A 57,671-nucleotide genomic window follows, 5' to 3' on the forward strand; every position below is an offset into this window, starting at 1 on the left:
TATGATGTTTATGAAACTGTAAGAATTCCTTGTAAATTTGGTCATTACAGTCGATCCGACTGTAGTTATCAAGAGACTTATGGAACTTGGGATGTCCTCCCAAACATAAATGACTGGCCACCATATGATGGGTTTATTTATGTGGGGGTCGCACTTAATTGTGCACCAGGTGTCTCCACACCTCCTACTGGTGGTGGAGGTGGAAGTACAACTCCAAATCCTCCAGGTGATTATGATCCTTGTGATTGCGACACACCACCATCAGTTTCTTTCAAGAACAGTTCTGGGGGTATAAGTAAACTAGCTATTGTACCTCCAAATTGTTGTGATGAAGATAATGGTGGGTTGTATCCATTGCCGACTATTGATCCTGTGGTTCAAGTTATTCAAAATCTTGCAATTGAACTTAATTTAACTAACGTACAGAAAGACTTTCTTTTAAACAACCAGAACATTGCTCTCGCTATTGAAAATTATCTATACACTTATGGGCGGACAACAGAGAATAAAGAATTTAGCAATTGGGGCATCAACTATTTAACTATAAATCCAACTGAAGATAGGGCAACATTTATAAAGAATTTTTTTACTGGTATAGAGAATAAAGATAGTGATACCGATGATAATACTTGGTATCAGAATACGGTTCAACAACAACAACAACTACCTTCTAAAATAGATTATTTCAATAGTTACCCAAAGAAAGTTGAAAATGGGTATGTATATGGGTTGAAATCTAGCGAGGTTTATACAATTATCGGAGGCTCTTTAGATGCAAAAAATAAAGCAGCAAATCCAGACTATCAAAATGCTTGTGCAATTAGAGGCTCAAGAGCTTTAAATTATGCAGGTATTACAATACCAGTAGTAGTGTATGACAATAAGAAAAAAACAGAACAAGGTGCTGATGGCAAAAACTACATTCTATCTGCAACAGCCTTTAGAAGGTTTATGACTGAAAAATTTGGAAATGCTACATATAAACTAACCTCACAACAAATTGGAAATGACAAAAGCAAAATTGTTGATTTTCTAAAAGGCAAAACAGGTATATTTGTTGTTACAAATATGAATCCTGGAACAGCTGGATATTCAGGTCATGTTGACTATATAATTAATGGATCTTGTATAAATGGGTCAAACACAAATCCAAAAGGCGGTATTGATAAAATAGAAATTTGGGAACTAAATTAATTAATATGAAAAATATTTTTCTTTTTGGCATTTTATTTTTGCTTGCGAATTTTTCTTTTGGACAGAAACTTGATAAAAAGCAATGGATTAATTTTTACAAAGAATATGCAACCTATAGGTGTTTGTGTGAAGTTACAGATAACAAGGTTGAACAATATCTATCCACTAAAAAAGATGTATCATTCTCCGTACATTCTGAATTTTTAGGTACATATATAGAAAAGGCAGATTCAATTGGTCGTGATTTTGCGAAAAATATGCGCCCTATACAAGTTGATAAAGAAAACGATTTATTTGGGATGAACACAAACTTTAAAAATTGCTTATTATTCTACAAAAGTAAGTCTTTAGATAGCATCGCTAAAAAATCTTATCAAGGTTTCAGTAAGGGAAGATAGATTTCTTAACTCATGGCTCTGTTAAACTTAATCTTCAAGAGGTCATTAAAGACCTCTTGAAGATTCTAAAGTACACTTGGAGAAGGGACCGATATATTAAATTGGACAATTAAAAGCCCTTCTTAAAACGAAGGCTTATAAATCAAACTATAAGCATAATTAGAACAAAAAAAATGTATCAAATCATTATAAAACACCGCTTTAAGTTCTTATGTATCCTACTTCTATTTATTACAAATATAACGTTTGCACAAACAAAACCATTTGAACCAAAAATGGGTTCAATCTTCTTGGTAAAGGAAAATAGGGTCATAGATAGCAAAGCCTTTGAAGAAACCTTTAACATTTTTATAAAAGAATTCATAAAGGGTTTGAAAGATAAAATGGTTAAAGAATACAAATTAGCTAATAAGCCAATGGATACTTTGCAATTAAACGAAATTGCTGCACCAATTAAGGAGCTTTTATTTGAAACAATAAGTGAGCCGGGCAAGAAATCATTTGCCATTGAATACAAGGCAGATAAAATATTTTATACTCAATTAGATGATGAAAATAATAGCAATGAACTGTATTATTTTGACAAACTAAAAAATATTGTAATCAATAGCTTTAACCAAAGCCAATTAGTAGATTATTTTAGACAGGAGCAAATTATTTCAATTAAGGAATATAGAGAGCAAACAAAAATTATCCAGGGATACAAATGCTTCAAGGTTATATACCAATATAAAGAGAATTCAGAAAACGAAGAAATATTTATGCCTCCTATTGTTTATACAAGAGAACTTTGGGTAACAGAGCAATTGAAATCTCCATTTCATTTTGCTGTGAAAGCGAATGAAATCCTTTCTAAATACTATCCACTTGAAATTGTCGAACATATAGATAAAATTAGTGGTTTAGAAACAACTTATATTTTAACATCAATTAATTTAAAGTGATTTAAGTGCTAGTTATTCATTGATCTTTAAGTAACCCCATAATCTGCTTTATCCCTTAATCTTCGAGAAGTCACGGAAGACCTCTCGAAGATTCTAAATAGATATGAAATGTAGGTTTTTCACCGACAAACTCAGAAATCCTATCTTTGCAAAATGAGATACTTCTTCCACATTGCTTATAACGGACATACTTACAGTGGTTGGCAACGCCAGCCAAAAGTAAACAGCGTACAAGAAGTAATTGAGAATAAACTGAGCAATATATTTAAAACACCCATTACCATTAATGGTTGCGGAAGAACTGATTCTGGTGTACACGCCAGTCAGTTCTTTTTTCACGCAGATATTGAGCAAGAATGGGATTTTGATTTAGCATTTAGGTTAAATAAAATTTTACCTCATAACATAGCCATTTTTGATATCATCCCTTTGGAAGGCAAGCCACATGCCAGATTTGATGCCGTACAACGGAAATACGATTACTACATTCACACCTACAAAAATCCATTTCTAAATCAATTGAGCTCTTATTACGATGTTAGGGATTTGAATTTAGAAGAGATGAAAAAGGCAGTACAACTCTTAACTCAATATAAAGATTACAGGGCTTTTTGTACCACGCCTGATAAAAACGAACATACCATTTGCAATGTAATGGAAGCTAAATTATTTACTACAGCAAATGGCGATCATATCCGTTTTCACATTGCTTCTAATCGTTTTTTAGGCAAAATGATTAGAATAATTACGGGTAAGCTCTTAAAAATTGGCAACGGAAATATGAGTGTTGATGAGTTTGAACACCTATTGATCACCTTAGAAACTCCTGGAATGTTGGAGATTGCGCATCCCACTGGTTTATATTTATCTAAAGTAACCTATCCCTACTTAAATTTACCACTCAGAACAGAGTTCTCGGGCTTACAGCAAAAAGATTGGATTGAAATATAGTATTGAGTAGAGCGTATTGCGTATTGCGATTAGTTTCTTCGGACTTTCCGACTTCCAAACTTTCCTGACTACTTAAACCTTATAGCCTTTAGAGGGCTTATTCTACTTACCAAAAGCGAAGGGATAATCAAAACGATTGTACAGATAATAACCGTTGCTATATTTAGTAATAATACATCTACAAAATGTACTTCCATTGGCACATAAGCCAAGTAATAATTAGTTTGTTCGAGCTTAAAAAGATGTGTTGTAGTTTGAAAATAGGCAATTCCTAAGCCTAAAATATTCCCTAGAACTAATCCAATTCCAACTAAATAAATGGCATTATAAAGGAATATCTTCATCACGCTTGTATCAGAAATACCCATTGCTTTTAAAAGTCCAATCATTGAGGTTCGTTCCAAAATCATGATCAGCAATGCGGTAACCATATTAATTACACCAACAATCATCATTAAAATGAGCAACACTTTTGTGTTTACATCTAACAAGGAAAGCCAAGTAAAAATTTCTGGCGTGCTTTCTTTCACAGACCTCGACCTTAATTTTAACTCTAAATTGGCATAAACACTATCGGCGATAGGCTGTAAACGAGCAAAATTCTTAACCCTAACTTCTATGCCACCCATTTGATTGGGTTCCCAGTTGTTTACACTTCTAATGATATTGATATCGCCAATGGCAAAACCCTTGTCTATATTTTCGATGCCTACATTGTAAATTCCTATAATTTTAAACTTCCTTTTTTTAGGGGGATCTTGAACAAAATGCATTAAAAAACTGTCGCCAATTTTAAGTTTCATTCGTTTTGCAGTATAATCTGAAATTAAGATCTGATTGACAGCGCTATCAGCAAAATTGATAATGGTTCCAGCTACTAAATGTTTCTTAATGAAGGCCCAGTCGTAGGTTTTATCTATTCCTTTAAAATTAATACCTTCTACTTCGCCATTGGCAGAAATAATAGCGGGTTTGGTGGCAAAAGGATAAAATGAAGCAATATTTCTATTCCTCTTTAAATAAGAAAGTGTCGAATCATTAGGTATAAAGGGAGATTTCTCAAACGAACCATTTAAATCGAAACGATAAATCTGTACATCGCCAATAAAGCCCCTTACCTTGTCTTGTATTTCTGTTTTAAATCCCTTAATAATCGCTATAGAAAGTATCATCACAGCCAAACTGAGCATTACTCCAGCAATCGCAATGCGAACAATTAACTTGCTAAAAGTACGTTCAGATTTTATGGCTATTCGCCCAGCTATGAAATATTCTATATTCAAAATTTGTAATAAGTTGTAACTTAGCAAAAGTGCTAATTCGAAATCGATTTAGCGTATATTCTTTTTAAAAACCTTTAAGAAATGAAGAAATTATCTTTTCTATTCACATTGATTTTTACTATTGTTGTATTAACTGCTTGCGGACAAAGCCCAAAAACTAAGCTTAATCCTAAAGTACCAAATCCTTACAAAGTTAAAGCCGAAGATATTGATAAGCCAAAAAATAAACCTTCAAAATTTAGAACTGGAGCAGAACAAACTGAAGTATACTTACCATTGCTTAAAGGAAAAAGAATTGGAATGGTAGTTAATCCCACTTCAATTATTGGCAAACAAACATCGGTTGATAGTTTGGTAAAAAGAGGTGTAAATATTGTTAAAATATTTGGTCCAGAACATGGTTTTAGAGGAGATGCAAGCGCAGGTGTAAGTATAGACGATGCAGTTGATGCAAAAACTGGCATAAAGGCAATTTCACTATATGGCAAACATAATACGCCAACAAAAGAAGACATTGCTGATGTAGACATCATGATTTTCGACATACAGGATGTTGGCGTTCGTTTTTACACCTACATTAATACTTTGCAACGTGTAATGGAAGCCTGTGCTCGTGATGGTAAAGAAGTATTGATTCTAGATCGCCCAAACCCTAATGGTTTTTACATTGATGGCCCTGTTTTAGACCCTAAGTATAAATCTGGTATTGGTATACAACCTATCCCAATTGTACATGGCTTAACAGTTGGCGAATATGCACAAATGTTAAACGGCGAAGGTTGGTTAAAAGATAAGTTAAAATGTAAAATCACAGTTATTAAAAATACAGGATATACACATGACATGCCATATGTATTGCCGGTAAACCCATCGCCAAACTTAAATACTGCACAATCTATTTTACTTTATCCAACTACTTGTTTGTTCGAGGGCACCTATTTAAATCATGGTCGCGGAACCATGTATCCATTTACCATTGTTGGTGCACCCTACCTAAAAGGAAAATTTGATTTCTCTTTTACTCCAAAAAGTATAAAAGGAATGAGTGAAACTCCTTTATTTATGAATGAGGTTTGTTATGGCTTAGATTTAAGAAATTACGATACTGAAAACTTTAGGAAGACAAAAATGTTAAACTTAAGCTGGATAATAGAACTATACAAAGCTTCGCCTCGCAAAGCAGATTTCTTTAACAATAAACTAAGTGCTGAGGTTGGTACAATAGAAGCTCGTATTGGTGTGGGAGATTTTAGACAGCAAATTATAGATGGAAAATCTGAAAAGGAAATCCGTGCAAGCTGGGAACCTGGATTAAGTAAGTACAAACTAATGCGTAAAAAGTATTTGCTTTATCCATAGCTTTTGTCAGCCGATTGCTATAGGGTCTGAGCAAAGCGAATAGTCTGATTCCGTATTCTTTTCTAGATAATAAATAAGATTTCAAACCAATAAATCGCAATGCCATGAACAACGAAGCAAAAAAGAAAAATGAAGAAGCATCAAGTAATTTTTTAGAACCACAACCAAAAGGTAAGGTAGATAAAGGAGATAAAGTTGTAAAAAAACCAGCTGATAAGGTTTATACAAAAGATCCTGCAATGGCTAAAACCAAAAATCCGGCCCAGCAAAAAGAAAATAGCGAGCAGCCTGTACATTCGGTAAATGATACCCCAAAAGAATAATTAAATCTTATATGACTGAAGAAAATTCAATGCTATCTCAAGAGGAATTGAGGAAAAAGGCTTATTTAGAAGGACTAAAACTTTCAAAATCTGGTATGGATAGAGAAATCATTTATGCTCGACTAGAAAAACAAGGCATTCCTGAAGAAATAATCGAGAATGTAATTCAAAATTTATTCATACAGCAAAAAAAAGAAAAAATTGATCATTTAACTCCTTTTTATAATGTAGCATTATTTAGAATAGGAATAGGATTGGCAGCTGCAGCTATATTTTATCTTATATCTCCAAATCAATTTTATATTCCTATTGGTCTAATTGGAGGAGGAATATTATCTGCATTTCTAATTAAAAGAAATATGAAATGATCATTTTTTAGAAACTTTAGATTTCACCTGTTTTAAAAACTGCAATAAAATCTTCTCATCATTTTGCATGGCCGTTGTGCTATTTGGTTTGTTAGTATTTATTTTCTTTAAATATTTATGCAAGCCATCTTCTTCATAAACAGTTAACAGCATCGGATAAACGTAAGAACTTTTACAAACTGCCCTTGTGTTTCCTAATTTACTGGCTACGCAGTCTAAAACTTCAACAATAGCCTTCTTTTTAGGTAGTTCCGGGTTTTTAACCGAACAATTAGCTAATTGCCGTAAGGCTTCCAATGTGCCGCCCCAAGTTCTAAAGTCTTTAGCAGTAAAATCATTTCCAGTAATTTCTCTGATGTAGTTATTAATCATTCCAGAATCTACAGATTTATGCTCCTTACCATTAGTATAAAATTGAAACAGCTCTTGGCCTGGAATGTCCTTACACTTTTTTACGAGTTGAGCTAAAGTTTTATCATTCAATTGCACTTCTTGTTTTACTCCTTTTTTGCCCACAAAACTTAAAGTAGATCTACTTCCATTTTCCTTAAAATGATTATCCTTTAAAGTACTCAAACCATAACTACCGTAAGTCTTTTTATAGCTTTCATTGCCAATTCTGATTAAGGTTTTCTGCATTACCTGCAAACATATAGCAAGTACTTTTCGTTCATCAAAATCTTTTCTTCTTAAATCTTTGGCAATTTTCTTACGAGCGTCCGTTAAAGCCTTTCCAAATTCTAGAAGCCTAAAATATTTGTGTTCAGACCTTCTAGATGTCCAATCTGGATGATAACGGTATTGTTTTCTCCCCGCAACATCTACACCAATAGCTTGTAAATAACCATTCTTCTTTGGCGAAATCCATACGTCTGTCCAAGCAGGTGGTAAAACCAGTTTTTTAATCCTATCTAAATCTTTTTCATTTTTAATACGCTCTCCATTTTTATCTACATAATAAAAACCACCGGGTTTCCCCTTTCTATAAATACCTGGTTGCTTGGGATGAACATATACCAAGCTGCTAGAATCAATCACTTCGGAAGTAGGAACCATATAGATTAAGGAAAATATGAGTGAAATTTTTAGTTATTTTGTTCTGTAAAACAACATATGATGAGAATAGTTTTTATGGGTACGCCCGATTTTGCAGTTGCTTCATTAAGTGCCTTACAACAAGCAGGTTTAGATATTGTTGGTGTAGTTACCGCAGCTGACAAACCTGCCGGACGTGGTCAAAAATTGAGCGAAAGTGCCGTAAAAAAATACGCTGTAGAAAATGGATTAAAGGTCTTACAACCATTAAAATTAAAAGACCCAGACTTTATTGCCGAACTTAGCGCTCTAAATGCAGATTTATTTGTTGTAGTAGCTTTTAGAATGTTGCCAGAAATTGTGTGGCAAATGCCTAGCAAAGGAACAATTAATTTACACGGTTCTTTATTGCCTCAATATCGCGGGGCTGCACCAATTAATCATGTTATTATTAATGGCGAAAAAGAAAGTGGTGTAACTACATTCTTTTTAAAACAAGAGATTGACACAGGAGATATTATTTTTTCTGATGCTGTAGAAATTACAGACGATGAAACTGCTGGTGATTTACATGATAAATTAATGGCAATTGGTGCTAAATTGATTGTGAAAACGGTTATAGCTATTGATGCTAATGATTATAATGAAGTGCCACAACCGCAAAGTGAGGAGTTAAAATCGGCACCAAAAATATTTAAGGAATTCTGTAAAGTAGATTGGAACCAAAGCACTCAAACTGTATACAATCATATCCGTGGCTTAAGCCCTTATCCAACTGCTTTTACTATTTTTAACGAGAAAACATTAAAGATATTTAAAGCAGAACCCGAAGACAAAGAGCCTGCTATTTCTGCAGGAGCTTTTTTAACTGATGGAAAAACTTATTTAAAATTTGCTACCAAAGATGGTTTTATTAAAGTAACTGACGTTCAGTTTGAAGGCAAAAAGCGAATGTTGATTGATGAGTTTTTGAGAGGGATGAGGTTATAGTGGTTAACTGTTTGAGTTGGTTAATCGGTTAATTGTTGAGTTTGATGGCTTGCTATCAAGGTTCCTTAATTTAAAAGGATTTAGAAAAGCTCCTTCGGAGTCCCTTTGGGACAATCAGCAGCTTCCATTATTGTGAGTTGGGCTATACTTTACCTGCCTAAACGCAGGCAGGCAATCTTTTTATGCCCTTCGACTATGCTCAGGGTGACATAAAAAGTATTTTCGTTACTATCCTGCCTGCCGGATAGGCAGGTTTAGTTTACGTAGGTTTTTGTAAAATTTAGGGCTGTACAATGTCAAGAGCCAGACACTTTGTTAAATAAACCCGATTGAAGTGGATCCCGATTCTTCATTGGGAGGAATGAAAAGCGGAATTGTATTTGCCAAGAACTACTTACATTCGTTTTCCGGTCTTCGAAAAGGTTTGGCTTGACACTTAACTTTCGGACTTTACTGACTTTCCGACTATTTAAATTAACCCATTTAACTTTGCGCTCAAATCTTTTGCTACTTCGTTAAAATAACGCTTTTTACCATAACCCATTATCCACCTAATTCCGCTACTGGCATTAGTAACAAAAACTTCTTCTGCTTCATTTAAAATATCTGGATTGATTTGAGCTTCTATTAAAGGCAAATTATACATTTTAGCAAGCTTTAAAACTACACTTCGCATTACACCTGCAACGCAACCCTCAGATAAGGCAGGTGTATAAATTTGATTTTGATAAACTACAAATATGTTTGAGCTAGTGCTTTCGCATAAAAACCCATTTTGATTTAAAATCATTGCCTCATCTAAACGATGTTGTTTCTGAAACAATGCTGCCATTACATACAACAGTGCGTTACTGGTTTTGAAGTTAGAAAGCTTGTTTATTTGTTTAGTTAGTTCGTCATAAACATCAATAATTAAACCTTTCTGATTGAGTTCATATTGAGGTTGCTCTAGAGGAATACTCTCAAATAAATAACCTACTTTATTGCTCTGTGGTGTATACAAGCCTTCACCATCACGATAAACCGATAACCTAAAACGCACATTACCATTTAATTTATTCTTCTTGAGCAACTCTGCAGTTTTTTGCCTTAAAAAATATTCGTCTAGCAAAGCATAACCTTCCATTTTTAAAGCTTTCATACCAGCTCGTAAACGATCTGCATGTTGCTCGGCAAATTGCAATTTTCCATTACACATTCGCATAGATTCAAATAAACCATCGCCAAATTTAAAACTACGATTGCCAGCCTTAATTACAGCTTGCTCTGAAGCGAAAAATTCGTCGTTAAATAAAATATATGTAGACATGATTTATTGAGGCAGTGCTGCGTAATTTCTCCATTTTAACAATACAGATTTAAAATCTTCTGGTAAAGGTGCCTGAAACTCCATGTATTTTTGTGTTGTAGGATGTATAAAACCTAATGTTTGGGCATGTAAGGCTTGACGAGGCAACATTTCGAAACAATTGCTTACAAACTGTTTATATTTAGTAAAGGTTGTTCCTTTTAAAATTTTATCGCCACCATAATTGGCATCGCTAAATAATGGGTGACCAATATGTTGCATGTGTGCTCTAATTTGGTGCGTTCTACCTGTTTCTAGCTGACAACTAATTAAAGTTACGTAACCTAACCGTTCTAAAACACTGTAATTAGTAGCAGACCATTTACCCTTTTCTTCATCATCGTATACATCCATGATGATTCTGTTTTTTAAGCTACGCCCAATAAAACCTTCTACCCTCCCATCATTTTCAATATCGCCCCAAGCTAGTGCTATGTATTTTCTGGTAATAGTATGGTCAAAAAACTGCTTGGCCAGCTTGGTCATTGTAATTTCGTTTTTGCTAATAAGCAAAAGTCCAGAAGTGTCTTTATCAATTCTATGCACTAAACCTGGTCTACCATCATTACCAGGCAAAGTTGGTAATTGTTCAAAATGATAAGCCAATGCATTTACTAAGGTTCCTGTATAATTATTAAAACCTGGGTGAACAACCATACCGGCTGGCTTATTCACGACCAATAAATCTGCATCTTCATAAATAATATCTATCGGGATATTTTCTGGGTAAACCTCCGTATCACGTGGTGGATGAGCAAATACAATTGAAATTTCATCAAAAGGTTTAACCTTGTAGCTAGATTTAACGGTTTTTTTATTTACCAAGACATTCCCAGCATCTATGGCATTCTGAATTCTATTTCTTGACGCATTTTCTAGACGGTGCATCAAAAACTTGTCAATACGAAGCAAAGACTGTCCTTTATCTACAACAATATTAAAATGCTCAAATAAATCCTGCTCTTCTTCCTGATCAATAATGTTGTTTTCCATACTGCAAAAATAGGATTAACAATTTGATAATTTTAAAAAAAACCAAATGGCTTAGTTTTTGTTAATGTACAATCACCAATATTAAAGTACAACCTATGGAAAACTTTACCCAAAATGTTAAAATTGTTCTAAACTTTTTTCCTTATCTGCTAAGAAAGATATATTTTCGTCCCTGATAACCAATCAGATGAACGAAAAAATGAAAAAAAAACGATCTCTACTAAAGCACTTAGTTGTTCTTAGTGCTTTTTTATTTCCATTAAATTTAATGGCTCAACAAGATGTGGGTGATTTATTCAAATCAGGCCCAGCTGATGCAACCAAGTTGGTTGACGCATATATGAATCCACTTTTTAAAGGTCTTGGTGTAGGCTTAAACTCTGGATGGCATAATACAGCAAAAGCAAAAAGTTTTTTACGTTTCGATTTGCGCATTACAGCTACAGCAGCTTTTGCCCCAACAAAAGATCAGTCATACAACACAAATAATCTAGGGTTGCAAAACATTAAACCGTCTTTAGGCCAAAATGGTATTGGCCCCACTGCCCTAGGAGATGACAACGAGGGATCAACCATGGATATCCTGATTAATGGTGTTCCTTCAGGCAAGACGTTTAAACTACCACAAGGTTCAGGAATTCACTTTGCTCCTTCTCCTCAAGTTCAACTAACTGTGGGTTTACCAAAAAATATTGATATCTCTTTACGTTTAGTACCTAGCATTAAATTAGGTGACGATGCTGGAAAAATTAATATGTTTGGCGTTGGCGCTAAAGTTGAGATCTTGCCTTTAATTATGGGTAAATCAGACAAATTAATTCCGTTTGATTTAGCTATTGCTTTAGGGTTAACAAGGTTAAACTATAATCTACCTTTGGATATAAATAATGGTAAATATTCTAATCAAGAGATAGACATTAAAATTAATGGGTTTAGTGCTGAAGCCATTATTTCTAAGAAAATTTTGTTTTTCACACCATTTGCAAGCGTAGGCTACAATTCTTCTAACTCTAATCTTAAAGCATTAGGGTCATATGACTTTGATTCACCAACTATTGGGAACCCAAACAATACACAAACATTTACGGATCCTGTAAATTTAAAAAATGGCGAAATAAATGGACTTAAAGCATCATTAGGTTTCCAATTAAATTTAGCATTTTTAAGAGTATATGGATCTTATACTAAAGCTCAATACAGTTATGTAAACGCTGGTATTGGTTTCGGAATAGGTAAATAATATTTTAAAACGTCATTTAAAAAGCTTCTCTTTGGGGAAGCTTTTTTTGTTTAATGCAAACCCACAGTCCAATCCATCAAATTAATTTTCAGTCGTTAAAGCCAATTTGGGTTAAGCGAGATGATTTGATTGACCCCTATATTTCTGGCAATAAATGGCGTAAACTCAAATACATTTTAAAAGATGTAGTTATTAACGGAAAAACTCATTTAGTAACTTTTGGTGGGGCATATTCTAACCATTTAGTGGCAACAGCTGCGGCAGCTGCTAGAAACAGCTTAAAGGCTACGGCTTTTGTGCGTGGTGAGGAAGTAGCAAATGAAATGTTATTGCTTTGTAGGTTATTTGGGATGAGCTTAATCTTTACCGACAGAGAAAGTTATAGGGACAAACAACAACTATTTGATAAAAATTTCGGTAATGATGGTGAAGCTTATTATATTGATGAAGGCGGTGCAAGTGAAGAAGCAACTATAGGTTGTGCAGAAATTATAACTGAACTAAACGAACAATATGATCATATTTTTTGTGCAGCTGGAACAGGAACAACTGCAGCAGGTTTACTAAAAGGAATTAATAAAACAGGGTTAAATACTCAATTAAATGTTATTCCTATTTTAAAAGGTGGAGAGTTTATTGAAAATGAAATAAGCAAATATGAATCAGATTTAAATAAACTGAAATTACATACTGAATATCATTTCGGTGGCTATGCCAAAACAAGTCAAGAGTTATTACAATTTATGAAAACATTTTCTGCAGAAACTGGAATGTTAATAGATCCCGTTTATACTGCAAAAATGTTTTTTGCCATTAATGATTTATACAATAAGGATTATTTTAAAAAAGATGCAAAAATATTAGCCATCCACACGGGCGGATTGCTTGGCATTTTAGGGATGAAAGATAAATTAAATGAGGCTATGAAATAATCTATGATGGCTTAACATTTATTGCTCTCATTTTATGGTTTTCTGTAGTTACCTCAAAAGCAACCTCATCTAAAATCTCAACTTCATGTGGGCAGTCTGCCTTGGTAAAACCATACTCTATATTGGTACTATTGTCTTTAATATTACCAATTCCCTTAATCGAATTAAAACTAATCACTACTCCGTATCTCATAACACTGCTTTTAAATGTTCAGTAAGGTAGTCATTAATAAATTGGTAAATTTTTAAATCTCCAGTCCTCAACAAGCAGTTTTTTTGAAAAATAACCGTATTAGTTTTCCACATTTCTTAAGTTCTATTCAACTTTTCTGCAAAAACTAACTTTAGTTCATTTAAACCTAGTTTTTAGACTCAAAGTTCAAATAGTGCTTAAATTTGATAATTTGGCACATTTAGCTACTTTTGAAGCAGACCAAAATGTATAGCTTATGTATAAACTTAGTGTAGCTCCCGATCAAGTAAACCAAACTTTACAACAACATATTTTAGCAGATGGTTTCGACCTCACCTACGATATGGAGAAAAGCAATGGTGCCTATATTTATGACTCGAAATATAACCGCAGCTTATTAGACTTCTTTACTTGTTTTGCTTCTGTTCCATTGGGATACAATCACCCAAAGATGGTAAATGATGAAGCCTTTAAACATAACTTGCTTTTAGCGGCAATGGCCAATCCTTCAAATTCTGATGTTTATACCCAACAATATGCAGAGTTTGTTAAAACATTTGGTAAAATTGGAATTCCCTCCTATTTACCTCATGCCTTTTTTATTGCCGGTGGTGCTTTAGCCGTAGAAAATGCAATAAAAGTAGCAATGGATTGGAAGGTTCAAAAGAACTTTGCAAAAGGTTATAAGGAAGAAAAAGGTTTCAAGGTACTTCACTTTGAAAGAGCTTTTCACGGCCGTACTGGCTATACATTAAGCCTAACCAATACCTTACCAGACAAAACTAAATGGTTTGCGAAATTTGATTGGCCAAGGGTTTCTATTCCTCAAGTTAAATTTCCATTAACAGGTAATAATTTGGTAACTGCAGAAGAAACTGAAACTTTATCCATAGCTCAAGTTAAACAAGCATTTGCTGAAAACAAGGATGAAATTTGTGCTATCATCATAGAGCCAATCCAATCTGAAGGTGGAGATAACCATTTACGTGAAGAATTTCTAATTCAACTTCGCCAACTGGCTGATGAAAATGAAGCTTTTTTAATTTATGATGAAGTTCAAACTGGGGTTGGATTAACTGGAAAATTTTGGTGCCATCAGCATTTCAGCGAACAAGCTCGCCCAGACATAGTTGCCTTTGGTAAAAAAATGCAAATCTGCGGAATTCTAGTTGGCAAAAAAGTAGAAGAAATAGAAACCAATGTATTTAGTGTTCCCTCACGTATTAACTCTACTTGGGGTGGTAATTTAGTAGATATGGTTCGTTCAACTCAAATTCTTAATATTTTAGAAGAAGATAAATTGTGTGATAATGCAACAGGAGTTGGTAATTATTTACAAAATCAATTAACTCAATTAGCCCAAAAATATGATAAGATGAGTAATGTTCGTGGTCGTGGTTTACTTTGCGCTTTCGATTTCCCTACCAAAAATATGCGTAATTCATTTGTACAAAAAGGAATGGAGAACAACGTCATGTTTTTAGGTTGCGGCAATCAAACTATACGTTTCAGACCTGCATTATGTATAGAAAAAAAGCACATTGATTTAGGAATGGAAGTGATGGAAAAGATTTTGCCAAGTTTATAAATTACTATTACAAAATTAAACCACATAGGCACATAGTGAAAGAAAAGGCAGTTATAAAACCGATTTCTATGTTTCTATGTGGTTAAAACATTAAGTAAAACAATGCGCATTAAAAAACAAAATATATTCATCATCATTATTGTGTTAGTTATCATTGGATGGATGCTTAAAGATATGCTTACACAAACTGGCATTGAAGACTTGAAAGGTGGTTTTAAGGAGTTTGCAACTTATAGGAATGAAAATAACACAGGTCCAATTCAAAGAATTTATGTGGTAACAGTTAAGGACACTCTTAATGCACAACTAATTGAGTACGGAAATCTAATGCCACACAGTAAATATGGAAATACAAAAGTCTACTTCTTTTTAGAAGGCGCAAGTACACCTACTACTCTTTCGCCAGGAGAAATCAATTTTGATGCAAAATACAATTCATCCTGCCTTGCTCTTTATGAAAAAGGCGCAATGGGCAATTTTGGATTACTTAAAAATCCATTCAAATAAATCTTCTTAGTTGGTGGCACCAATTATTGAGCTAACAAATCCTTAATTTCAAGTGCTAACTTTGCTTCCATAATCGGGCCTTCAAAGCCAACTGTTTTATATTGAATTTTACCAGCTCTATCAATTATAAAAGTAGAAGGAATTGTATTTACATTAAAAGCTTCCGCCAATTTGCGATCGTTATAATAAATAGGAAAAGTGAATTTATTGTTATTAACCCAGGTTATGGCGTCTTGTAAACTATTTTTTGAACCAGAATTCATTATCATAAATACAATGTCTTTATTATTGGCATATTGGTTATAAACCTTTTGCATATAAGGAAATCCTTCAATGCAAGGTACACACCAAGTTGCCCAAAAATCTAAAACCACAACTTTATCTTTCAAAACTGCTGGGTCAACCATTTGCCCTTTCATGTCATAAACGTTTATAAAAATTGGGGCAGTAATATTTACCTTACCAGCCTGTAATTTTGGTAAAATAAGCTTTTCCCAATCTTGTTGCATTAGGGCTAATTGTTGTTCAAACCCATCTGCTTTGCCATTGTAGGCAATATAATTTCTTTTAAAAGAAGCTAGCATACTTGAATCTACGGGCATTTGTAGAAGAATTTTTCTATATGCATCAAATGCTAATTTTGGTCGATTAGTTTGTTCATATAAATAAGCAAAATTATGATAAACAGCTATGTTTTTTGATAGCGCAATAGATTGATTTAACTTTTCTTCTGCTAATGCATATTTCTTTTGCCTTACATAGATATTGCCAATTATCGAAAGTATTTCTCCTTTTTGTTCTTGAATTAATGAAGGTTTATTAGCCACATAACCTGGAATGTAGCCATACTCTGGAAAGTATCGGATTACTCCAAAAGGATAATCGTCAATCATCTCTAAGGATTTTTTAGCATACATTAAGGCGGTATCTAATGCTAGGTTATTTTCTGCTAGCGTTGAAGCAATCTCTTTAATTTCCTTTGGTAACCAAGGATTTTGTACAGCAGCAACTACCCTAGCATGCTGCAATGCTTTCTTTTCATTTTTTGCTTTCGCATAATATTCAAATAAATTTTGATGAATTCCAGATAGCGTTGAACTTTCACCATCCGTTGTATAGGCTAACAACTGCTCCAATTTTTTAATCCGCTCAGCTTCATTCTTGGTCTTATAGGCATCTTCATATAGATACTCATAAGCAACCTCAGATTTTGGATATTTCTTTAGCAGCATGGTTTTCAAAGTGTCTATCCTTTTGTTTTCTCCCATTATTAAGTAACCCATCGTTACTTGATTAATGTTACCCATATCAGTTGGGTTTTCTTTGAGTTTTTTATCAATTAAAATTAATGCTTCTTTTAAATATTGCTGAGCATTTTGCTTATCATCTGCCATTTTATTGGCCAAAAGCTTCAGCTTTGCTGCGTAATTATTAGGATAAAGGTTTATTTCTTTCTCTATTAACTGATTAACTTTTATTTTTAGAGAATCAGATTTACCAATTTGAGCACTTAAACTATAAGATTTATATAAATAGGTGTCAAAAACTGGTTTACCTTGTTTATAAAAAATAAGTTCATAATGGTTTTTGGCATCTGGCCGATAAGTGCTGTCTCCTTGTTTAATATAAAATGATGCATATTTTGCATACCTAGGCACAACAAAAGATATTTCCCAATGGTCGCCATTTTGAGTTAGCGACATTGTATTAGCCATCTCAAAAAAATTGCTGTAACTAAATGTTAAAACTGGCTTTAAAGTTAAGTTTTTAGATAAAAAACTGATGACAACCTTTTCTCCAATTTCTGGTTTGGCAGGTTTAATTTGTACCAATTCCTTTTGAGCCGAACTGGTAAGTCCAATAAATAAAAGGCAAATGAAGAAAGCATAACGTAAACTCATACGTTAAAAATAGTTAAACAAATGCAGAAAAACCAGTTATGGCTCTTCCTACAATTAAGGTATTAATTTCTTTTGTGCCTTCATAAGAATAAATTGCTTCGGCATCTGCAACAAATCTAGCCACATCATATTCGAGCAAAATACCGTTTCCGCCCATTACCTCTCTTGCCCTGCTTACGACATCACGAGTTCGCATGGAGCAAAACACCTTAGCTAAAGAAGCATGTTCGTCAGTTAACAATCCTTGATCTTGCAATTGCGATAATCTAAAGCACAAAGTTTGCATAGCAGTTAAATTAGATAACATTTCTACCAAGTGATTTTGTATCAATTGAAATGAGGCTATTGGTCGGCCAAATTGTTTACGAGTTTGCGTGTACTTTAATGCTGCTTCATAAGCTCCTCTAGCACAACCAACTGCTTGCCAAGCAACACCAGCCCTGGTCATTTTTAAGACTTTAGCTGTATCTTTAAATGAATTAGCATTTTGTAACCTGTCTTCCTCGTCAACCTCACAATTGGTAAGTGTAATTAGTCCATTTTGTACAATGCGTAACGCCATCTTGTCTTGCATTTTTTCTACCACAAAACCAGGATTTTCTTTTTTTACCAAAAATCCTTTTACTTCATCATCCGCTAAATCCCTTGCCCAAATTATCGTTACTTCGGCAAAAGGGGCATTACCAATCCACTTTTTCTGGCCATTTATAATCCATTTATTGCCTTGTCTTTTTGCAGTTGTCCCTAAACCACCTGCCGCTCCAGAACCAACTTCAGGCTCGGTTAACCCAAAAGCGCCAATAATTTTAAACTGTTGCATAGCTGGCAACCATTGTTGTTTTTGCTCTTCAGAGCCCAGCAAATAAATAGAACCCATTGCCAAGCCACTCTGCACTCCAAAAAAAGTAGAAACTGAAGTATCTATCCTCGCCATTTCCATAGCTAAAATTCCTTCCATTAAATTTGATTTCCCAGGGCAACCATAACCCTGATAGGTTAAACCACAGATATTTAATTCAGCTAGCTTTGGTATAATCTCAAAAGGGAATTCCGCTTTGTTCCAATAACGATTAACTAATGGTTTCACATCTTTTTCAAGTACAGCCCTAACCTTAAGTTGTAATTCCCTGTCTGCATCTTTTAAGGCTTCATCTCCAAGATGATAAAAATCTCCTTCTATTGGTGGCAATTCCTTTTTCTTGGTGTTGCCGCCCATCATTTTCATCATAGCAGAAAGTTGTTTTTCATCTAATGATGAAATCGTTTCAACCATTTTTGGCAAGTCTACTTTTTTAGATAAAGCATCAAGCTGATTAAAATCTATATGTTTAAAAAGTTGATAGGCATTTTTGAGAGAGGAGAATATATTTGGCATAATTATTCGTTTTTAGAGTAACAAATAACTATCTACTTTGTTGTAAAGCAATAAGACAATAACGTATGGGCTTAAAGTAAATTGAAAAGGTTATCTACTCCCAATAATTTCCTCGAGGTAAAACCTTCACCATATTTAGCACCTATATTCTTTCCAAATTCCCTAGCCCTGGCAATTACTGAGTCAAAAAATTCTGGAGTAGAGATATAGGTTTGAGGCTCGCTGTTATCGCTACTGGCAAATTGGGTTTTAAAGGCTTTTATAGATTCTATTTTCTTGTCCATAAAATCAGTAACATCAATTATAACATCTGGTTTGATGTACCTATCTTGAATATATTGTAAAACTAACCTTGGTCTCCACGCTTCTTGATTTTCTCCATCAACATTAGTTTCTATTCTTCTTAAACCCGATAAAAATATGGCATCGTTTGATAAATCACCTGCTCTACCATGATCTGGATGGCGATCATGCAAAGCATTGGTTAAAATAATATCTGGCTGGTATTTGCGTACCTTCTTTACTATTTCTAATTGGTGTTCCTCATCATTTTTGAAAAATCCATCTTTAAACCTTAGGTTCTCACGAGCGTGTAAACCTAAGATTTTAGCAGAGTCTGCTGCTTCTAAATCACGCGTTTCAGCCGTTCCACGAGTACCCAATTCGCCACGAGTAAAATCTACAATTCCTACTTTTTTTCCTAAAGCAATATGTTTTAAAATTGTTCCAGAACAACCCAATTCAGCATCATCAGGATGTACGGCCAATACAAGTATATCTAATTTCATTATTTTATTTTTCATCCAGCAGGCGCTGAATTTTCTTTTTTATTTTTGAAGAACTTGGTTTTGTAAATGGATAAAAATAATCGACTACCTCTCCATTTTTATCAATGATATATTTATGAAAATTCCATCGTGGTGATGAGCTTACATGTCCATTCAATTTTTTATCACTTAAAAATTTAAACAAAGGATGAGCTAATTCTCCTCTAACCATTATCTTTTCGAACATTGGAAATTGAACTCCAAAATTTACTTCGCAAAATTCGTTAATAGCTGCACCGTCTAAGGGTTCTTGCCCACCAAAATCATTTGATGGGAAACCCAAAACTTCAAATCCTTTATCTGCATATTCATCTCTTAATTCTTGAAGTTCTTTAAGTTGTGGCGTAAATCCACATCCAGTGGCCGTATTCACTATCATTACAACTTTTCCATTAAAATCAGACAAGTTCTTTTCCTTTCCACTTAGCAACTTGGCTTTAAATGGATATATCGTTTGGTTAGAATTCATATTTATTGTTGGTAGTAACCAGAATTGACAATGATAGATTCGATATCCTTGTCTTCTGTGGCACTATAGGTAGTTTTTAAGTTATGACCCACAACTCTTGCCACCAATTGATAAGAGAACGCTGCAAAACCTCCTTTTGTTTGCTTCACAATGTCATAAGTTGTTCTGCCTACTTCTCTATCAATTAACTTGGTTAATATCTGACCTTGGGTGATGGTCAGTTCTTTGATTTCGGTATTGAACATTTTTTTGATTTCATTATCACATTCTTTTACCAATTTCTTTTGTGTCTTTTTATCGTTAACCAAAGCTAAATCACGCTCTAGTTTTTCATACCTTCTTTTAGCGTATAAAGCATAAGGCATTACTTTTAACACATTATACCTTAATCTGTTAAAAGCAGCTTGATCTGCAGCGGAGCGCCAAATACGCAGCCCCATGATTTTAACCTCTTGCAAAGCAATCCAAGGAATCATATAACCGCCATCATTGGTAGCTGCAACTCGAATAGTGTCATTTTTACCAAGCACAGGCCAAATAACATGCTCTGTTGTTTCTTGAGCTTTTACGCCCATAGCAGCAAGAATGACAAATAACAGAATAAAGAGACGAGAATATTTCATAAATTTATGCCTGTACAAAGTTATAGCTATTTTTATATATTCGTTTTATCTACAATCGAATATAATCTTTTATAGTTAAAAATACTAAAAATTTACCTAGAAAACACAAATGAAGAACACTTTAGTAATTGATATAGAGGCAGAAAAGCAAGAAATCTTAAAAAGGTATCGAGCACTTTTACGTGCTTCTAAATCTACATTACAAAAAGGAGATAAAAAGGAAATTAGAAAAGCATTTGAAATGGCATTAGAAAGCCATCAAGATATGCGTAGAAAATCTGGCGAACCCTACATTTATCATCCTATTGCCGTTGCACAAATCGCCGCCGAAGAAATTGGTTTAGGAACCACATCTATTGTATGTGCCTTATTGCATGATGTAGTAGAAGACACAGATATCACACTTGAGGATATTGAGCGTGAATTTGGCAAAAAGACAGCAAAGATTATTGATGGATTAACAAAGATATCTGGCGTTTTCGATTATAACAGCTCTTTACAAGCAGAAAATTTCAGAAAAATGTTGCTTACACTGGCAGATGATGTTCGTGTAATCTTAATCAAACTTGCTGATCGCTTGCATAACATGCGTACCATGGATTTTATGCCTCGGCATAAGCAATTAAAAATAGCATCAGAAACAATTTATTTATATGCTCCTCTTGCACACAGATTAGGTTTATACGCCATCAAATCTGAGCTAGAAGATTTATCGATGAAGTACCTAGAGCCAGATACTTATAAATTTATCGCTACGCAATTAAATGAGAAAAAAGCAGAACGAAATTCATTTATTAAGGCATTTGTTGAGCCAGTAAATGAAATATTAGCAGAGCAAGGTCTAATTGCAAATATATTTGGCCGCCCAAAGTCAATCCATTCGATATGGAATAAAATGAAAAAGAAGAATATTCCCTTTGATGAAGTTTATGATCTTTTTGCAATTAGGGTTATTTTAGATAGTGCTCCTGAACACGAAAAAGCAGACTGTTGGAAAGCTTATTCAATAGTTACAGATTTATATCGGCCAAATCCAGATCGTTTACGAGATTGGGTCTCATCACCAAAAGGAAATGGATACGAATCGCTTCACACAACAGTAATGGGTCCAAAAGGACAGTGGGTTGAAGTTCAAATTCGTACGCAAAGGATGAATGAGATTGCTGAAAAAGGTTTTGCAGCACATTGGAAATACAAAGAGTCTAGTAATGATAACGGTTTGGACCAGTGGATTCAAAAAGTAAGGGAAATGCTCAGCAATCCAGAAGCGAATGCGTTAGATTTTTTGGATGATTTTAAGATGAATCTTTTCTCTGATGAGATTTTCATTTTTACCCCCAAAGGCGCATTGTTACAATTGCCTCTAGGCGCAACCGCATTAGATTTTGCTTTTGAAATCCATACCGATGTTGGTGCAAAATGTATTGGTGCCAAGGTAAATCATAAACTAGTTCCTCTTTCTCATAAACTTCAAAATGGCGACCAGGTAGAAATTATCACATCTGGCAAGCAAGTTCCAAAAGAAGATTGGTTAAATATTGTTGTAACCGCAAAGGCGAAGTCTAAAATAAAATCGTCATTAAAAGAAGAAAAACGAAAAGTAGCAGAAAATGGCAAGGAAACTTTAGAGCGTAAACTAAAATCCTTAAAAATAACTTACAATACCGATAATTTAAATAAGCTTACTTATTATTTCAAACTTCAATCAAATCAAGATCTTTTTATCGCTGTAGCGAATGGAAAAATTGAATTGAAGGATTTAAAGGAATATTTATCGAGTGAAAAGGAAATAGAAAATCGTGGTAATGATTTTAAACCCGACAATAAGAATGTTGAAGCCTTACTAAATAAAGTTAAAGGGCCCGGTTCAGATACCTTGTTAATTGGTGAGGATTTACAAAAGATAGACTACACATTGGCAGCTTGTTGTAATCCAATACCTGGTGACGATGTTTTTGGTTTCGTAACGGTAAGCGAGGGCATTAAAATTCATCGTACAAATTGCCCCAATGCAGCTCAGCTGATGGCAAATTATGGCTATAGAATTGTAAAAGCAAAATGGAATGGCCAGCAAGAATTAACTTTCTTAACAGGTTTGCATATTGTTGGTATTGATGATGTTGGATTGATAAACAACATTACAAAGGTAATCTCAAACGATTTTAAAGTAAATATGCGTTCTATTACGGTTGATACCAACGATGGAATTTTCGATGGCTCAATTATGATTTTTGTTAATGATAAAGACCATTTAGATAACCTGATTAAGAATTTATTAGAGGTAAAGGGAGTAACTGGGGTTACAAGATTTGATGCCAAGTAACAGTTAACAGTTTTCAATTTACATAATAACTCCCGATAGTTATCGGGATTAGCAATTAAATAATAAGAAGTAATCAACAATCTTTACATTGTGTTAATTATTAATCTGTGATATCACTTTAATCTGTGTAATCATTTATATACCTTTGGAGAGGAGTTTAAAACTATGTCTGAACAGAATACTAGTGAGTTGGTTAGAAAAATATTTGAAGCCTATCTCGAAAATAAAAACTTAAGAAAAACCCCTGAGCGTTTTGCCATTCTGGAAGAGATTTATTCTAGAAATGACCATTTTGATGTGGAAACTCTTTATATCCACATGAAAAATCAAAAATATCGCGTAAGCAGGGCTACGGTTTACAATACTTTAGAATTATTGGTTTCATGCGATTTGGTTACTAAACATCAGTTTGGTAAAAATATGGCGCAATTCGAGAAATCGTATGGTTACCACCAACATGATCATGTTATTTGTATTGATTGCGGTAAAGTTGTAGAGTTTTGCGACCCTCGTATCCATCAAATTCAAAGTATGGTTGGTGATTTATTAAAATTCGATATTAAACACCACTCCTTAAATATGTATGGCGTGTGTTTTGATTGTAGTGCAGCTGCTACAATTAAATCTGCCGCTTCACAAAAGCTAAATGCAAACTAATTATCTAATATAAATTTCTATTCTAATTTAAAATAATGACGCAAGTAGACGTACTACTAGGCCTACAATGGGGCGACGAAGGTAAAGGAAAAATTGTTGATGTATTAAGTCCACAATATGATATGATAGCACGTTTCCAAGGTGGTCCAAATGCTGGTCACACTTTAGAGTTCGATGGCAAAAAATTCGTACTCAACACCATTCCTTCTGGAATTTTTAATGAAAATATCATGAACCTTATTGGCAATGGTGTTGTAATTGATCCTATTATTTTAAAAAGAGAGCTAGACAACTTAAAAAAAGCTGGACATGATCCAGTAGCAACTGGTAAATTGGTAATTGCTCGAAAAGCACACTTAATTTTACCTACCCACCAACTATTAGATGCTGCAAATGAGCAAAAAATGGGCGCTGGCAAAATCGGTTCTACTTTAAAAGGTATTGGTCCAACTTATATGGACAAAACTGGTCGTAATGGTTTACGCGTTGGCGATACTACTTTACCAGATTTTAAAGCTCGTTACAACAAATTAGTAGAAAAGCATAAAGAAATTCTTTCTCATTACGAGTTCGAATATGATTTAACTGAAAAAGAAGCTGCATTTTTTGAAGCTATAGAGTTTATAAAAAACATTCCTCACGTAGATAGCGAACACTTTGTAAATGGCTATTTAAAAGCTGGCAAAAAAGTTTTAGCAGAAGGTGCTCAAGGAACTTTGTTAGATGTTGACTTTGGTTCTTACCCATTCGTAACTTCATCTAACACTACAACCGCAGGCGCTTGTACAGGCCTAGGTATTGCTCCTAATAAAGTGGGTGATGTTTTCGGGATTTTCAAAGCTTATTGTACTCGTGTTGGCGGTGGACCATTCCCTACCGAACTTGACAATGAGGTTGGTGAAAACCTTCGTCAAATTGGCCATGAATTTGGTGCAACTACCGGTAGAGCTCGTCGTTGCGGATGGATTGATTTGCCCGCATTGAAATACGCTATCATGTTAAATGGCGTAACAGAGTTGATCATGATGAAAGCAGATGTATTAGATAGTTTTGATACGATATATGTTTGTACACATTATGAACACAATGGCGAAACGATTGATTATATGCCTTATGATATCATTTCTATTCAACCTAAACCAGTTTTAAAAGCCATTGAGGGATGGAAGACAGATTTAACAGGTATCAGATCAATTGAACAAGTTCCTAGCCAACTGGCTGATTATATTGCTTTCTTAGAAAAAGAATTAGAGGTGCCAATTAAATATCTGTCTGTTGGGCCAGACAGAACCCAGACATTAACTTTAAAATAATAAATATCCCCTTGAATAAACCCAAGGGGATTTATTTTATCTAATGATTTTTTACCCCAATAGGGTTAATCATTCTATCTTTTATATTTATTCCTTAAAGTTGTCATAAGTTAATGCGAATTATCTCGAGCTTAAATACCTATCAACGCTTGTTGCTATTAATTCTAGCCACTAGTGGTTTGTTTTTTATTCTTTTTTGCAGCCTCTATTTTTACACGCTAAAACAAGAGAAACAGGTATATAATGCTGCATCTAAGGAATATGAAAATGAGGTGAATTCAATTTTTACTTTAAATTCTAAAACACACATTGCAGCAATTGTAGATGTAACCTTTTGGGACGAACTGGTTAGTTACCTTAAAACAAAAGACCAAAAGTGGTATAAAGAATATATAGAAAGTCAATTTCCTACTTATGATGCTGATTTTATAGGTGTTTATACTTTAAGTAATCGATTAATTTCAAAAACCACATCGGATCATTTAAATACTATAGGTCAAATCCCTCAAGAAATATTAAACAAGCTCTATAACGACAAACTTGTTAGGTATTACAAAAGAGTTCCTGAAGGAATTTTAGAGGTTTTTGGAGCAACAATACATCCCTCTAACGACTTACATAAAAACAAATTTAAACCTTCTGGTTACTTTTTTATGGCCAGAATTTTAGGTGGTGGTTTCGTTAAAAATCTTGAAAAAATCACAAGTTCAAAAATAAAAATTGTTCAAGATTTTAAAATTAATGCAGAAGGTAAAGATGCGATATACGTTAATTTAAGCCTAAATGATCTACAAAATAAAAAAGTGTCAAACATTGTTTTTGAAAGGCCATTCCATCTAAATTTTATCACATCAAAAAAAATATTAATCACTATACTAGTTGCTACAATAATTAACCTATTGGTTTATCTCTATTACTATAGAAAATGGGTTTACAGACCAATAGATCTTATTACAAACATTCTAGAAACTAAAGATGAAAAAGCCATAAACAATCTAAGGAATATTAGGGGAGAATTTATCCATATTAGTAATCTCTTTGAAGAAAACAACAACCAAAGAAAAGAATTAGAGATTGCAAAACAAAAAGCAGAAGAAGGTGATAAGTTAAAATCTTCTTTCTTGGCTAACCTATCCCATGAAATAAGGACACCCATGAATGCTATCATGGGGTTTAGCGACTTGTTAATAGATCCAAACCTGGACTTAAAAGATAGAAACGAATACCTTAAAATCATTAGAAATAGCGGCAAGAATTTAACTTCTATTATAGAAGACTTATTAGAAATGTCTAAAATTGATTCTAAACAAATAACACCAAATTATAAGGCAATTGACCTAGAAAAATGCATTTCAGAATTATATAATTCTATAAAAATAACAGTATCAGAAGAAAAGAATTTACAATTTTTAATCCAAGAAAGTTCATCAAAACCAAAAACAAAAATTCTTACGGACGAAGTAAAATTAAAGCAAATTCTAACAAACTTAGTTACAAATGCCTTAAAATTTACTACCAATGGATCTGTAAACGTTGGTTATTACGTAAATGAAAAAAAAGAAATTATCGAATTTTGGGTTAGCGACACTGGCCAAGGAATTGAAAAAGATAACATTCAAATCATTTTTGACCGATTTAGAAGAATTGAAGACAAATTCTCTGTTCAGATTAGCGGATTGGGATTAGGCTTATCCATTACCAAGGCATATGTAGAATTATTGGGTGGTTCTATTAATGTAGAATCCACGGTAGGCATAGGCTCTAAATTTTCATTTACTATCCCTTTAAAGTATGACGAAACTAAACTAAATATGAGTGTAAAAGAAGAACCTCAAAAAAGCGAGACCATTACCAATCAAACTATTCTAATAGCAGAAGATGATGACATCAATTTTATGCTATTACAAAGAATACTTTTATTAAAAAACTATCATATCCTAAGAGCTGTTAACGGAAAAGTAGCCGTTGATATTTGTGAAGCAAACCAAGGTATTGACTTGATTTTTATGGACATTAAAATGCCAATAATGGATGGTTTTGAAGCTTTTAATATAATTAGAACATTTAATCAAACTATTCCAATAATTGCCAATACTGCCTATTCTTCTACAGAAGATAAAGAAAGAATACTTAGCGCAGGGTTTACAAACTATATCTCAAAACCGATTAACAAAGTACAAATATTCGAAATGCTAGATGCCATTTTTGGAAATAAATAGTAATTATTCATCTTCCAACAAAGAAACACAATTTAAACTAAGAGCTTTTAACCTGGTCTCTATTGTTGCAATTGATTGAGTGTCTTTAATGCTTTTATATAGGTTCTCAATTATTATTAATGTTTCCTCGTCTGGGCTACAAGCTTGATATTTTTCTAAATGAGGAATAGCTTTTACAACTAGTTTTTTATAATTGGTATATGCTTTAGCATTTGCTTCTACATTTTTTTCTTTACTAGCCATATTCATCTCTTGCACAAAAACTTTGGTCCTTGCCAAATAAATAAATCCAAGTGCCCTATGTACTACTTCATAGTTAGGCTCTCTTTTAAGCATTTTATCATAATAAACAATTGCACTATCTGGCTTTCCCGTTTCCTCAAACAACCTACCAATATGATACTGGACATTGATAATTTGTCTATTTGTTAGCTTACTGGAGTCTGCTAAAATGGTTAACATTTTGGCAAGATATTTAGGTTTGTCTTCATTTGAATTTCTGTATTCTTTAAATTCTTCATAACCTTTATGCCTTATATTTTGCTGGGCATAAGAATTGAAACATAGAAAAGTAAGAATGAAGATAAATAAATACCATTTTTTCATAAATAATGTGCTTTTAAAATTTACTCAAGATATAAATATAAATTTTAACCCATAACCAACTCTCATTTTTATCTTTGTTTATCAATGAACAAAACTACAATTAGCTTATTCAAGCAAAAAGCAATGCAGTTAGCTTCTATTTACGAGGTTTGCTGTTGCTTAGATTCTAACAATTATACAGATCCTTATTCTCAGTATGATTGTTTAATTGCATTTGGCGTACAAGAAGAAATCAAGATCAATGCAGGAGAAGCATTTTCAGCTCTAAAATCATTCCATGAAAGTAATAAAGATTGGATGTTTGGTTTATTAAGTTATGAGCTTAAAAATGAAACCGAACAACTTACTACGAATCATGAGGATCAATTAGAATTTCCAGATTTATATTTCTTCGTACCTAAATATTTAATCGCTTTGCAAGGTGATGAAATTAAAGTATTAAAAGGTGATGAAGGAATTATCGATGCCATTAACAAAGTTTCGTTGGCTAATTTTTCATCATCAGCTGATGTTAAAATCGAAAGTCGCTTTGATAAAAAAAATTATATCAACACAGTTGAAAAACTACAGGCACATATAAAACGTGGCGATATCTATGAAGTTAATTTTTGCCAAGAGTTTTTCGCTAACAATGCAAAAATTAATCCTTTAGCTATTTATCAAGAACTAAATGAGTTATCTCCAACTCCTTTCGCTGGATTTTTTAAAATATACAATCACTATATTATATCAGCTACTCCAGAAAGATTTCTTTGTAAAAGAGGCAATCAATTAATATCTCAACCCATAAAGGGAACAGCAAAAAGAAGCACAGATTTAATTGAAGATGAACAAATAAAAATAAATTTAAAATCTAGTATTAAGGAGCAAGCAGAAAATGTAATGATTGTTGATTTAGTGCGGAATGATTTAACCAAAAGTGCTGTTCAAGGCACTGTTCAAGTTGATGAATTATTTGGCATTTATACGTTTCCTCAGGTTCATCAAATGATATCAACAATTAGCTGCGAGCTTAATCCCGAAGTTCATTTTGTTGATGCAATCAAAAACACATTTCCAATGGGATCAATGACGGGCGCCCCAAAAATTAAGGCGATGCAATTAATTGATACTTATGAGAGAAATAAAAGAGGCGCTTTTTCAGGCTCTTTTGGTTGTATAAGTCCCGATGGAGATTTCGATTTTAATGTAATTATTCGCAGTATATTATATAATTCAAATCGCCAATACCTTTCATTTCAAGTGGGTGGAGCAATTACTTATGCCGCAAAAGCTGAGGATGAATATGAAGAATGTCTATTAAAAGCTTCTGCAATCCTTAAAGTTTTAGGAGGGGTTTAGGGTTTAGCGGCAATTCTATTTTATATAAATTGTTTAGTAAAACAAAAAAAGTGGAGAGTAAAACCCTCCACTTTTATACCTTATGCCATCATGCCTACTTTTTATAATATTTCATTGCCTCTGGCAAATCTCTTTGGATTTGTGCAATACGGGCGTCATCTGAAGGGTGTGTACTTAAAAACATAGGTGGTTTAGAGCCCCCAGAACTTGCTTGCGCCATTCTTTGCCAAAAACTAATTGCAGTACTAGGATTGTAACCAGCCATTGCCATGAAAGACAAGCCCATTTTATCTGCTTCTAACTCTTGGTTTCGTGAGTTTGGCAATACATAACCAGCTTGAGCACCTATTCCATATAATTGATTTACAACAGCTTGTGTTGTTTCTGATTTATTTCCTACTGCAGCACCAATCACTGCCCCTCCTATTTGAGCTTTCATCATATTAGATGCTCTTTCTACGGAATGTTGCGCAATGGCGTGAGCAATCTCATGTCCCATTACCGTTGCTAATCCAGCCTCATCCTTGGTAATTGGTAATATGCCAGTGTAAACAGCAACTTTTCCACCTGGCATACACCAAGCATTAATTTCTTTACTTTCTATTAAATTAAACTCCCACTTATAGTTTTTTATCTGCTCTCCATAACCATTTTGATTCATGTACTGCGTTACTGCTGCTGCAACTTTAGCACCAACTCTTTTAATCATTTGTGTATTTGCTGAATTTGTTGAAACAACCTTGGTACTTGGATCACTTAAAAATTGAGAGTATCCAATTGCCGCCTGTTGCTCCAAATCGGCAGCACTTACGCCAAAGGTTGTAACTTTACGTCCAGTTAAAGGAACAACAGAAGTGGTACATGAGGAAATTACTACCAAACTTGTAGCAATACCTAGAATCATTAATTTTTTCATCAGTATATTATTTGTTTTTTAATGGTGATGAAGCTATCATGAGCATTTTCATTATGCTTTGTGAGCGTTTGCTCATGATGGTTTCATAATATTTTTTTGAGTGTATTGATTATTTGTTAATCGCATTTTCTAGTTAACAAATAGTATGCCTCAAAGTTTCAAAAACATTTCTTAACTCTGTTTTTTCTTAAACAGGTAAACTTTAGATTCTTTGCCTTTTAGCAATCGCTCGATGTTTTTTTGATGTGTAACTAATATTAAAAGGCAAACGCATATTCCATATAACACTTCAGATTTAATGGATGTTTGCAAAACAAACACTGTAGCAATTGGAAATGTAAAACCAGCACAAATAGAACTTAAAGAAACATATTTTGTTGATAATAAGACTATAACAAATACAAGAACACAAAGTCCTGCGGCCGTAGGGTTAACTGCCAAGATCATCCCAAAAAGCGTGGCTACTCCTTTTCCTCCCCTAAAACCTGCAAATACAGGGAATAAATGCCCCATAACAGCGATTACGCCTAAAGCCAATTCATAATTAACAAATTGAGTTGAGTTTTGAGGTCCTGTAACAGATAGCCCAATAAAAAAAGCAAGTTTTGTTGCTGTATATCCTTTAAAAATATCCAAAAACATCACGATGATACCTGCCTTTTTTCCTAGTACCCTAAAGGTATTTGTTGCACCAGCATTTCCGCTACCATATTCCCTAACATCCACACCATAAAAAGCCTGACCAAACCACACGGCAGAAGGTATCGAACCAAGAAGATAGGCAACAATTAGTGCTGAAATAGAGTAGATCGAAATCATAACCTACAATTATACTAAAAAAAACAGTTTCAAGATGGTCGAATTTATATGAATTAAAATGCTTTTAAACTTAAGTCTAAACTTTTAACAGAATGAGTTAAAGCACCCATAGAAATATAATCTACTCCACAAGCTGCATAATCAGTTACATTTTCTTCTACAATGCCGCCAGATGCTTCAGTAATGAATTTTCCATCAATTAGTGCAACAGCTTCTTTTAAAAGTGGTATTGGAAAATTATCTAGCATGATACGATTAACATTACCTTGAGCTAAAACTTGGTTCAATTCTGTTAAATTTCTAACTTCTATCTCTATAGCTAGTTTCCTATTAGTAGTTTTCAGGTATTCATTTGCAGCAATAATTGCATTGGCTATTCCACTTGCATAATCAACATGATTATCTTTAATCAATATCATGTCATATAATCCAATACGGTGGTTAACTCCACCTCCTATTTTAACTGCCCATTTTTCAAGGTATCTTAAGCCTGGTGTTGTTTTTCTTGTATCTAAAACTTGGGTTTTATAAGGCTTTAAAGCCTGTACAATTCTATTGGTTTTGGTTGCTATACCACTCATTCTTTGCATACAATTCAAAACCAATCGCTCAGCCAATAAAATTGAGTGAGTACTTCCTTCAACTGTTAAAGCAATTTCTCCAAATTTAACAAGGGCACCATCATTAATTAACACATCAACTTTTAAAGATGAATCGATTTGATTAAAGATTTCTATCGCTAGCTCTACACCAGCTAAAATACCATCTTCTTTTACAATGAGTTTAGCTTTGCCTTGTGTGTTTTTTGGTATGGTAGAAAGAGAAGTATGATCTCCATCGCCTACATCTTCGGCAATGGCATTCTTGATAAAGAGATCGACAATTTTTTTATCCAAAGCAGTAAATTTTCTTCAAAAATAAGAATTTACAGCTTAAATAACTATTCCTTGTCTGCTTCAATTCTTAATTCGGTGATTAAGAAAGCATTAGATGGTTTTTTAAGATTCAATGTTACGGTTACCCTAAACTTACCATTTTTAGTATTTAAGGAAAGTATACAATGACGATAATTTGGATTACTACTTAAACGATGAATTATTGTTGATTTATTGGGTGTATTTTTTATAAAAAAATCTCTTAAAATTTGTTCAGACTGTGCTTTACTATATACATCTTCTTGGTCAATTATGATTAACTCTACAGACGATGCAAAATTTTTGGCAATGTCCTTGGAGTTTCCGGATTTAAAATATGCCGATAAATCATCAATAATATCAACCTGTGGCCCATTACTTGAAGGAAAATGGAGTACGATAACAAATAAAGCGAGTAAATGTTTTATCATGTGTGTAAAAAACTAATTATTTCAAGCTAAAATTATGCCACTTATAAATCATAATGTTCAAATACTTTCCTTTAAGGCCTCAATAGCTTATATTTGCAATAATAAGCAAAAGCTTAAATATTTAAAGTTTTGCTTATTTTTATTCCATTTATAACAAAAACTAATGACTACTAAGAAACTTGTATTGTTAATTCTTGATGGCTGGGGCTACGGGAAAAAAGATAAATCTGATGCTGCTTATGTAGCAAATACTCCATTTTTTGATTCAATGCTTCAAAACTATCCCAACTCTAAACTAGAAGCATCAGGAGAAGCTGTTGGTTTACCGGTTGGACAAATGGGCAATTCAGAGGTTGGGCATATGAATTTGGGTGCTGGTCGCGTTGTGTACCAAGAATTAGGAAGAATTAACAAAGCCATTACCGATAGAACTTTACATAATAACGAGATCTTGGTTAATGCATTTAACTATGCGAAACAAAATAATAAGGCAGTACATTTTATAGGCTTAGTATCTGATGGCGGCGTACATGCACATATTAATCACTTAATGGCGTTATGTGATGCCGCAAATGAAAAAGGATTAAAAGAGGTTTTTATTCATGCATTTTTAGACGGAAGAGATACCGACCCAAATTCAGGACTAGGTTTTATATCTACTTTAAATAATCATTTAAAAAACTCAGCAGGAAAAATCGCCACCGTTGTTGGTCGCTATTTTGCAATGGACCGAGACAACCGATGGGAAAGAGTTAAGCTTGCTTACGATGTGATGGTAAATGGTATTGGAGAAAAAGCTAGCAATGCTGAGTCGGCTATTCAAAAATCATACAATGAAGGTGTAACTGATGAGTTTACAAAACCCATAGTGATTACTAATGAGGATGGCACACCTACAGCTACAATTAAACCTGATGATGTTGTGATTTGTTTCAATTATAGAACCGATAGAGGAAGAGAAATTACAACCGCTTTAAGCCAAAAAGATTTCCCAGAACTTGAAATGAAAAAATTGCCCTTGTACTATGTTACAATGACAACATACGATGAAAGTTTTGATAAAGTAAACGTTGTATTTACTAAGGATGATTTATCAAATACCTTAGGTGAAGTCTTAGAAGCAAATCATAAACATCAAATCCGCATAGCGGAAACAGAAAAATATCCTCATGTTACTTTTTTCTTTTCTGGCGGAAGAGAGAAAGAATTTGAAAATGAAAAAAGAATTTTAGTCCCATCTCCAAAGGTGGCCACTTATGATTTACAACCAGAAATGAGCGCTGCCGGAATCACTGAGGCAATTAATAAGGAACTAGAAAGCGGCTGGCCAGACTTTGTTTGCTTAAACTTTGCAAATCCAGATATGGTTGGCCATACTGGAGTTTTTGAGGCCGTTGTAAAAGCTGTAGAAACTGCTGATGCTTGTGCAGAACAAGTTGTAAAAACAGGCATTGCAAATGGGTATTCATTCATCATTTTAGCCGACCATGGAAACTCAGAGTTTATGATTAACGCTGATGGCTCGGTAAATACTGCTCACACCACTAACTTAGTCCCTTGCATATTGATAGACAACGACTACAAGTCTATTGCAGATGGTAAATTAGGAGATGTAGCACCTACAGTATTAAAAATTATGGGAATTGAAATTCCAGCAATCATGACAGGAAATTGCTTGGTATAATGAAGAAACTTGGCATTCCCTTTTTGGTAATCCTTTTAGCTTTTTCTTGTAATTTAAAAGATAAGGATAAAGCCAATGCTAAACCTTACTTTGACTTGGCAGGTTATTTCAAAAAGGAGGCAATACGTTTATCGAAAACAAATCCAATCCTAAATAAAACTGTTTTTATAAACGGAAAGGAAGAGCAAAAAAACATCAACATTAAAAACTGGGATCAGGAATTTAAATCATTTATTGATGCTGATATTAACAAAGCTTCATGGAACGGCTCTTTTAATGCAACTATAGCTGGGGGGCTAACAACTTACACTTCTCATAGTGAGAAAATTCCTGTTAAAAAATTAGAAATCTCATTAGAGAACAATAGGTTAACATCTATTAAAGTTTACATAACAAATGCTAATGACCTCTATACCTCTCAAGATAGCTTGAGTTATTACCCTGATAGCCTTTATCAGATTAAGAAAACTCAACATATTAAATTAATGGAAACCAAACAGTATAGAATTACTGGAAAGTTTAAATAAAAAAAGTCTCATTGAGTTTTCAATGAGACTTTTTTATAAATTCTAAAGCTAGGTTATTTTAAGCTTGTCACTTGTGCTTTTACATAGTCCATCAAATCGATAATATCTTTTCTTGAGGGTTGTAAAGTCAAAACTTTTTTAAAATCGTTGGTTGCGTTATTGAATATGGCTAAACAAGCTGCTTTTTCTGTCGCTTTTTTAATCTTATAAGATTTAAAAATTGCATAATCTTTGTAAGCGATCCCTCTATTTTGCAATATTTGGGTGTCTTCTTCACCATTTATCTCTATGCCCTTTGTAAAATCTTTAATGGCAGAAGTATAAAAACTTTCCCTCATTTGATTTAAAGATTCCTTAGGTGCATTTGCAATGTTCAACCTTGCCTTACCTCTGTAATAATAAGCCGAATAGTCGTTAGGTTTTAATACAATTAGGTTACTGTACGCAGTTATTGCTTTTTCAAAATCGCCACATTGAAAGTATGAATAGCCTAAGGTCTTTAACACATTTGCATAGTTAGGCCCGTTGCTATCTACCTTTTCTAATTGTGCTGCAGCAGTCTTATAATCATATTTCAAAAAAGCTTGCATTCCCATTTTCTCAAAATTACCTTGAGCAAATGTTGTTACAGAAACTAAAAGGGCTAAAAACAATAAAGATGTTTTTTTAAAATAATTCATTAAACGTTCTATTTAATTAAAATTACAAATTCAAATTAGTATTTTGTAATATCGACACTAATATACAACTATCATACCATTTGTAATTAATATGCTTAACGTTAAAAAAAGTTAAATATGATAAGCAAGTAATTTTTCAGGCTGACTTTTTAACAGGAACAATATTAATTTATGTTTTTGGCACAAGAGTTGAAATTACACCATTCAACAATTAATTAATACTTTTATAACGACAATGCTGTCAGTTTGTCGTTTACTATATTTAAATAAAGGCCCACTTAATGAGCAAAGATCAATTTGATTTTAGTCAAGCACTACCAATTATAAATGAAGATACAGAGTTCTTCCCATTAATGTCTCAACAAGACGAAGATGAGATGAACAATGAAGAAACACCAGAAATTCTTGCAATTTTACCACTTAGGAATACCGTTTTATTTCCAGGCGTTGTTATTCCTATCACAGTTGGAAGAGATAAATCCATCAAACTAATTAAAGAAGCTTATAAAGGTGATAGGATTATTGGTGTAGTTTCTCAAAAAGATGTTTCCATTGAAGATCCAACTTTTGATGAATTAAATAGTGTGGGCACAGTAGCGCACATTATCAAAATGTTGCAAATGCCAGATGGAAATACAACGGTTATCATTCAAGGCAAACAGCGTTTCCAACTAGTTGAGGAAGTACAATCAGAACCATATATTAAGGTTATCATTGCTAAATTTACTGAGACTAAGCATAAAACCGATAAGGAATTCAAGAACCTTGTGGCATCTATTAAAGAAATGTCCTCACAGATTATCCAACTTTCGCCAAACATTCCAAGTGAAGCGGGAATTGCATTAAAAAATATTGAGAGCACTTCTTTTTTGATCAATTTCATTTCTTCTAATATGAATGCAGATGTTGCCGATAAGCAGAAAATGCTTGAAATGGGCAACTTACGTAAACGTGCGGAAATGGTAATGGACCTGCTAACAACTGAACTGCAGATGTTAGAGCTAAAAAACCAAATTCAATCTAAGGTTCGTATTGATTTAGACAAGCAACAACGTGATTATTTCTTAAATGCTCAGTTAAAAACCATACAAGAAGAACTAGGAGGTAATTCATCTGATTTAGAATATGAGGCTTTACAAGCCCGTTCAAAAAAGAAAAAATGGGATAAATCTGTTGCTGGTCATTTTGCAAAGGAATTAGAAAAATTAGCGAGAATGAATCCTGCAGCACCAGATTATTCTATACAAATGAATTATCTTGAATTGCTATTAGATTTACCTTGGGGCGATTTTACTAAAGATAATTTCGATTTAAAACGTGCACAAAAAATACTAGATAAGGATCACTTTGGTCTTGAAAAAGTTAAACAACGTATCATTGAATATTTAGCCGTCTTAAAATTAAAAAGAGACATGAAGGCACCAATTCTTTGCCTAGTTGGCCCTCCGGGAGTTGGTAAAACTTCTTTAGGTAAATCTATTGCTAAAGCTATCAATCGCAAATATGTACGTATGGCCTTAGGCGGAATTAGAGATGAAGCTGAGATTCGTGGACATAGAAAAACCTATATCGGCGCAATGCCTGGTCGCATTATTCAATCTATTAAAAAAGCTGGAGCGGCAAATCCTGTTTTTGTATTAGATGAGATTGATAAGGTAGGCTCTGATTTTAGAGGAGATCCTTCATCAGCCTTACTAGAAGTTTTAGACCCAGAACAAAACAATGCATTTAATGATCATTATGTAGAAGCTGACTATGATTTATCAAATGTACTTTTCATAGCTACTGCAAACTCATTAAGCTCAATACAACCTGCACTTTTAGATCGCATGGAGATCATAGAAGTAAATGGATATACAATTGAAGAGAAAATAGAAATTGCCAAAAAATACCTATTGCCAAAACAAAAGGAACAGCATGGCTTACAAAATAAAGACATCACCTTAAAAAGCTCCTTAATTGAGAAAGTAATTGAAGATTATACTCGTGAGAGTGGTGTACGTGGTTTAGAGAAAAAAATCGGTTCACTAGTTAGAGGTATCGCCACAAAAATTGCGATGGAAGAAGCTTATGAATCGACCTTAAACTTGGCAGATGTTGAACGCATTTTAGGTGCTCCGATTTATGATAAAGATGCTTATGAAGGAAATGAGGTTGCTGGTGTTGTAACTGGTTTAGCTTGGACTTCTGTTGGTGGAGATATTTTATTTATTGAAGCAAGCCTAAGCCCAGGAAAAGGAAAACTAACTTTAACTGGTAACCTTGGCGATGTAATGAAGGAATCTGCGATTATCGCTTTAGCTTATTTGAGGGCACACGCAGGTTTATTCGGCATTGATAGCGCTTTGTTTGACCATTTTGACATTCACGTTCACGTTCCTGCCGGAGCTACCCCAAAAGACGGGCCATCTGCTGGTATCACCATGCTAACAGCTTTAACATCTGCTTTTACACAACGTAAAGTGAAATCTAATTTAGCAATGACAGGTGAGATTACCTTACGTGGCAAAGTTTTACCAGTTGGCGGAATTAAGGAGAAGATTTTAGCCGCTAAAAGGGCAAACATCAAACAAATCATCCTTTGTAAATCTAATAGAAAAGATATATTAGAAATTAAGGAAGATTACATTAAGGACCTTCAGTTTCATTACGTAACAGAAATGAAAGAGGTAATTGAATTAGCTTTGATGAAGGATAAAGTTAAAAATCCATTAGATTTAACAATTAAAACAGCTTCAATTCCAAATAAATAAAATGTTAAATAGATTAACACTTTCTATTCTGTTACTTTTTGCAATAAATGTTTGCAGTTTTGCTCAAGAGCAAAAGAATGAGTTTGGTTTTAAAAGTGATAACGATGCCTATCTATTTTATGGTCAGGATCGTTATTACACCAATGGCTTATTCATCTATTTTCGCCACGCTACAGATCAAAAAAAGCTAGGGGAGAAATTGGAGAAATTGACTTACGAAATTTCTGTTGGCCAGAAAATGTATAATCCTATTTCTGGGTATTCGCCAAATCCTGCTAATCAAGATCGCCCATTTGCTGGATATCTTTATGCTGCTGGAAATGTTAATCTATTTTATAAAAAGGAAAGCATTTTAAAGGCAGGTTTAGAAATAGGTACAATTGGGCCAGATGCTTTAGGGAAAGAAGCTCAACAACTTTTACATGATATTGTTGGCTTTTACACTATTGATGGCTGGCAATATCAAATCAAAAATGAATTAGCAATAAACCTTTCTGCCCAATACACTCAATTATTACATCGTACTGCGAAAAAGGATGTAGACTTTTCTTTTGAAGGATATGCAAACGTAGGAACAACTTATAGTGGTGCTGGTGCTGGCATATTACTAAGAGCTGGCAATATTAATCAGTTATTTAATTCTGCGGCTACTAATTCGGTAATTAGCAATAACTCTAAAACAGAAAAGCTAGTTAAAAAAGAGATTTTCTTTTATGCAAAGCCTCAAATAAATTTTGTTGCTTATGATGCTACCATCAAAGGAAGTATGTTTAACGATGATAGTCCGGTAACTTTTGATGCGAAACCATTAGTGTTTGCACAACAATTGGGCTTTAACTACAGTACACCACGTTTTACTTTTGATTATAGCATCTTGTTCAAATCTAAAGAGGTGAAAAGTGTGGCGAAAGCACATCAATACGGAACAATTGCGATGTATTATAGGTTTTAATCTATAGTTGGCTTTGCTCTGTTTTGCTTTTTAGCAGCAATTACAGATTTATTAGCCAATCTTTTTGCAATAACTGCTTTCGGAATTTTTGTGGGCTTACGCTTCTTTTTAACAGTTAAAGATTTCTCCAATAAATCTAAAAACTTAATAATTGATATTTCTTTATTCACAAGTTGACTTCTATCTACTTGAGATACAATATGCAAATTACCTTCGGTATCAATTTTTGTTTTTAATCTTTCAAGCAATAGTGCTTTTTCGTCTTCATTAAACAACAGTGTTTCTTGTACATTAAAAATGAGTTCAACTTTGCTAGAAACTTTATTTACATTTTGCCCACCTTTACCACCACTGCGAGATGTTTTAAAAGTAATTTCCTTAAGTAGTTCTTCTATAGTAGGTATCATAACACAAAGGTAGGAATATCATGCAATCAAAAAACATCCCTTACAAAGGAAGTTATTCCCCTTCTTTAGTTTCGCTAACTTTTGTTCTTAAGCCTACAATATCCTTATCTAATTGATAAACTCCTCCTCTATCGTTGCCTACTAATTCTAATTTTTCGAGCATTGTTTTTGCCATTTTTTCTTCTTCCAATTGCTCATCTAAATACCACTGCAAAAACTTAAATGTTAAATAATCTTTTTCATTTAAGGCCAACTCTACCAAGTCGTTAATTGACTGAGACACTTCCAGTTCGTTTTTCAGAAAATCCCTAAATACATCTATAACTTGCAAATAATTATTTTGAGGCATTGCTAAAGCAGGAATAATGGCGTGTCCATCCCTATCATTAATATAATGAATAAACTTTAGCATGTGATGACGTTCCTCATCACTTTGTCTATAGAAAAATTCGGTATAACCTTCTAACCCAGGTTGCGTTTCTAACCAAGAGGCAACGGCCAAATAAATCTGAGATGATTCTGCCTCTATTTTTACCTGCTCGTTTAAAGCGGTCAACATTCTTTCTGATAATAACATCACGTTTGATTTTAAAATATGATTAATTAACAAATTGAGGTGTCTAAAAGTTCTAACTTTTATTACTCATAAAATTGAAATGATATAAAAGCTTTTTAGAAAACTAAAGCAAAATATTTATCTTTGTTAAACATGAGAAAAAATCTGGTTGTAGCAATTGACGGCTATTCTTCTTGCGGAAAAAGCACCTTAGCAAAAGCACTCGCTAAAAAATTAGGTTTTATTTATATTGATAGCGGAGCAATGTACAGAGCAGTTACCTTGTTCTTTATACGGAACAGGGTTGACATGACTAATCAAGAAGCCATTAATGATGCGCTACATCACATTGAGTTAAATTTTCACTCAAGAGATTACGAGTCTCATATTCTTCTAAACGGCGAAGAAGTTTCTGAAGAAATTAGACAAATGCCAGTTTCTGAAAACGTAAGTGAAGTTTCGGCAAACAAGCAAGTTCGTCATGACATGGTTAAACAGCAACAAAGAATGGGCAAATCTAAAAACATAGTAATGGATGGCCGTGATATTGGCACCGCTGTTTTTGAAGATGCCCAAGTTAAATTTTTCATGACTGCCGACCCTAAAATTAGGGCTGAACGCAGACATAAGGAACTGGTATCAAAAGGCAATACCGTAACCACTCTAGAAGAAGTTTTTGAAAACTTGGCTCATAGAGATTATGCTGATACAACTAGAAAAGAAAGCCCATTGGTTAGAGCTGAAGATGCTATTATTTTAGATAACACTGAGCTTACTCAAGAAGAACAACTTGATTTTGCTTTAGAAAAAGTAAAACCTTTTTTAGAAAAAATTTAATCTCACCCTTCTTATTAAATAATTTGGTATTTTGCTGCGAAATATAAACGCATGAAACCAAATCCATATTTAAGACTATTCATCTTAGCATCAATCTTATTTTGTAATTCAGCTTGTCATGCTCAAAAAGGTTGGATAAGCCTATTTAACGGCAAAGATCTAAAAGATTGGACCGTTAAAATTGCTAAACATGAAGTTGGTGAGAACTACGCCAATACTTTCAGGGTAGAAAACGGTGTAATGAAAGTTAGTTACGACGGTTATGATACTTTCGACAAACAGTATGGCCACATTCATTATAAAAAACCATTTTCTTATTACTTACTAAAAGTAGAATATCGTTTTGTTGGCGAGCAAGCTAAGGGTGGCGAAGGCTGGGCTACCAGAAATAGCGGTGCCATGTTACATGGTCAAGACCCAAAAACAATGTTAAAAGACCAAGACTTCCCTATTTCTATTGAAGGGCAGTTATTAGGAGGCGACGGCACACATGAACGTCACACCAGTAATGTCTGCACACCAGGCACAACCATCTATATGGATGATAAATTAACGGTAGCACATTGTTTAGAATCTAATTCTAAAACCTTTCACGGCGAACAATGGGTAACCGCTGAGTTTTTAGTTTTGGGAGATTCTGTAATTAAACATTATGTAAACAAAGAATTAGTGTTAACCTATACCAAACCTCAAATTGGTGGTGGTAGCGTAAGTAATTACGACCCAAAAGTTAAGGAAGATGGAAAACGTTTAACTAGCGGCTACATTTCCTTACAAAGCGAAAGTCATCCAATTGAATTTAGAAAAGTAGCCCTTTTTGATTTAGCTAGTTATGCACAAGATAAGGTAAAATTGGAGAAGATCTTGGCTAAATTAAAAGAGGAATAGCTAGCAAAAACCAGGGACTATTTGATGGGCCTAGAAAAAAAGAATGCTTTCAAGTCTTTAATATTATATGGAATATTGAGCTCAGCTATAGCGATATTTAATTTATTGGGAGCATTCAGATCTGGTCCATGCACACCGAATCTAGATATCTTATCTATTTTATTATTAGGACCTTTGAGTTTAATTTTATCTATAAAAAATTCCATAGCAGCATTTGTGAGGAAACAACCAACTAAATATTCTTTTTATATTCATATTGTTGTATTATTAATTTGGATTACATCTCTAACCTTATTATAATCATTCATTACCGATATTATTTATTTGTTTAAACCTGATAAAAACTTTTCATCAAACTAAATGTTGATTAATTTATTGAGACTTTTAACAGAGGTTTCATAAGTTTGCAAACAATTCCAAAGACATCTTTTAACTTCTGATGTCCAAAATGTAATAATGATGAATAGATTTTTTTCCCTGCTGATTTCTTTAGTTCTTTTTTCTTTTAGCGTTAATGGTCAAGATCTGTACAAGGTTACGGCTGATAAATTGAATGTTAGAGAAACAAAAGACCCGAGCAGTAAGAAGATTGGCTTTGTACCACAAGATGAAAATGTACAAGTATTAGACTCTACCGATGCAAAGTATTTTAAAATAAAAGTTACTAACGGCGAAGGTTGGGTTAGTAAGGATTTTTTGCAAAGAATTAGTCCTGAGCCAGTTAAACAACCCCAAGTTCAAAAAGTTGTGGTAGAACAAAAAACGAGCAAGGATAATTCTAAGCTCTTTTTTATCTCTTTTATAGTTTTGGTAATGATTGCATTGTTGTATTTCATTTTCAAGTTTTTAAATAGCAAAATATTAATGGCAATATCTACTTGTATCGTTTTGGCAGTAGGATATTTAAGTTATCTTAATTTCATTGTAGAGAAATCTGTGTCTGGAAAATATGTAAGCATTGGTGATGGAGACTACCAATCTTTTGAATTTAAACCTGCAAACGCTGTAGTTATTGAAGATACTTATACAGACACCCTAATAACCACAAAATATGATGTGGAGGGCGATATGATTAAATTTAAACAACAAGAAAATACCATTTTATTACTCATTAGAGATAATAACACCTTGGTGGGCGAAGGCTTTACAAGGGGGACTTTTAAAAAGAATTAAGTAAGTCATCCACTTCTCTCCTTGATTTTCAATCTGAACATTAACGTAATTAAGGATTCCAATCCTTAGATATTAAATCTATCCCTTAAGTCTAGGCAAATTACGGAAGCACACTAGCCTAATTGTTGCTGTATATCAACAGGGACCCAACAGGGAGCCAACACGGACCTAACAGGGACAATTACCCTGTTAACCCCTAGTTGAATCTGTGTTTGATATGAGTTTATTATATTAATGTCTATGCGCCTGCTTGGCAATAGCTTAAGTAAACAATCCAGAAGCACTTATCCGAGAATTTTAATCAGATTATTTAAGATAAATAAGGAATTACAAATCTAGAATTGCAATGTAGCAAGAACAGGAACTGTGGTTCAAAAAATTTGTCCCTAGCACCGTATCATTTCCCTAAGGGGTTGTAGCGGAAAGCCTAATGAAGCGAGAACTGGAAGCGAACAACGGGACTAACACTGAAAAAAGCTCTTATCATTGCTTTTCAAATTATTTGAATTCGCTTTATTTGAGTAATTCAATCCAAGTACTTTATACTAACTACTAATTACTTTACACTATATCCTTAATTATCAGTAACATTAATTAAAAATTTCTTTTCTAATTAAAAAGAAATTTCTACCTTTGCAGTCCCTAAATAGGGAACAAAGGAGATTATTAATTAATGGCTAAAAAACAAGTAGCAGAAAAAGAACTAGAGGCTAAAACAGCCGAACTACAAGGTGCAGACGCTCGTCTAACCGAGAAAGAAACAATTGAGTCAGAAGCTGATTCGGTTTCTATCGAACAAATCAAATCATCATTAGCAACACCAGATCAAGATTTTGATTGGGATGCAGATGATAAAGTATTTGGTAACTACAGTGACGCAGACCGTAAAAAGTTTGAAGATATGTATACAGATACTTTCAACCAAATCACTCAAGGCGAAATCATTAGTGGTATCGTTGTATCAATCAACAACAAAGACGTAGTATTAAATGTTGGATTTAAATCTGATGGTTTAGTTTCTACTTCAGAGTTTAGAGATACACCTGATTTGAAAATTGGCGATTCAGTGGATGTTTTCGTAGAAGCTCCAGAAGATGCGAATGGTCAGTTGATTTTATCTCGCAAGAGAGCAAAAACACAACGTTCTTGGGAAACCATCAACGCTGCGCTTGACAATGACACCATTATTAATGGTTTCGTGAAAAGCCGTACTAAAGGTGGTTTAATTGTTGACATCATGGGTGTAGAAGCATTCTTACCAGGATCTCAAATTGACATTAAGCCTATCCGTGATTACGATGTTTACGTTGGTAAAACAATGGAATTCAAAGTTGTAAAAATCAACCACGAATTTAAAAACGTTGTAGTTTCACACAAAATCTTAATTGAAGACGATTTAGAAAGCCAAAAAGTTGAAATCGTTTCGAAATTAGAAAAAGGTCAAGTATTAGAAGGTACTGTTAAAAACATTACTGATTTCGGTGTGTTCATCGATTTAGGTGGTGTTGACGGATTACTTCACATTACTGATATTTCTTGGGGCCGCATAGAGCATCCAAAAGAAGTATTATCATTAGACGAAAAAATCAACGTTGTTGTTTTAGACTTTGATGATGAGAAAAAACGTATCGCTTTAGGTTTAAAACAATTAACTCCTCACCCTTGGGAAAATTTAGATGCTAACTTAGCTGTTGGTTCTAAAGTTAAAGGTAAAATTGTTACTGTAGCTGATTACGGTGCTTTCTTAGAAATCATTCCAGGTGTTGAAGGTTTAATCCACGTTTCAGAAATGAGCTGGTCACAAAACTTACGTTCACCTCAAGAATTCTTGAAAGTTGGCGATGAAATCGAAGCTGAAGTTTTAACTTTAGATAGAGATGAGCGCAAAATGAGCTTAGGTATTAAACAATTAACTCAAGACCCTTGGGGAGCTGTTGCAGAAAGATATCCAATTGGAAGCAAACACAAAGCTGTAGTTAAAAATATGACTAACTTCGGTGTATTTGTTGAAATTGAAGAAGGAATTGACGGATTAATCCACATTTCTGACTTATCTTGGAGCAAAAAAGTTAATCACCCTAACGAGTTTACTAAAGTTGGTGATACCTTAGACGTTGTAGTTTTAGAACTTGATGTTGAAAACCGCAAATTAAGCTTAGGTCACAAACAATTAGAAGAAAACCCTTGGGATACTTTCGAAACTATCTTTACCCTTGATTCAGTTCATACAGGTACAGTAGTTAAAGTAACTGATAAAGGTGCTGTTATTGCTTTACCATATGGTGTTGAAGGTTTCGTACCAACTAAACACATGGCTAAAGAAGACGGTTCTGTAATCAAAGCTGAAGAAACTAATGATTTCAAAATCATTGAGTTCAACAAAGATGCTAAACGTATCGTAGTTTCTCACGCCCGTATTTGGGAAGAGGCTAAAGCTGAAGTTGCTGCTGAAGAAAGAGCTACTAAAAAGAAAGAAGCTAAAGCTTCTGTAAGTGCAGTTAAAAAAGTGAAAGATTCAGTAGAGAAATCTACTTTAGGTGATCTTAGCGTTCTTGCTCAATTAAAAGAGCAAATGGAAGGCGAAGAAAGCAAAAACAAAAAATAAGCTTTTTAAACGCTAAATAAATTTAATCCCGATAGCCAATGGTTATCGGGATTTTTTTTGACCTCACCCTTTGAGCGTTCTGCGGTTTAGCTTCTGTCTGCACAATCCCTCTCCTCAAGGAGAGGGAAACATAGAAACTGCCGATAACCAATAGCTTTAACAGGGTGAGGTTTATTTTTCCTATTTTTGAAAATCAAACCTATCCAGTTATGAAGAAATTTATTTTTTGCTTTTTACTTTTCGCTTTCAGCTTTAGTCTTTCTGCTCAAGAAGTAAATATTATTCCTAGACCTGTTGAATTAAGAGCTGGACTCTTTCCAGAAGATACATTTACAATAGATAAAAATACTGCGATACTTATTACAGCAGAAGAAGTTCGAAACTCCGCTCAGTTTTTAGCAGATTACATAGAGAAGATTTATAATCTTAAACTTGAAGTTACGAGTAATCCCGACAAGAAATCGAAATTCATAACTTTAGTAGTCAACAAAAAGTTATATTCAAATCCTAACAAATACTTCGTTTCTGTTTTAAGTTCTACGATAAATGCAGGTTCATCATCAGAACAAGGAATTTTTTATGCTATTCAATCCATTATACAACTGTTGCCTACAAAGACCAATGATAAATTAACAATACCGTCAGTAGATATCATAGATTATCCTCGTTTCGAATACCGAGCTATGCATTTAGATGTTAGCAGACATTTTTTTGATGTTGCTACTGTGAAGAAATACATCGATTATCTCGCCCTGCACAAAATGAATTATTTCCATTGGCATTTAACAGATGATCATGGCTGGAGGATTGAAATTAAAAAATATCCAAAGCTAACTGAAGTTGGCGCTTGGAGAAATGGAAGTATTATTGGTCTGTGGCCAGGAAAGGGAAATGAAGGTATTAAGTATGAAGTTTTTCCAACAGAAATTAAAATCACCCCAAAAGATGCAGTAATTAAAACTGACGGCATTAAACACGGTGGTTATTATACACAAGAAGAAATCAAAGATGTAATTGATTATGCAAAAAAACGATACATTACCATTATTCCAGAAATAGAAATGCCCGCACATAGTATGGCATTGTTAGCAGCATACCCAGAATTAGGCACAGAACCAAACAAAAAATATGAAGTAGCGCAAACTTGGGGTATGATGAACAAATACAACAATGTTTTAGCTCCAACTGAAAAAACATTTAGTTTTTTAGAAGATGTTTTAATGGAGGTGATGCAATTATTTCCATCGCAGTACATTCATATTGGTGGCGATGAGGCTTCTAAAGTTTGGTGGAAACAAGATCCAGTTACACAACAAATGATGAAGGCCAATCATCTAAAAGATGAGAGTGCCTTGCAAAGTTATTTTATTCATCGCATAGAGAAATTTGTAAATAGCCAAGGAAAAACCATTATTGGATGGGATGAGATTTTAGATGGCGGTCTGGCTCCTAATGCCATAGTTATGAGCTGGCGTGGAGAAAAAGGTGGCATAGCTGCTGCAAAACTTAAGCAGAAAGTAATCATGACACCAGAAGATATAACGTACTTTAATCATAAACAATTTTTAAAAGATGATAGCTTAGCGGCAAACAAATATCTGCCACTAGAATCTGTATATAATTACGAGCCAGTTCCATCAGAATTAAATGCCGATCAAGCCAAATACGTTTGGGGTGCACAAGGTAATTTATGGTCTGAATATGTAGCTAATCCTAAAAAAATCGAATACCAAATTTTCCCAAGATTAGATGCTTTAAGCGAAATCCTTTGGAGCCCAAAGCAGGGTAAAAACTATCCAGATTTTTTAAAACGGTTAAAAACCCAATTTAAGCGCTATGATTTAATGGGAATTACCTACAGCAAAAAATATCTCGAAAATTAATTTTCAATTGTTGTAATTTTTTAAAGCCATTGCTTACTAACTGTACATATTTAAACAGTTTTAAAATGAGCAAAATGGAAAACAAACCTACAAAATTAGCAACAACAGCTTTTTTAATCCTTATCTACACAACAGTAGAAATGCCGAGCTATTTAAAATATTCAATGTTAGCTGTGGCAACTATTTCTTTTATCATCACAGTGGTTCAACTTTATGAAGAGCATAAATCAACACAAATATCTTCTAAGGCTAAAAAATAATGACTGAAAAAGCTTATCTCCAAAAACTTGAAGAGCATAAGGGAATTATCCTTAAGGTAGTAAACTTATATGCTGATGATTTGGAAGACAGAAAAGATTTGTATCAAGAAATTGTTTTTCAAAGCTGGAGTGCCTATGAAAGATTTGAAGGGAATGCTAAGTTTTCTACTTGGTTGTATAGAATTAGCTTAAATGTTGCACTTACCTTTTTAAACAAAAGTAAAAAAGCCACAAAGATTAAGGAAAATACAAATCAGGATATATCTTTTGAACCTCAAGAATTATCTGAACGAGCAGATTTTTTGTACCGGGCAATTAAACAATTGGCAGAAATAGACCGAAGCATCATCATGCTACATCTTGATGGTTTCGATAACTCAGAAATAAGTGAGATGACAGGCCTTTCAAAGACCAATACTAACGTTAAACTTCACCGAATTAAACAACAACTTACCACTATTATAAATGGAAAATAGCATAAACCTACAGCAAGAATGGCAAAATATGAATGCTGAATTCACAGCAAAAGATACTACACCAGCAATTGCAACATATAAACTAGATCATCAATCTCACAGCTTAATTAGCTCATTACTCTTCAAGTTAAAATGGAAATTAAGGTGGATTAGAATAATTAGTGTACCAATGCTTGTTGCCGCATTTTTTATAAAAAATGATTTACAATATTTGTTATTGGCATTTCTTGTCACCTACGAATTATGTAGGATTCTTGGTCTAGTTGAACTAAAAAAGATTAAAACAGCTATCGACTTTAATTCTAATACCAAACAAGTACTGGAAGATAACCTTATAGCAATTCGTAGGATTTTAAGAATGGAAAATATATTTGGATATATATTTTTGCCTTTAAGCGGCCCGATTGGATTAATTGCATATAGATTATATGTTCATCAAAAGTTCGCAATTGTTTTTAGCTTACCTAATTTAACCTTACAAATAGGTTTGTGTATTTTAATTGGGATTCCATTTATAATTCTAGCCAAAAAAATGAACGACAGCATCTTTAAGGAACCGATTAAAGATTTAAGGGATAAGATCAAGGAACTTTCAGCTTAGTATTACGTTTGTTTCAAATTCATGTTAATGAACTATTTTGTGAAAAGCCGTTAATTGGTAATTTCCAGGTGTAATACCTACAATTTTTTTAAATGCCCTAATGAAGTAATTTGAATCATTAAAACCTAGCTCATAACTAACAGCAGCAATTTTTGCTCCAGGCCTAGATAATAATTCTTTTGCCCTATTCATCTTCTCAGTCAAAATATAATCATTCGGACTTATACCCAATTCTCTTTTAAATAATCTATAAAATGTAGCTCTGCTCATGCAAGCCTGACTACTTAAATTATCAATACTTAATTTCTCGTTTAAATTAGCTTTGATGTAACCGATAACGTAAGCTAAAGAATTATGGTTTTGGCCAACTTGATCATCGTTCACAGCTTTTAAATTCTGGCTCTGCATGATTCTAATCAGCAGTTCTTTCAATGTTAAATCTGCCAACACGTCTTTTTCCTTTGATCTTTCAGAACATACCCTGATCACCTTATTAATCAAATAAGCTATTTCCTCATTATTATAAAAATGATACTCATCATAATTTAACAACCATTTTGAGTTTGGATCTTCCTTAGGAAAAAACTCATTTAAATAACTCAAAGTCTTTTTAATCTGGTCACTGTCTATTGCCAATGCAATACATTGAGTTGGATTTAAATCTGTTGCCTCTGGAAAATCTATTTTCATCTCTATTGCTGGTGGCACAATAACAGTTTGTCCAGGGAAATAATCAAAACCCTGCTTATCAAAAAGGTGCATCACCTTTTTACCACGTAACATACTGGTAATTACAAAATCATTAAAAGTTAATGGTACTTTATAAGATTGGGTATAAGTCTCAAATACATTCAACTCACATTTTTCCAAAGTATATGCGGTTCTATTTTCAACCAAAGTTTTCAAACTTTCAGCTTTGCTTAAAGTAACCGGATTTAATATATGGTCCATAGCAATAATTAGATTTGGTTAACAATTATTGGCGTATATCAAATATATGTTTATTTCATGAAGGTTATATAAACTGCAACTATAATGCTACTACATGCAACAATTTTACTATCAAACACACCTACTTTGCGATTAGGTTTGTGATAACCAAATTCTTGTAAACATGGAAAATATAGTAAAAAGGCCTGCCTTTAAATCGCATTACGATAATTATATAGGCGGTAAATTTATTGCTCCCGTAAAAGGAGTTTACTTCGATAACATCTCTCCAATAGACGGAAAAGTTTTTACTAAGGTAGCTCACTCATCTAAAGAAGACATTGAATTAGCAGTTGATGCAGCTGCAGAAGCCTTTAAAACTTGGAGCAAAACCTCAGCTACCCAAAGAAGTATTATCCTTAATAAAATTGCGCAGCGAATGGAGGATAACCTAGAATACCTAGCAACAGTAGAAACCATTGATAATGGAAAAGCGATAAGAGAAACATTAGCGGCAGATTTGCCTTTGGGCATAGACCACTTTAGGTATTTTGCTGGTATTATTCGTGCTGAAGAGGGTTCACATACCGAGCTTGATCAAAACACAGTATCATTAATTGTTCATGAGCCAATAGGCGTTGTAGCCCAAATCATTCCTTGGAATTTCCCATTGCTAATGGGAATATGGAAGTTGGCTCCAGCATTAGCCGCTGGTAATTGCGTAGTATTAAAACCAGCTGAAAGTACACCAACATCTATTATCGTTTTAATGGAATTGATTGGCGACTTATTGCCTCCAGGCGTTATAAATGTTGTAAATGGTTTTGGCTCAGAATTGGGTAGACATTTGGTGACCAATCCTAAAGTTAATAAAGCTGCATTTACTGGCTCTACCCCAACAGGGCGATTAGTTATGCAATATGCAACTGAGAACATTATTCCTGTTACCTTAGAGTTAGGAGGAAAATCACCAAATGTATTTTTTAGCTCGGTTATGGATCATGATGATGCTTTTTTAGACAAAGCAATTGAAGGAGCTGTGATGTTCGCATTAAATCAAGGTGAAATTTGTACTTGCCCATCAAGATTATTGATCCAGGAAGATATTTATGAGAAGTTTATAGCAAAAGTAATTGAAAGAACTGAAGCAATTAAAGTGGGAAGCCCACTAGATAAAACAGTAATGATGGGGGCACAAGCATCTAAAATTCAATATGAAAAAATTGCTGCCTATATTAAATTAGGTAAAGAAGAGGGTGCCGAATTACTAACTGGCGGAGATGTAAACCATTTAGATGGCGACTTGGAAACCGGCTACTATATTAAGCCAACTATCTTTAAGGGGCATAACAAGATGCGCATTTTCCAAGAGGAAATTTTCGGTCCAGTATTAGCTGTAACTACTTTTAAAACAGTTGAAGAAGCAATCGAAATTGCTAATGATACATTATATGGGTTGGGTGCGGGCGTATGGACAAGAGATGCCCATGAGTTATACCAAGTGCCTAGAGCAATACAAGCAGGTCGTATTTGGGTAAATCAATACCACGCTTACCCTGCGGGTGCTCCTTTTGGAGGATACAAACAATCTGGCGTTGGTAGAGAAAATCATAAAATGATGTTAGGTCATTACCGCCAATCTAAAAACATGCTAATTTCTTATGACAAGAATAAACTTGGTTTCTTTTAATTTCTGATTACTCAGCGCAAGGTATAAGCCTTGCGCTTTATCTAATTTTTAAATTTAAGTTGATTGATTGATAATAACTAAATATGGTTAAGAGATTAGATGCAACAGAAAAAGCAATTGACTTAATAAAAGAACTTAAAGCCAAACATGGCGATTTAATGTTCTATCAAGCTGGTGGATGTTGCGAGGGCACACAGCCTCAATGTTTCGAAAAGAGAGGATTTTATTTGAGAATGAATGATGCCTGTATTGGAATTATCGAACAATGTGAATTTTGGGTTGATAGGGACCTATTCGAATATTGGAAATTTTCTCATTTCACATTAGACGTACTAGATGGCTTTGGAGTTGGTGGATTTTCCCTGGAAACTCCTATGGGGAAAACATTTAAAATCCATTACAGGCTTTTTACGCCCGAAGAACTAGAAAATTTAAGACCAATTAAAAGAGAGGGAGAATAATATAAGCCTTTACAAAATCTTTATAGTTTATAATTTGGTTTACTTAAGCTAGTTGAACATTGTTCAGCTAGCTTTTTTATTTTATCAATAAATAAATCTAATTTTGGGTACAAATTCAATCAATGAGGAAAGTCCTAGCAGTTATTTTAACCATATTCACATTATACGCCATTAAAGAAACTGTGGTTATTTTTACTTCGAGCGATGTAGAAATTGCTAGTCACCGAAAACAATTGATATTAATTGCTTTGAGTATTACAGTTCCTTTAGTCGTTTTATCACTTTGGTTGTGGAGACCTAAACCTAAAAATGTAGAATAAATTTTACCCTAAAAACTTGCTCTTTAACTCTGGTGTAGGCACCCAGCAGCTTTCTTGTTTACCAAACCATTTATATCGGTTTTTAGCGATGTAATTATAAACCGCATTTCTTATAAAAGGAGGAACAATAATAAAACCATAGAGTAATGGCCAAAGTCCATTTAATTTTCTTGCAACTCTTAATGCGGCAGTAGAGCGTAAATAAACTTTCCCATCTTCTAACAAGATGAAACTATCGAGATTTTCTGGAGCAATTTTAAAAGGTGTAATTTTTTCGGCAGCGTATTCACTTTGCAGGGAGGCAAAGCGGAAAATATTATTCTTATCTCTTTGGATGGTAAATTGTACTGCCCCATTACAGAGATTACAAAGTCCATCGAAAAAAATTACTGGTTGCATATACAAATATAAAACTATTAAGGGATTTACTTCCCTATAAAACACAGACTTATGTAAACTAAACCTTATTGCAGTGGAAATCCTTTTTGTCACGCTGAGCGTAGTCGAAGCGCAAAAAGATTGGAACGAAAAGAAGGACTACCCTCCCCTATAAAAACAGAACATTGCTTTTCTAATTAAAAATGCAATAATCTAGCAATCAAACAATTTGACACCTTTTTTCAACTTTCCAACATTTCAACTTTCCAACATTAAAACATTTATCTATATTTGCCCAATCCTTGTTCAATGCAAAAGAGAACCCTGCTAGACGGTCAGAAATTTCAAATCACAATTAAGAGACTTTGTCATCAATTAATTGAGAACCATACCGATTTTGAGAATACAGTATTAATTGGAATTCAACCCAGAGGAACTTATTTCGTAGACCGTGTACATCAAGAACTTTCAGAAATTCTAAAAACAAATTCCATTAAAAAAGGTCATTTAGACATTACTTTTTTTAGGGATGATTTTAGAAGAAAAGATGGCTTAGTAACGGCGAGTAGCAATACCATTAACTTTATTATAGAAGGCAAACAAGTTATCTTAATTGATGACGTTTTGTGGACTGGTAGAACAATTCGTGCTGCGATGGACGCGTTACTGGCTTATGGCCGACCAGAAAGAGTTGAATTAATGGTATTAATTGACAGAAGATTTTCTAGGCACTTACCTATCGAGCCAAATTATATTGGTCAGCAAGTTGATTGCGTTGACAGTCAGAAAGTTAAGGTAAGTTGGAAAGAAAATGACGGCGAAGACAAGGTGATTTTATTATCAGAAAAGCAATAAGAAAAATGGCAGCAGAAAAACTATCAACTAGACATCTTTTGGGCATTAAAGATATTAACCTGAATGATATTGAATTGATTTTCGAAACTGCGGATAATTTTAAAGATGTAATTAACAGACCTATTAAAAAGGTTCCTTCGTTAAGAGACATTACCATTGCCAATATATTTTTCGAAAACTCTACACGTACCAAACTATCATTCGAATTAGCTGAAAAAAGACTTTCTGCCGATGTGGTAAACTTTGCAGCATCTTCATCATCAGTTAGTAAAGGCGAGACTTTAATAGATACCGTAAACAACATTTTAGCAATGAAAGTTGATATGGTAGTGATGAGACATCCTTATGCTGGAGCTGGCGTTTTTTTGAGCAAACATATTAAAGCACAAATTGTAAATGCTGGCGATGGCGCACACGAACATCCAACACAGGCTTTATTAGACGCTTATTCTATTCGCCAAAAACTGGGCGATGTTAGGGGTAAAAAAGTGGTAATTGTGGGCGACATCCTACATTCGAGGGTTGCCATTTCTAATATACTTTGTTTGCAAATGTTAGGTGCAGAGGTTATGGTTTGCGGACCAACAACATTAATTCCAAAACATATTGCAAGTTTAGGTGTAAAAGTTGAACACGATTTAAAGAAAGCGCTGAATTGGTGCGATGTGGCAAATATGCTGCGCATCCAACTAGAAAGACAAGACATTAAATATTTCCCATCGCAACGCGAATATGCAATGATGTATGGCTTAAATAAACAAATATTAGATAATTTAGATAAGGAAATCATCGTCATGCACCCTGGTCCAATAAACAGAGGCGTAGAGATTACAAGTGATGTAGCAGACAGCAAACAATCTATCATTTTAGAACAAGTAGAAAATGGAGTAGCAGTAAGAATGGCTGTACTTTATTTACTGGCTAGTCAGAACGACTAAAGGTACTTAGTACAAAGTAGTTAGTATTTAGACAATATACTTTCGGACTTCCTGACTTTTCTAACTTCCGGACTTACTTATACCAATTCTCAAATCTCTTCGTTAGAACGTTGTTATCAACAGATGTTAATTACTTATGTTGATAAGCTTTGATACTATTTATAATTTAGTACCAACCATATTTGAAACCTATGCAGAAGAAATTTCTATTAGTTCCCCTCTTTTTAGTCGGCGGTATTACCGCCAGTTTTGCCCAGATAACTCCACTAATCACCCTTAATAAAAACTACCAAACCGGCCTAGAATTACTCCAGAACGAGAAATACGTTGCGGCTGCACAACAGTTTAAAATGGTTGAGCAAGTTAGAAGCAAAGCAAGTACTCAAAAAGAAAGCAATGCAGAATTATCTTTACTAAAAGAAAATGCAAAGTTTTATGCTGCTGTTTGCGCTTTAGAGTTAGGGAATGAAGATGCAGAATCTTTGTTTCTAGAATTTATTAGAGAATACCCTTTAAATCCGAATACCAAGCTTGCTTACTTTCACGTAGGTAAATCTTATTTCGCTCAAAAGAATTATACAAAAGCTTTAGAATGGTTTGAAAAAACTGAACCAAGTTCTCTTTCACAAAAGCAAAGAGTAGAATATCAATTTAAACAAGGTTATGCTTATTTCGAGTTGAAAAATTTTGAAAAAGCAGAGCCTCTTTTTGAAGCGGTTAAAAAAGAAGATTCGCCCTTTAAAGAAAGTGCGACTTATTATTTTGCTTACATCAACTACCTTAACAAAGAATATAAAACTGCTTTAACCAATTTCGAGAAATTGAAAGGCTCTCCTACCTATGAGGCGAGTTATCCTTACTACATTACTTCAATGTATTATTTGGATGAGCGTTATGATGACGTGATTGATTATGCACTTCCGGCAATGGCAAAAACAAAACAACAGTTTGAGCCAGAAATGTTAAGCTTGGTTGCGGCTTCTTATTTTGCAAAGTCAGAATTTAAAAATTCAGAAAAGTATTTTGCAGAATTTTATTCAAAAGATAAAAACAATACCAAAAACAATCTTTTTATTTACCAGTATGGGTACTCGCTATTTCAAAATGGGAAGTTTAAAGAGTCTATTCCCGTTCTAGAAAAACTAACTACCGATGATATTTACCTACAAAATGGCATGTACACCTTGGGTAAATCTGCTTTGAAATTAAATAACAAGGAAAAAGCTCGCAGTGCGTTTTTTAGAGCATCTAGGTTAAATTTTGATAAAGTAATACAAGAAGAAGCTTGGTTAAGTTATGCTAGATTAAGTTATGAGTTAGAATTTAATTCTCAAGCGTTAGAGTCAATCCAAACTTTTATCAAGCAATTCCCAAGTTCTAAAAAAATAAACGAAGCCAGGGTTTTACAAGGTGAAATTTTATTAACAAGCAAAAACTATCAAACAGCTATAGATATTTTAGAGCCTTTACAAAACAAAACGCCTGAAGCAAAAGAAGCTTATCAAAAAGCAACCTACTTTAGAGGCTTAGAGTTTTACAACGAAAGGGCTTTCCCTAATGCTTTATCTATGTTTTTACGTTCTGGCAATTTCCCAGAGGATAAAGAAATACATGCTTTAGGTATTTATTGGATGGCAGAATCGATGTATGAATTAAGAAAGTTTGGCGAAGCTGTTAAAACTTTTGAAAAGTTTTTAGCAATGCCGGCCGCTCAAAAAACAGATGTTTACAACTTTGCTAATTATGCTTTAGGATACGCTGCCTTTGAAGATGAAAAATATACTAAAGCTGCCAATTACTTCGAAAAGTTTTTAAATGGCGATGATAAAGATGCCAAAACTGTTACAGATGCAACCATTCGTTTAGCCGATTCTTATTTTGTTAACAAGAACTATGGTGATGCAATGGTAAACTATAACAAAATCATCAATGGTAAATTAACTGGAGAAGATTACGCTTTGTTTCAACGTGGAATGATACAAGGTTTGCAAAAACAAGACGATGCTAAAATTACTACCATGCAAAGCTTGTTACGCCAATTCCCTAGTTCAAACTATGCTGATGATGCTGGTTTTGAAACTGCTTATACTTATTTTAATAAAGGAGATTTTGATAAATCTAAATCTGACTTGGTTGATTTAGTAGCTAAATACCCACGTAGTAGTTATGTGCCTCGTGCTTTAGTAACCATTGGTTTAGTACAATATAACCAAGACCAAGATGATGCAGCTTTAGAATCATTTAAAAAAGTGATTAGAGATTATGCAAGTTCAGTTGAAGCTAAACAAGCGCTAGAATCAATCAAAAACATTTATGTTGATAGAGGCGATGCAAATGGTTTTATAGCTTATGCAGCTACAACCCCACTTGGAAATTACTCGATGAGCGAACAAGATAACATCGTTTTCCAAGCAGCAAATAATAGATATTTAAAAGGAGATGCCCAAGGTGCTTATGAGGCTGTGAATGCATATTTTGAAAAATTTCCAAAAGCAATTCACGATAAAGAGGCAAAATTTATTAGGGCTGAATCATTAGTGAAATTAAATCGCTCTGCAGAAGCAATCCCAGATTATGATTATATTCTTAATGATTGGACAAGCGATTACACAGAGCGTTCATTAATGAGTGTTTCTAAGGTTTTAATGGACGAGAAGAAATATAATGAAGCTATCGTTTACTTAAAAAGACTGGAAACCACAGCAGATTATAAAGTACATTATACTTATGCCATCAATAACTTATTAAAAGCTTACAATGCATTGGGTATGGCTGATGACATGATGAAATATGCAGATTTAATCAAAAACTCTGATAAGGCATCGGAAGAAGAAAAGAATAGTTCAGATTTATTTATTGGTAAGGCTTATTTAGTAAAAGCCGATACTGTTCAAGCAATCAAATCATTCAACAACGTAATAGCTAAAACAAAAACCTTAGCTGCTGCTGAAGCGAAATATAACATTGCGGCGATTCAATATGCCAAAGGCGATTATAAAAATTCTCAAAAAACTTGTTTTGACTTGATAAACAATATGCCATCTTATGATTATTGGGTAGCGAAATCGTTTATCCTATTATCAGATAATTACTTAGCGCTAAAAGATAAATTACAGGCAAAAAGCACTTTATTAAGTATTATAGACAATTATGAAGGTAAGGATGACATCGTGCCAACTGCAAAGGAGAAATTAGCTAAAATTAACTAGACATTGAAGATGAGATTACATAAAACGATATATACTACTCTATTTTTACTTACTGCTGGTTCATTTGCAACAAAGGCGCAAGATGTTAAACCACCAGAGAAAACGGTTACAGAAGAAATTGAAGTAATTAGACCTTACAAACCCGTTTTGGCTGATGCTGTTAAATTGAGAAGAAGTCCAGACTTAAATAACGTAGCCACTTACAAAGCAAAATTCAACTATATTTTA

57 protein-coding genes (2 of these 57 cut by a window edge) are annotated in these 57,671 nt (G+C 33.8%); 36 read left to right on the plus strand and 21 right to left on the minus strand.

Going from position 1 to position 57,671, the window contains the following annotated elements:
• The 4 genes from EZ428_RS17405 to truA form a co-directional block, all read left to right on the plus strand.
• Positions 1 to 1,194: the 3' portion of a T6SS effector amidase Tae4 family protein gene (locus tag EZ428_RS17405; protein ID WP_131554461.1), read on the plus strand. 684 nt of this gene lie to the left of the window's left edge; the window shows 1,194 of its 1,878 coding nt (coding positions 685–1,878); its start codon lies beyond the left edge, outside the window; the stop codon is at positions 1,192 to 1,194.
• Between the two features lie 5 nt (positions 1,195 to 1,199).
• Entirely contained in the window at positions 1,200 to 1,592 is a 393-nt protein-coding gene (locus tag EZ428_RS17410) for a hypothetical protein (protein ID WP_131554462.1), read from the plus strand.
• A gap of 173 nt (positions 1,593 to 1,765) precedes the next feature.
• A complete protein-coding gene (locus EZ428_RS17415) occupies positions 1,766 to 2,536 on the plus strand; it encodes a hypothetical protein (RefSeq protein ID WP_131554463.1) in 771 nt (256 codons plus the stop codon).
• A gap of 153 nt (positions 2,537 to 2,689) precedes the next feature.
• On the plus strand, positions 2,690 to 3,487 hold the full coding sequence (gene truA, locus EZ428_RS17420; RefSeq protein ID WP_131554464.1) for a tRNA pseudouridine(38-40) synthase TruA: 798 nt from the start codon (positions 2,690 to 2,692) through the stop codon (positions 3,485 to 3,487).
• Between the two features lie 68 nt (positions 3,488 to 3,555).
• On the opposite strand, the gene EZ428_RS17425 is transcribed toward truA, so the two are convergent.
• Positions 3,556 to 4,770: an ABC transporter permease gene (locus EZ428_RS17425; RefSeq protein WP_131554465.1), complete on the minus strand. Its 1,215-nt coding sequence runs from the start codon at positions 4,768 to 4,770 to the stop codon at positions 3,556 to 3,558.
• Positions 4,771 to 4,851: 81 nt separating this feature from the next.
• Between EZ428_RS17425 and EZ428_RS17430 the strand changes: the two genes are divergently transcribed.
• The 3 genes from EZ428_RS17430 (at position 4,852) to EZ428_RS17440 (ending at position 6,820) form a co-directional block, all read left to right on the plus strand.
• Positions 4,852 to 6,129: an exo-beta-N-acetylmuramidase NamZ family protein gene (locus EZ428_RS17430; RefSeq protein ID WP_131554466.1), complete on the plus strand. Its 1,278-nt coding sequence runs from the start codon at positions 4,852 to 4,854 to the stop codon at positions 6,127 to 6,129.
• A 104-nt stretch (positions 6,130 to 6,233) separates the two neighbouring features.
• The gene (locus EZ428_RS17435; protein ID WP_131554467.1) at positions 6,234 to 6,452 is read left to right on the plus strand and encodes a hypothetical protein; all 219 of its coding nucleotides are present in this window, start codon (positions 6,234 to 6,236) and stop codon (positions 6,450 to 6,452) included.
• An 11-nt stretch (positions 6,453 to 6,463) separates the two neighbouring features.
• Positions 6,464 to 6,820 carry a hypothetical protein gene (locus tag EZ428_RS17440; RefSeq protein ID WP_131554468.1) on the plus strand — a complete coding sequence of 119 codons (357 nt, stop codon included), beginning with the start codon at positions 6,464 to 6,466 and terminating at the stop codon, positions 6,818 to 6,820.
• On the opposite strand, the gene EZ428_RS17445 is transcribed toward EZ428_RS17440, so the two are convergent.
• The gene (locus EZ428_RS17445; RefSeq protein ID WP_131554469.1) at positions 6,821 to 7,876 is read right to left on the minus strand and encodes a DNA topoisomerase IB; all 1,056 of its coding nucleotides are present in this window, start codon (positions 7,874 to 7,876) and stop codon (positions 6,821 to 6,823) included.
• Between the two features lie 60 nt (positions 7,877 to 7,936).
• On the opposite strand from EZ428_RS17445, the gene fmt reads away from it, so the two are divergent.
• The gene (fmt, locus tag EZ428_RS17450; RefSeq protein ID WP_131554544.1) at positions 7,937 to 8,845 is read left to right on the plus strand and encodes a methionyl-tRNA formyltransferase; all 909 of its coding nucleotides are present in this window, start codon (positions 7,937 to 7,939) and stop codon (positions 8,843 to 8,845) included.
• A 469-nt stretch (positions 8,846 to 9,314) separates the two neighbouring features.
• Here fmt and EZ428_RS17455 read toward each other — a convergent pair whose 3' ends face one another.
• Both EZ428_RS17455 and EZ428_RS17460 read right to left on the minus strand, forming a co-directional pair.
• Positions 9,315 to 10,154: an aminotransferase class IV gene (locus EZ428_RS17455; RefSeq protein WP_131554470.1), complete on the minus strand. Its 840-nt coding sequence runs from the start codon at positions 10,152 to 10,154 to the stop codon at positions 9,315 to 9,317.
• Between the two features lie 3 nt (positions 10,155 to 10,157).
• The gene (locus EZ428_RS17460; protein WP_131554471.1) at positions 10,158 to 11,186 is read right to left on the minus strand and encodes an RluA family pseudouridine synthase; all 1,029 of its coding nucleotides are present in this window, start codon (positions 11,184 to 11,186) and stop codon (positions 10,158 to 10,160) included.
• A gap of 199 nt (positions 11,187 to 11,385) precedes the next feature.
• Between EZ428_RS17460 and EZ428_RS17465 the strand changes: the two genes are divergently transcribed.
• Entirely contained in the window at positions 11,386 to 12,426 is a 1,041-nt protein-coding gene (locus tag EZ428_RS17465; RefSeq protein WP_131554472.1) for a DUF6588 family protein, read from the plus strand.
• Positions 12,427 to 12,479: 53 nt separating this feature from the next.
• Positions 12,480 to 13,358 carry a 1-aminocyclopropane-1-carboxylate deaminase/D-cysteine desulfhydrase gene (locus EZ428_RS17470; protein WP_131554473.1) on the plus strand — a complete coding sequence of 293 codons (879 nt, stop codon included), beginning with the start codon at positions 12,480 to 12,482 and terminating at the stop codon, positions 13,356 to 13,358.
• Position 13,359: 1 nt separating this feature from the next.
• Here EZ428_RS17470 and EZ428_RS17475 read toward each other — a convergent pair whose 3' ends face one another.
• The gene (locus EZ428_RS17475) at positions 13,360 to 13,551 is read right to left on the minus strand and encodes a cold-shock protein (protein WP_131554474.1); all 192 of its coding nucleotides are present in this window, start codon (positions 13,549 to 13,551) and stop codon (positions 13,360 to 13,362) included.
• Between the two features lie 256 nt (positions 13,552 to 13,807).
• Between EZ428_RS17475 and lat the strand changes: the two genes are divergently transcribed.
• Together lat and EZ428_RS17485 are read left to right on the plus strand one after the other, a co-directional pair.
• A complete protein-coding gene (gene lat, locus EZ428_RS17480) occupies positions 13,808 to 15,139 on the plus strand; it encodes an L-lysine 6-transaminase (protein WP_131554475.1) in 1,332 nt (443 codons plus the stop codon).
• Positions 15,140 to 15,241: 102 nt separating this feature from the next.
• Complete coding sequence (locus EZ428_RS17485) at positions 15,242 to 15,646, plus strand: hypothetical protein (RefSeq protein ID WP_131554476.1); 405 nt, start codon at positions 15,242 to 15,244, stop codon at positions 15,644 to 15,646.
• Positions 15,647 to 15,669: 23 nt separating this feature from the next.
• Here EZ428_RS17485 and EZ428_RS17490 read toward each other — a convergent pair whose 3' ends face one another.
• The 5 genes from EZ428_RS17490 to EZ428_RS17510 form a co-directional block, all read right to left on the minus strand.
• A complete protein-coding gene (locus EZ428_RS17490) occupies positions 15,670 to 17,547 on the minus strand; it encodes a redoxin family protein (protein ID WP_131554477.1) in 1,878 nt (625 codons plus the stop codon).
• A 13-nt stretch (positions 17,548 to 17,560) separates the two neighbouring features.
• The gene (locus EZ428_RS17495; RefSeq protein WP_131554478.1) at positions 17,561 to 18,922 is read right to left on the minus strand and encodes an acyl-CoA dehydrogenase family protein; all 1,362 of its coding nucleotides are present in this window, start codon (positions 18,920 to 18,922) and stop codon (positions 17,561 to 17,563) included.
• A 71-nt stretch (positions 18,923 to 18,993) separates the two neighbouring features.
• Positions 18,994 to 19,710, minus strand: a complete 717-nt coding sequence (gene bshB1 / locus EZ428_RS17500) for a bacillithiol biosynthesis deacetylase BshB1 (RefSeq protein WP_131554479.1) — start codon at positions 19,708 to 19,710, stop codon at positions 18,994 to 18,996.
• Positions 19,711 to 19,714: 4 nt separating this feature from the next.
• Complete coding sequence (locus EZ428_RS17505) at positions 19,715 to 20,218, minus strand: glutathione peroxidase (protein ID WP_131554480.1); 504 nt, start codon at positions 20,216 to 20,218, stop codon at positions 19,715 to 19,717.
• Between the two features lie 2 nt (positions 20,219 to 20,220).
• Positions 20,221 to 20,841: a DUF4294 domain-containing protein gene (locus tag EZ428_RS17510; protein ID WP_131554481.1), complete on the minus strand. Its 621-nt coding sequence runs from the start codon at positions 20,839 to 20,841 to the stop codon at positions 20,221 to 20,223.
• Between the two features lie 109 nt (positions 20,842 to 20,950).
• On the opposite strand from EZ428_RS17510, the gene EZ428_RS17515 reads away from it, so the two are divergent.
• The 4 genes from EZ428_RS17515 (at position 20,951) to EZ428_RS17530 (ending at position 27,353) form a co-directional block, all read left to right on the plus strand.
• Entirely contained in the window at positions 20,951 to 23,164 is a 2,214-nt protein-coding gene (locus EZ428_RS17515) for a RelA/SpoT family protein (RefSeq protein ID WP_131554482.1), read from the plus strand.
• Between the two features lie 165 nt (positions 23,165 to 23,329).
• On the plus strand, positions 23,330 to 23,821 hold the full coding sequence (locus tag EZ428_RS17520) for a Fur family transcriptional regulator (RefSeq protein ID WP_131554483.1): 492 nt from the start codon (positions 23,330 to 23,332) through the stop codon (positions 23,819 to 23,821).
• A 35-nt stretch (positions 23,822 to 23,856) separates the two neighbouring features.
• Positions 23,857 to 25,134, plus strand: coding sequence for an adenylosuccinate synthase (locus EZ428_RS17525; RefSeq protein WP_131554484.1), 1,278 nt, complete (start codon positions 23,857 to 23,859; stop codon positions 25,132 to 25,134).
• A 113-nt stretch (positions 25,135 to 25,247) separates the two neighbouring features.
• On the plus strand, positions 25,248 to 27,353 hold the full coding sequence (locus EZ428_RS17530) for an ATP-binding protein (protein ID WP_131554485.1): 2,106 nt from the start codon (positions 25,248 to 25,250) through the stop codon (positions 27,351 to 27,353).
• A gap of 3 nt (positions 27,354 to 27,356) precedes the next feature.
• Here the strand turns inward: EZ428_RS17530 and EZ428_RS17535 are convergent, their stop codons facing one another.
• Positions 27,357 to 27,959 (minus strand): hypothetical protein, encoded by a 603-nt coding sequence (locus EZ428_RS17535; protein WP_131554486.1) that lies wholly within the window; start codon positions 27,957 to 27,959, stop codon positions 27,357 to 27,359.
• An 84-nt stretch (positions 27,960 to 28,043) separates the two neighbouring features.
• Between EZ428_RS17535 and EZ428_RS17540 the strand changes: the two genes are divergently transcribed.
• Complete coding sequence (locus tag EZ428_RS17540; RefSeq protein ID WP_131554487.1) at positions 28,044 to 29,300, plus strand: anthranilate synthase component I family protein; 1,257 nt, start codon at positions 28,044 to 28,046, stop codon at positions 29,298 to 29,300.
• A 94-nt stretch (positions 29,301 to 29,394) separates the two neighbouring features.
• On the opposite strand, the gene EZ428_RS17545 is transcribed toward EZ428_RS17540, so the two are convergent.
• From EZ428_RS17545 to EZ428_RS17560, 4 genes are all read right to left on the minus strand, one after another.
• Complete coding sequence (locus tag EZ428_RS17545; protein ID WP_131554488.1) at positions 29,395 to 30,216, minus strand: M48 family metallopeptidase; 822 nt, start codon at positions 30,214 to 30,216, stop codon at positions 29,395 to 29,397.
• 171 nt (positions 30,217 to 30,387) lie between these two features.
• The gene (plsY, locus tag EZ428_RS17550) at positions 30,388 to 31,035 is read right to left on the minus strand and encodes a glycerol-3-phosphate 1-O-acyltransferase PlsY (RefSeq protein WP_131554489.1); all 648 of its coding nucleotides are present in this window, start codon (positions 31,033 to 31,035) and stop codon (positions 30,388 to 30,390) included.
• 53 nt (positions 31,036 to 31,088) lie between these two features.
• On the minus strand, positions 31,089 to 31,931 hold the full coding sequence (gene nadC / locus EZ428_RS17555) for a carboxylating nicotinate-nucleotide diphosphorylase (protein ID WP_131554490.1): 843 nt from the start codon (positions 31,929 to 31,931) through the stop codon (positions 31,089 to 31,091).
• 44 nt (positions 31,932 to 31,975) lie between these two features.
• Positions 31,976 to 32,380: a DUF4783 domain-containing protein gene (locus EZ428_RS17560; RefSeq protein WP_131554491.1), complete on the minus strand. Its 405-nt coding sequence runs from the start codon at positions 32,378 to 32,380 to the stop codon at positions 31,976 to 31,978.
• 163 nt (positions 32,381 to 32,543) lie between these two features.
• Here EZ428_RS17560 and gpmI point away from each other — a divergent pair, with 163 nt between their 5' ends.
• Entirely contained in the window at positions 32,544 to 34,064 is a 1,521-nt protein-coding gene (gpmI, locus tag EZ428_RS17565; RefSeq protein ID WP_131554492.1) for a 2,3-bisphosphoglycerate-independent phosphoglycerate mutase, read from the plus strand.
• Entirely contained in the window at positions 34,064 to 34,591 is a 528-nt protein-coding gene (locus EZ428_RS17570; RefSeq protein WP_131554493.1) for a hypothetical protein, read from the plus strand. Before gpmI ends, EZ428_RS17570 begins: the two co-directional genes overlap by 1 nt.
• Positions 34,592 to 34,644: 53 nt before the next feature.
• On the opposite strand, the gene EZ428_RS17575 is transcribed toward EZ428_RS17570, so the two are convergent.
• A complete protein-coding gene (locus EZ428_RS17575) occupies positions 34,645 to 35,271 on the minus strand; it encodes a tetratricopeptide repeat protein (protein WP_131554494.1) in 627 nt (208 codons plus the stop codon).
• Between the two features lie 281 nt (positions 35,272 to 35,552).
• Here EZ428_RS17575 and lon point away from each other — a divergent pair, with 281 nt between their 5' ends.
• Positions 35,553 to 38,024: an endopeptidase La gene (gene lon, locus EZ428_RS17580; protein ID WP_131554495.1), complete on the plus strand. Its 2,472-nt coding sequence runs from the start codon at positions 35,553 to 35,555 to the stop codon at positions 38,022 to 38,024.
• A 1-nt stretch (position 38,025) separates the two neighbouring features.
• Positions 38,026 to 38,976, plus strand: a complete 951-nt coding sequence (locus EZ428_RS17585) for a lipid A deacylase LpxR family protein (RefSeq protein WP_131554496.1) — start codon at positions 38,026 to 38,028, stop codon at positions 38,974 to 38,976.
• On the opposite strand, the gene arfB is transcribed toward EZ428_RS17585, so the two are convergent.
• Both arfB and EZ428_RS17595 read right to left on the minus strand, forming a co-directional pair.
• A complete protein-coding gene (gene arfB, locus EZ428_RS17590) occupies positions 38,973 to 39,383 on the minus strand; it encodes an alternative ribosome rescue aminoacyl-tRNA hydrolase ArfB (protein ID WP_131554497.1) in 411 nt (136 codons plus the stop codon). The genes EZ428_RS17585 and arfB overlap by 4 nt on opposite strands.
• Before the next feature lie 52 nt (positions 39,384 to 39,435).
• The gene (locus EZ428_RS17595) at positions 39,436 to 39,960 is read right to left on the minus strand and encodes a ferritin (protein ID WP_131554498.1); all 525 of its coding nucleotides are present in this window, start codon (positions 39,958 to 39,960) and stop codon (positions 39,436 to 39,438) included.
• 132 nt (positions 39,961 to 40,092) lie between these two features.
• On the opposite strand from EZ428_RS17595, the gene cmk reads away from it, so the two are divergent.
• Entirely contained in the window at positions 40,093 to 40,776 is a 684-nt protein-coding gene (gene cmk / locus EZ428_RS17600) for a (d)CMP kinase (protein WP_131554499.1), read from the plus strand.
• Between the two features lie 51 nt (positions 40,777 to 40,827).
• Positions 40,828 to 41,664, plus strand: a complete 837-nt coding sequence (locus tag EZ428_RS17605) for a 3-keto-disaccharide hydrolase (protein WP_131554500.1) — start codon at positions 40,828 to 40,830, stop codon at positions 41,662 to 41,664.
• A gap of 17 nt (positions 41,665 to 41,681) precedes the next feature.
• Here EZ428_RS17605 and EZ428_RS17610 read toward each other — a convergent pair whose 3' ends face one another.
• Complete coding sequence (locus tag EZ428_RS17610; protein ID WP_131554501.1) at positions 41,682 to 41,870, minus strand: hypothetical protein; 189 nt, start codon at positions 41,868 to 41,870, stop codon at positions 41,682 to 41,684.
• Positions 41,871 to 42,120: 250 nt separating this feature from the next.
• Between EZ428_RS17610 and EZ428_RS17615 the strand changes: the two genes are divergently transcribed.
• From EZ428_RS17615 to EZ428_RS17640, 6 genes are all read left to right on the plus strand, one after another.
• Positions 42,121 to 42,837 (plus strand): SH3 domain-containing protein, encoded by a 717-nt coding sequence (locus tag EZ428_RS17615; RefSeq protein WP_131554502.1) that lies wholly within the window; start codon positions 42,121 to 42,123, stop codon positions 42,835 to 42,837.
• A gap of 673 nt (positions 42,838 to 43,510) precedes the next feature.
• Positions 43,511 to 45,442, plus strand: a complete 1,932-nt coding sequence (gene rpsA / locus EZ428_RS17620; protein WP_131554503.1) for a 30S ribosomal protein S1 — start codon at positions 43,511 to 43,513, stop codon at positions 45,440 to 45,442.
• 209 nt (positions 45,443 to 45,651) lie between these two features.
• The gene (locus tag EZ428_RS17625; RefSeq protein ID WP_131554504.1) at positions 45,652 to 47,325 is read left to right on the plus strand and encodes a beta-N-acetylhexosaminidase; all 1,674 of its coding nucleotides are present in this window, start codon (positions 45,652 to 45,654) and stop codon (positions 47,323 to 47,325) included.
• 74 nt (positions 47,326 to 47,399) lie between these two features.
• Entirely contained in the window at positions 47,400 to 47,585 is a 186-nt protein-coding gene (locus tag EZ428_RS17630; protein WP_131554505.1) for a hypothetical protein, read from the plus strand.
• Complete coding sequence (locus EZ428_RS17635; protein WP_131554506.1) at positions 47,585 to 48,061, plus strand: RNA polymerase sigma factor; 477 nt, start codon at positions 47,585 to 47,587, stop codon at positions 48,059 to 48,061. The genes EZ428_RS17630 and EZ428_RS17635 overlap by 1 nt, the downstream gene beginning before the upstream one ends.
• Positions 48,051 to 48,662, plus strand: coding sequence for a hypothetical protein (locus EZ428_RS17640; protein ID WP_131554507.1), 612 nt, complete (start codon positions 48,051 to 48,053; stop codon positions 48,660 to 48,662). The genes EZ428_RS17635 and EZ428_RS17640 overlap by 11 nt, the downstream gene beginning before the upstream one ends.
• A 24-nt stretch (positions 48,663 to 48,686) precedes the next feature.
• Here the strand turns inward: EZ428_RS17640 and EZ428_RS17645 are convergent, their stop codons facing one another.
• Positions 48,687 to 49,613, minus strand: a complete 927-nt coding sequence (locus tag EZ428_RS17645; RefSeq protein ID WP_131554508.1) for an AraC family transcriptional regulator — start codon at positions 49,611 to 49,613, stop codon at positions 48,687 to 48,689.
• A 163-nt stretch (positions 49,614 to 49,776) separates the two neighbouring features.
• Here EZ428_RS17645 and EZ428_RS17650 point away from each other — a divergent pair, with 163 nt between their 5' ends.
• The 3 genes from EZ428_RS17650 to EZ428_RS17660 all read left to right on the plus strand — a co-directional run bounded on the left by EZ428_RS17650 (position 49,777) and on the right by EZ428_RS17660 (position 52,063).
• On the plus strand, positions 49,777 to 51,282 hold the full coding sequence (locus EZ428_RS17650; protein ID WP_131554509.1) for an aldehyde dehydrogenase family protein: 1,506 nt from the start codon (positions 49,777 to 49,779) through the stop codon (positions 51,280 to 51,282).
• Between the two features lie 83 nt (positions 51,283 to 51,365).
• Positions 51,366 to 51,743 carry a DUF779 domain-containing protein gene (locus EZ428_RS17655; protein WP_131554510.1) on the plus strand — a complete coding sequence of 126 codons (378 nt, stop codon included), beginning with the start codon at positions 51,366 to 51,368 and terminating at the stop codon, positions 51,741 to 51,743.
• A gap of 122 nt (positions 51,744 to 51,865) precedes the next feature.
• On the plus strand, positions 51,866 to 52,063 hold the full coding sequence (locus tag EZ428_RS17660; RefSeq protein WP_131554511.1) for a hypothetical protein: 198 nt from the start codon (positions 51,866 to 51,868) through the stop codon (positions 52,061 to 52,063).
• A gap of 3 nt (positions 52,064 to 52,066) precedes the next feature.
• Here the strand turns inward: EZ428_RS17660 and EZ428_RS17665 are convergent, their stop codons facing one another.
• The gene (locus EZ428_RS17665) at positions 52,067 to 52,462 is read right to left on the minus strand and encodes a thiol-disulfide oxidoreductase DCC family protein (RefSeq protein WP_131554512.1); all 396 of its coding nucleotides are present in this window, start codon (positions 52,460 to 52,462) and stop codon (positions 52,067 to 52,069) included.
• Between the two features lie 288 nt (positions 52,463 to 52,750).
• Between EZ428_RS17665 and pyrR the strand changes: the two genes are divergently transcribed.
• The 4 genes from pyrR to EZ428_RS17685 form a co-directional block, all read left to right on the plus strand.
• Positions 52,751 to 53,296: a bifunctional pyr operon transcriptional regulator/uracil phosphoribosyltransferase PyrR gene (pyrR, locus tag EZ428_RS17670; protein WP_131554513.1), complete on the plus strand. Its 546-nt coding sequence runs from the start codon at positions 52,751 to 52,753 to the stop codon at positions 53,294 to 53,296.
• A 5-nt stretch (positions 53,297 to 53,301) separates the two neighbouring features.
• Positions 53,302 to 54,234, plus strand: coding sequence for an aspartate carbamoyltransferase catalytic subunit (locus tag EZ428_RS17675; protein WP_131554514.1), 933 nt, complete (start codon positions 53,302 to 53,304; stop codon positions 54,232 to 54,234).
• 191 nt (positions 54,235 to 54,425) lie between these two features.
• The gene (locus EZ428_RS17680) at positions 54,426 to 57,443 is read left to right on the plus strand and encodes a tetratricopeptide repeat protein (protein ID WP_131554515.1); all 3,018 of its coding nucleotides are present in this window, start codon (positions 54,426 to 54,428) and stop codon (positions 57,441 to 57,443) included.
• A 9-nt stretch (positions 57,444 to 57,452) separates the two neighbouring features.
• Positions 57,453 to 57,671, plus strand: the start of a protein-coding gene (locus tag EZ428_RS17685) for a TonB-dependent receptor (RefSeq protein WP_131554516.1). 1,479 nt of this gene lie beyond the right edge of the window; only the first 219 of its 1,698 coding nucleotides appear in the window; it begins with the start codon at positions 57,453 to 57,455; its stop codon lies beyond the right edge, outside the window.

The sequence above is a fragment of the Pedobacter frigiditerrae genome, from assembly GCF_004331645.1.
Classification (GTDB): domain Bacteria; phylum Bacteroidota; class Bacteroidia; order Sphingobacteriales; family Sphingobacteriaceae; genus Pedobacter; species Pedobacter frigiditerrae.

Coding starts and splice junctions, on each gene's coding strand:
- EZ428_RS17595 (WP_131554498.1), bottom strand. CDS start 39,960: ATGTTATTATCAGAAAGAATGTTGACCGCTTTAAACGAGCAGGTAAAA.
- EZ428_RS17435 (WP_131554467.1), top strand. CDS start 6,234: ATGAACAACGAAGCAAAAAAGAAAAATGAAGAAGCATCAAGTAATTTT.
- EZ428_RS17630 (WP_131554505.1), top strand. CDS start 47,400: ATGGAAAACAAACCTACAAAATTAGCAACAACAGCTTTTTTAATCCTT.
- EZ428_RS17455 (WP_131554470.1), bottom strand. CDS start 10,154: ATGTCTACATATATTTTATTTAACGACGAATTTTTCGCTTCAGAGCAA.
- EZ428_RS17415 (WP_131554463.1), top strand. CDS start 1,766: ATGTATCAAATCATTATAAAACACCGCTTTAAGTTCTTATGTATCCTA.
- EZ428_RS17570 (WP_131554493.1), top strand. CDS start 34,064: ATGAAGAAACTTGGCATTCCCTTTTTGGTAATCCTTTTAGCTTTTTCT.
- arfB (WP_131554497.1), bottom strand. CDS start 39,383: ATGATACCTACTATAGAAGAACTACTTAAGGAAATTACTTTTAAAACA.
- EZ428_RS17535 (WP_131554486.1), bottom strand. CDS start 27,959: ATGAAAAAATGGTATTTATTTATCTTCATTCTTACTTTTCTATGTTTC.
- EZ428_RS17650 (WP_131554509.1), top strand. CDS start 49,777: ATGGAAAATATAGTAAAAAGGCCTGCCTTTAAATCGCATTACGATAAT.
- truA (WP_131554464.1), top strand. CDS start 2,690: ATGAGATACTTCTTCCACATTGCTTATAACGGACATACTTACAGTGGT.
- gpmI (WP_131554492.1), top strand. CDS start 32,544: ATGACTACTAAGAAACTTGTATTGTTAATTCTTGATGGCTGGGGCTAC.
- EZ428_RS17545 (WP_131554488.1), bottom strand. CDS start 30,216: ATGAAAAAATTAATGATTCTAGGTATTGCTACAAGTTTGGTAGTAATT.
- EZ428_RS17530 (WP_131554485.1), top strand. CDS start 25,248: ATGCGAATTATCTCGAGCTTAAATACCTATCAACGCTTGTTGCTATTA.
- EZ428_RS17505 (WP_131554480.1), bottom strand. CDS start 20,218: ATGAATTCTAACCAAACGATATATCCATTTAAAGCCAAGTTGCTAAGT.
- EZ428_RS17640 (WP_131554507.1), top strand. CDS start 48,051: ATGGAAAATAGCATAAACCTACAGCAAGAATGGCAAAATATGAATGCT.
- EZ428_RS17495 (WP_131554478.1), bottom strand. CDS start 18,922: ATGCCAAATATATTCTCCTCTCTCAAAAATGCCTATCAACTTTTTAAA.
- EZ428_RS17540 (WP_131554487.1), top strand. CDS start 28,044: ATGAACAAAACTACAATTAGCTTATTCAAGCAAAAAGCAATGCAGTTA.
- EZ428_RS17465 (WP_131554472.1), top strand. CDS start 11,386: ATGAAAAAAAAACGATCTCTACTAAAGCACTTAGTTGTTCTTAGTGCT.
- EZ428_RS17635 (WP_131554506.1), top strand. CDS start 47,585: ATGACTGAAAAAGCTTATCTCCAAAAACTTGAAGAGCATAAGGGAATT.
- EZ428_RS17510 (WP_131554481.1), bottom strand. CDS start 20,841: ATGAAATATTCTCGTCTCTTTATTCTGTTATTTGTCATTCTTGCTGCT.
- EZ428_RS17665 (WP_131554512.1), bottom strand. CDS start 52,462: ATGCAACCAGTAATTTTTTTCGATGGACTTTGTAATCTCTGTAATGGG.
- EZ428_RS17485 (WP_131554476.1), top strand. CDS start 15,242: ATGCGCATTAAAAAACAAAATATATTCATCATCATTATTGTGTTAGTT.
- EZ428_RS17515 (WP_131554482.1), top strand. CDS start 20,951: ATGAAGAACACTTTAGTAATTGATATAGAGGCAGAAAAGCAAGAAATC.
- cmk (WP_131554499.1), top strand. CDS start 40,093: ATGAGAAAAAATCTGGTTGTAGCAATTGACGGCTATTCTTCTTGCGGA.
- EZ428_RS17460 (WP_131554471.1), bottom strand. CDS start 11,186: ATGGAAAACAACATTATTGATCAGGAAGAAGAGCAGGATTTATTTGAG.
- EZ428_RS17475 (WP_131554474.1), bottom strand. CDS start 13,551: ATGAGATACGGAGTAGTGATTAGTTTTAATTCGATTAAGGGAATTGGT.
- pyrR (WP_131554513.1), top strand. CDS start 52,751: ATGCAAAAGAGAACCCTGCTAGACGGTCAGAAATTTCAAATCACAATT.
- EZ428_RS17610 (WP_131554501.1), bottom strand. CDS start 41,870: ATGGAATTTTTTATAGATAAAATTAAACTCAAAGGTCCTAATAATAAA.
- rpsA (WP_131554503.1), top strand. CDS start 43,511: ATGGCTAAAAAACAAGTAGCAGAAAAAGAACTAGAGGCTAAAACAGCC.
- EZ428_RS17575 (WP_131554494.1), bottom strand. CDS start 35,271: ATGAATTATTTTAAAAAAACATCTTTATTGTTTTTAGCCCTTTTAGTT.
- EZ428_RS17470 (WP_131554473.1), top strand. CDS start 12,480: ATGCAAACCCACAGTCCAATCCATCAAATTAATTTTCAGTCGTTAAAG.
- EZ428_RS17645 (WP_131554508.1), bottom strand. CDS start 49,613: ATGGACCATATATTAAATCCGGTTACTTTAAGCAAAGCTGAAAGTTTG.
- EZ428_RS17585 (WP_131554496.1), top strand. CDS start 38,026: ATGTTAAATAGATTAACACTTTCTATTCTGTTACTTTTTGCAATAAAT.
- EZ428_RS17655 (WP_131554510.1), top strand. CDS start 51,366: ATGGTTAAGAGATTAGATGCAACAGAAAAAGCAATTGACTTAATAAAA.
- EZ428_RS17430 (WP_131554466.1), top strand. CDS start 4,852: ATGAAGAAATTATCTTTTCTATTCACATTGATTTTTACTATTGTTGTA.
- EZ428_RS17440 (WP_131554468.1), top strand. CDS start 6,464: ATGACTGAAGAAAATTCAATGCTATCTCAAGAGGAATTGAGGAAAAAG.
- EZ428_RS17680 (WP_131554515.1), top strand. CDS start 54,426: ATGCAGAAGAAATTTCTATTAGTTCCCCTCTTTTTAGTCGGCGGTATT.
- lon (WP_131554495.1), top strand. CDS start 35,553: ATGAGCAAAGATCAATTTGATTTTAGTCAAGCACTACCAATTATAAAT.
- EZ428_RS17615 (WP_131554502.1), top strand. CDS start 42,121: ATGATGAATAGATTTTTTTCCCTGCTGATTTCTTTAGTTCTTTTTTCT.
- EZ428_RS17675 (WP_131554514.1), top strand. CDS start 53,302: ATGGCAGCAGAAAAACTATCAACTAGACATCTTTTGGGCATTAAAGAT.
- EZ428_RS17560 (WP_131554491.1), bottom strand. CDS start 32,380: ATGATAAAACATTTACTCGCTTTATTTGTTATCGTACTCCATTTTCCT.
- fmt (WP_131554544.1), top strand. CDS start 7,937: ATGAGAATAGTTTTTATGGGTACGCCCGATTTTGCAGTTGCTTCATTA.
- bshB1 (WP_131554479.1), bottom strand. CDS start 19,710: ATGAAATTAGATATACTTGTATTGGCCGTACATCCTGATGATGCTGAA.
- EZ428_RS17445 (WP_131554469.1), bottom strand. CDS start 7,876: ATGGTTCCTACTTCCGAAGTGATTGATTCTAGCAGCTTGGTATATGTT.
- EZ428_RS17525 (WP_131554484.1), top strand. CDS start 23,857: ATGACGCAAGTAGACGTACTACTAGGCCTACAATGGGGCGACGAAGGT.
- EZ428_RS17625 (WP_131554504.1), top strand. CDS start 45,652: ATGAAGAAATTTATTTTTTGCTTTTTACTTTTCGCTTTCAGCTTTAGT.
- EZ428_RS17490 (WP_131554477.1), bottom strand. CDS start 17,547: ATGAGTTTACGTTATGCTTTCTTCATTTGCCTTTTATTTATTGGACTT.
- plsY (WP_131554489.1), bottom strand. CDS start 31,035: ATGATTTCGATCTACTCTATTTCAGCACTAATTGTTGCCTATCTTCTT.
- EZ428_RS17660 (WP_131554511.1), top strand. CDS start 51,866: ATGAGGAAAGTCCTAGCAGTTATTTTAACCATATTCACATTATACGCC.
- EZ428_RS17605 (WP_131554500.1), top strand. CDS start 40,828: ATGAAACCAAATCCATATTTAAGACTATTCATCTTAGCATCAATCTTA.
- EZ428_RS17520 (WP_131554483.1), top strand. CDS start 23,330: ATGTCTGAACAGAATACTAGTGAGTTGGTTAGAAAAATATTTGAAGCC.
- lat (WP_131554475.1), top strand. CDS start 13,808: ATGTATAAACTTAGTGTAGCTCCCGATCAAGTAAACCAAACTTTACAA.
- EZ428_RS17410 (WP_131554462.1), top strand. CDS start 1,200: ATGAAAAATATTTTTCTTTTTGGCATTTTATTTTTGCTTGCGAATTTT.